The 46,127-nt window shown below is 75.5% G+C and carries 39 protein-coding genes (1 of these 39 running past the window's edge); 20 read left to right on the plus strand and 19 right to left on the minus strand.

Going from position 1 to position 46,127, the window contains the following annotated elements; all coding sequences use genetic code 11:
* The 4 genes from ACIRBY_RS23640 to ACIRBY_RS23655 all read left to right on the plus strand — a co-directional run.
* Nucleotides 1-236 carry the 3' portion of a glutamate racemase gene (locus ACIRBY_RS23640; protein WP_403903470.1) on the plus strand. It extends 565 nt beyond the left edge of the window, so the window shows 236 of its 801 coding nt (coding positions 566-801); its start codon lies beyond the left edge, outside the window; its stop codon occupies nt 234-236.
* Nucleotides 237-347: 111 nt separating this feature from the next.
* The gene (locus ACIRBY_RS23645; RefSeq protein WP_403903473.1) at nt 348-863 is read left to right on the plus strand and encodes a hypothetical protein; all 516 of its coding nucleotides are present in this window, start codon (nt 348-350) and stop codon (nt 861-863) included.
* Between the two features lie 235 nt (nt 864-1,098).
* The gene (gene lnt / locus ACIRBY_RS23650) at nt 1,099-2,742 is read left to right on the plus strand and encodes an apolipoprotein N-acyltransferase (protein ID WP_403903475.1); all 1,644 of its coding nucleotides are present in this window, start codon (nt 1,099-1,101) and stop codon (nt 2,740-2,742) included.
* A 9-nt stretch (nt 2,743-2,751) separates the two neighbouring features.
* Complete coding sequence (locus ACIRBY_RS23655; RefSeq protein WP_403903477.1) at nt 2,752-3,243, plus strand: NUDIX hydrolase; 492 nt, start codon at nt 2,752-2,754, stop codon at nt 3,241-3,243.
* A gap of 16 nt (nt 3,244-3,259) precedes the next feature.
* On the opposite strand, the gene ACIRBY_RS23660 is transcribed toward ACIRBY_RS23655, so the two are convergent.
* Complete coding sequence (locus ACIRBY_RS23660; protein WP_403903479.1) at nt 3,260-4,051, minus strand: trypsin-like serine peptidase; 792 nt, start codon at nt 4,049-4,051, stop codon at nt 3,260-3,262.
* Between the two features lie 257 nt (nt 4,052-4,308).
* Here ACIRBY_RS23660 and ACIRBY_RS23665 point away from each other — a divergent pair, with 257 nt between their 5' ends.
* Complete coding sequence (locus ACIRBY_RS23665; protein ID WP_403903481.1) at nt 4,309-5,595, plus strand: ATP-binding protein; 1,287 nt, start codon at nt 4,309-4,311, stop codon at nt 5,593-5,595.
* Between the two features lie 334 nt (nt 5,596-5,929).
* On the opposite strand, the gene ACIRBY_RS23670 is transcribed toward ACIRBY_RS23665, so the two are convergent.
* The 5 genes from ACIRBY_RS23670 to ACIRBY_RS23690 all read right to left on the minus strand — a co-directional run bounded on the left by ACIRBY_RS23670 (nt 5,930) and on the right by ACIRBY_RS23690 (nt 11,248).
* Nucleotides 5,930-6,532, minus strand: a complete 603-nt coding sequence (locus ACIRBY_RS23670; RefSeq protein ID WP_403903483.1) for a hypothetical protein — start codon at nt 6,530-6,532, stop codon at nt 5,930-5,932.
* On the minus strand, nt 6,529-8,151 hold the full coding sequence (locus ACIRBY_RS23675) for a serine/threonine-protein kinase (RefSeq protein WP_403903486.1): 1,623 nt from the start codon (nt 8,149-8,151) through the stop codon (nt 6,529-6,531). Before ACIRBY_RS23675 ends, ACIRBY_RS23670 begins: the two co-directional genes overlap by 4 nt.
* Nucleotides 8,152-8,353: 202 nt before the next feature.
* The gene (locus ACIRBY_RS23680) at nt 8,354-9,607 is read right to left on the minus strand and encodes a Tm-1-like ATP-binding domain-containing protein (protein ID WP_403903488.1); all 1,254 of its coding nucleotides are present in this window, start codon (nt 9,605-9,607) and stop codon (nt 8,354-8,356) included.
* Nucleotides 9,608-9,655: 48 nt separating this feature from the next.
* A complete protein-coding gene (locus ACIRBY_RS23685) occupies nt 9,656-10,147 on the minus strand; it encodes an NUDIX domain-containing protein (protein WP_403903490.1) in 492 nt (163 codons plus the stop codon).
* A gap of 69 nt (nt 10,148-10,216) precedes the next feature.
* Nucleotides 10,217-11,248 (minus strand): cation diffusion facilitator family transporter, encoded by a 1,032-nt coding sequence (locus tag ACIRBY_RS23690; RefSeq protein WP_403903492.1) that lies wholly within the window; start codon nt 11,246-11,248, stop codon nt 10,217-10,219.
* Between the two features lie 151 nt (nt 11,249-11,399).
* Here ACIRBY_RS23690 and ACIRBY_RS23695 point away from each other — a divergent pair, with 151 nt between their 5' ends.
* From ACIRBY_RS23695 to ACIRBY_RS23705, 3 genes are read left to right on the plus strand one after another with little or no spacing between them, the layout of a single operon-like run.
* Nucleotides 11,400-13,778 carry an FHA domain-containing protein gene (locus tag ACIRBY_RS23695; protein WP_403903495.1) on the plus strand — a complete coding sequence of 793 codons (2,379 nt, stop codon included), beginning with the start codon at nt 11,400-11,402 and terminating at the stop codon, nt 13,776-13,778.
* Entirely contained in the window at nt 13,775-14,431 is a 657-nt protein-coding gene (locus ACIRBY_RS23700) for a hypothetical protein (RefSeq protein WP_403903498.1), read from the plus strand. The genes ACIRBY_RS23695 and ACIRBY_RS23700 overlap by 4 nt, the downstream gene beginning before the upstream one ends.
* The gene (locus ACIRBY_RS23705; RefSeq protein ID WP_403903501.1) at nt 14,431-15,438 is read left to right on the plus strand and encodes a serine/threonine-protein kinase; all 1,008 of its coding nucleotides are present in this window, start codon (nt 14,431-14,433) and stop codon (nt 15,436-15,438) included. Before ACIRBY_RS23700 ends, ACIRBY_RS23705 begins: the two co-directional genes overlap by 1 nt.
* 69 nt (nt 15,439-15,507) lie before the next feature.
* Here ACIRBY_RS23705 and ACIRBY_RS23710 read toward each other — a convergent pair whose 3' ends face one another.
* Nucleotides 15,508-16,773, minus strand: coding sequence for a streptophobe family protein (locus ACIRBY_RS23710; RefSeq protein ID WP_403903503.1), 1,266 nt, complete (start codon nt 16,771-16,773; stop codon nt 15,508-15,510).
* A 123-nt stretch (nt 16,774-16,896) separates the two neighbouring features.
* Between ACIRBY_RS23710 and ACIRBY_RS23715 the strand changes: the two genes are divergently transcribed.
* Both ACIRBY_RS23715 and ACIRBY_RS23720 read left to right on the plus strand, forming a co-directional pair.
* The gene (locus ACIRBY_RS23715) at nt 16,897-18,189 is read left to right on the plus strand and encodes a DUF6777 domain-containing protein (protein ID WP_403903506.1); all 1,293 of its coding nucleotides are present in this window, start codon (nt 16,897-16,899) and stop codon (nt 18,187-18,189) included.
* A 105-nt stretch (nt 18,190-18,294) separates the two neighbouring features.
* The gene (locus ACIRBY_RS23720) at nt 18,295-19,059 is read left to right on the plus strand and encodes an ArsR/SmtB family transcription factor (RefSeq protein ID WP_403903582.1); all 765 of its coding nucleotides are present in this window, start codon (nt 18,295-18,297) and stop codon (nt 19,057-19,059) included.
* Between the two features lie 4 nt (nt 19,060-19,063).
* Here the strand turns inward: ACIRBY_RS23720 and ACIRBY_RS23725 are convergent, their stop codons facing one another.
* Nucleotides 19,064-19,537, minus strand: coding sequence for a hypothetical protein (locus tag ACIRBY_RS23725; protein ID WP_403903509.1), 474 nt, complete (start codon nt 19,535-19,537; stop codon nt 19,064-19,066).
* Nucleotides 19,538-19,672: 135 nt separating this feature from the next.
* Between ACIRBY_RS23725 and ACIRBY_RS23730 the strand changes: the two genes are divergently transcribed.
* The gene (locus tag ACIRBY_RS23730) at nt 19,673-21,745 is read left to right on the plus strand and encodes a SpoIIE family protein phosphatase (protein WP_403903512.1); all 2,073 of its coding nucleotides are present in this window, start codon (nt 19,673-19,675) and stop codon (nt 21,743-21,745) included.
* A 140-nt stretch (nt 21,746-21,885) separates the two neighbouring features.
* Nucleotides 21,886-24,624, plus strand: a complete 2,739-nt coding sequence (locus ACIRBY_RS23735) for a phosphodiester glycosidase family protein (RefSeq protein ID WP_403903515.1) — start codon at nt 21,886-21,888, stop codon at nt 24,622-24,624.
* On the opposite strand, the gene ACIRBY_RS23740 is transcribed toward ACIRBY_RS23735, so the two are convergent.
* From ACIRBY_RS23740 to ACIRBY_RS23750, 3 genes are all read right to left on the minus strand, one after another.
* Nucleotides 24,605-26,542 carry an ABC transporter permease gene (locus ACIRBY_RS23740; RefSeq protein WP_403903519.1) on the minus strand — a complete coding sequence of 646 codons (1,938 nt, stop codon included), beginning with the start codon at nt 26,540-26,542 and terminating at the stop codon, nt 24,605-24,607. The genes ACIRBY_RS23735 and ACIRBY_RS23740 overlap by 20 nt on opposite strands.
* Nucleotides 26,543-26,717: 175 nt before the next feature.
* The gene (modA, locus tag ACIRBY_RS23745; RefSeq protein ID WP_403903522.1) at nt 26,718-27,536 is read right to left on the minus strand and encodes a molybdate ABC transporter substrate-binding protein; all 819 of its coding nucleotides are present in this window, start codon (nt 27,534-27,536) and stop codon (nt 26,718-26,720) included.
* A gap of 151 nt (nt 27,537-27,687) precedes the next feature.
* Nucleotides 27,688-28,083: a molybdopterin-binding protein gene (locus tag ACIRBY_RS23750; protein ID WP_403903525.1), complete on the minus strand. Its 396-nt coding sequence runs from the start codon at nt 28,081-28,083 to the stop codon at nt 27,688-27,690.
* 134 nt (nt 28,084-28,217) lie between these two features.
* Between ACIRBY_RS23750 and ACIRBY_RS23755 the strand changes: the two genes are divergently transcribed.
* Nucleotides 28,218-28,628 carry an RNA-binding S4 domain-containing protein gene (locus ACIRBY_RS23755; protein WP_403903528.1) on the plus strand — a complete coding sequence of 137 codons (411 nt, stop codon included), beginning with the start codon at nt 28,218-28,220 and terminating at the stop codon, nt 28,626-28,628.
* 93 nt (nt 28,629-28,721) lie between these two features.
* On the opposite strand, the gene ACIRBY_RS23760 is transcribed toward ACIRBY_RS23755, so the two are convergent.
* The 4 genes from ACIRBY_RS23760 to ACIRBY_RS23775 all read right to left on the minus strand — a co-directional run bounded on the left by ACIRBY_RS23760 (nt 28,722) and on the right by ACIRBY_RS23775 (nt 31,341).
* Nucleotides 28,722-29,120, minus strand: coding sequence for a PTS-dependent dihydroxyacetone kinase phosphotransferase subunit DhaM (locus tag ACIRBY_RS23760; RefSeq protein WP_403903530.1), 399 nt, complete (start codon nt 29,118-29,120; stop codon nt 28,722-28,724).
* A complete protein-coding gene (dhaL, locus tag ACIRBY_RS23765) occupies nt 29,117-29,743 on the minus strand; it encodes a dihydroxyacetone kinase subunit DhaL (RefSeq protein ID WP_403903532.1) in 627 nt (208 codons plus the stop codon). Before dhaL ends, ACIRBY_RS23760 begins: the two co-directional genes overlap by 4 nt.
* Before the next feature lie 20 nt (nt 29,744-29,763).
* Nucleotides 29,764-30,768, minus strand: a complete 1,005-nt coding sequence (gene dhaK / locus ACIRBY_RS23770) for a dihydroxyacetone kinase subunit DhaK (protein WP_403903535.1) — start codon at nt 30,766-30,768, stop codon at nt 29,764-29,766.
* Nucleotides 30,769-30,876: 108 nt separating this feature from the next.
* Nucleotides 30,877-31,341, minus strand: a complete 465-nt coding sequence (locus tag ACIRBY_RS23775) for a MarR family winged helix-turn-helix transcriptional regulator (protein WP_403903537.1) — start codon at nt 31,339-31,341, stop codon at nt 30,877-30,879.
* A gap of 131 nt (nt 31,342-31,472) precedes the next feature.
* Here ACIRBY_RS23775 and ACIRBY_RS23780 point away from each other — a divergent pair, with 131 nt between their 5' ends.
* Together ACIRBY_RS23780 and ACIRBY_RS23785 are read left to right on the plus strand one after the other, a co-directional pair.
* Nucleotides 31,473-32,039, plus strand: coding sequence for a DoxX family protein (locus tag ACIRBY_RS23780; protein ID WP_403903540.1), 567 nt, complete (start codon nt 31,473-31,475; stop codon nt 32,037-32,039).
* Between the two features lie 108 nt (nt 32,040-32,147).
* Nucleotides 32,148-33,941, plus strand: coding sequence for a glycoside hydrolase family 15 protein (locus ACIRBY_RS23785; RefSeq protein WP_403903542.1), 1,794 nt, complete (start codon nt 32,148-32,150; stop codon nt 33,939-33,941).
* Between the two features lie 74 nt (nt 33,942-34,015).
* Here the strand turns inward: ACIRBY_RS23785 and ACIRBY_RS23790 are convergent, their stop codons facing one another.
* From ACIRBY_RS23790 to ACIRBY_RS23800, 3 genes are all read right to left on the minus strand, one after another.
* Nucleotides 34,016-35,422, minus strand: a complete 1,407-nt coding sequence (locus ACIRBY_RS23790; protein WP_403903545.1) for an APC family permease — start codon at nt 35,420-35,422, stop codon at nt 34,016-34,018.
* A gap of 293 nt (nt 35,423-35,715) precedes the next feature.
* Nucleotides 35,716-37,842 carry a SpoIIE family protein phosphatase gene (locus tag ACIRBY_RS23795; RefSeq protein WP_403903548.1) on the minus strand — a complete coding sequence of 709 codons (2,127 nt, stop codon included), beginning with the start codon at nt 37,840-37,842 and terminating at the stop codon, nt 35,716-35,718.
* A 4-nt stretch (nt 37,843-37,846) separates the two neighbouring features.
* On the minus strand, nt 37,847-39,259 hold the full coding sequence (locus ACIRBY_RS23800) for an MFS transporter (protein WP_403903585.1): 1,413 nt from the start codon (nt 39,257-39,259) through the stop codon (nt 37,847-37,849).
* 236 nt (nt 39,260-39,495) lie between these two features.
* Between ACIRBY_RS23800 and ACIRBY_RS23805 the strand changes: the two genes are divergently transcribed.
* Together ACIRBY_RS23805 and ACIRBY_RS23810 are read left to right on the plus strand one after the other, a co-directional pair.
* The gene (locus tag ACIRBY_RS23805; protein ID WP_403903550.1) at nt 39,496-40,449 is read left to right on the plus strand and encodes a LysR family transcriptional regulator; all 954 of its coding nucleotides are present in this window, start codon (nt 39,496-39,498) and stop codon (nt 40,447-40,449) included.
* Between the two features lie 79 nt (nt 40,450-40,528).
* A complete protein-coding gene (locus ACIRBY_RS23810) occupies nt 40,529-41,257 on the plus strand; it encodes a class I SAM-dependent methyltransferase (RefSeq protein WP_403903552.1) in 729 nt (242 codons plus the stop codon).
* A gap of 19 nt (nt 41,258-41,276) precedes the next feature.
* Here the strand turns inward: ACIRBY_RS23810 and ACIRBY_RS23815 are convergent, their stop codons facing one another.
* Complete coding sequence (locus tag ACIRBY_RS23815) at nt 41,277-42,188, minus strand: alpha/beta hydrolase fold domain-containing protein (protein ID WP_403903554.1); 912 nt, start codon at nt 42,186-42,188, stop codon at nt 41,277-41,279.
* A 229-nt stretch (nt 42,189-42,417) separates the two neighbouring features.
* Between ACIRBY_RS23815 and tdh the strand changes: the two genes are divergently transcribed.
* The 3 genes from tdh (at nt 42,418) to ACIRBY_RS23830 (ending at nt 45,864) form a co-directional block, all read left to right on the plus strand.
* A complete protein-coding gene (gene tdh / locus ACIRBY_RS23820) occupies nt 42,418-43,446 on the plus strand; it encodes an L-threonine 3-dehydrogenase (RefSeq protein WP_403903557.1) in 1,029 nt (342 codons plus the stop codon).
* A gap of 282 nt (nt 43,447-43,728) precedes the next feature.
* Nucleotides 43,729-44,937, plus strand: coding sequence for a glycine C-acetyltransferase (locus ACIRBY_RS23825; protein WP_403903560.1), 1,209 nt, complete (start codon nt 43,729-43,731; stop codon nt 44,935-44,937).
* Between the two features lie 12 nt (nt 44,938-44,949).
* Nucleotides 44,950-45,864 (plus strand): LysR family transcriptional regulator, encoded by a 915-nt coding sequence (locus ACIRBY_RS23830; RefSeq protein WP_042809106.1) that lies wholly within the window; start codon nt 44,950-44,952, stop codon nt 45,862-45,864.
* Nucleotides 45,865-46,127 lie beyond the last annotated feature (263 nt).

Genomic DNA, 46,127 nt, shown 5'->3' on the forward strand with positions numbered 1-46,127 from the left:
CCGCCCTCGCCCTGCGCACCGGCGGAGCGGACCTGCGCTACCACGGGTCCGCCGAGGCCGTCGCCGTACAGGCCCTGCGCCGGATCGGCGCCGAGCCCGCCCCGGGCCTGCCCCGGACCGGCGGGCTGACCGTCCTGCACAGCGGCCGCCCGTCCACCCTCTCCGCCGCCGCCCTCGGCTACGCGGAGGGCCGGCTCCTGGCCGGCCTCGAACAGGACGCCGCCGTCAGCCTCTAGGGACTGGCCGCCCCGCGAAGACCCGCCGGGCTCCCGCCGCCCCGGTCCGGGAGTGCACCGGGTGGCGCAGGGGCGGTGGCGCACCCGTGGAACGTGGGTACGCTGCTGCTCATGACGGGTCACCCCCCGGGTCCCCTCTGGACGGGCCGGGCCTCCAACCGTGCGCAGTGGCTGCTCGCCGCGGCCGGTGCGGCCTGTCTCGCGCTGGGCGTCGAGCTGGCCGTCGACAACTCCTGGGCCTCCGGGTATCTTCCGCTGCTGATGTCCGTGATCGGCTGCCTGGCCGCCGGGCTGCTGATCCTCTACGGCACCCTCGCCTTCGTGTACGTGGCCGTCACCGTCGACGCCGAGGCCATGGAGGTGCGCTGCGGCCACATCGGGCTGCCGCGCCGCACGATCCGCCTCGCGGAGGTCGCCGCCGCCGAGTTCGTCCCCCGGGTCACCCCGCGGCAGTGGGGCGGCTGGGGGTACCGATGGCGGCCGGAGAAGGGAACCGCGGTGATCGTCCGCCGCGGGGAGGGCGTGGAGCTGCGGCTCGGCGACGGCAAGCTGTTCACCGTCACCGTCGACGACGCCGAGAACGCGGTCCGCGTCATCCGCACCCACCTGCGCGCCCGCGCCGGCTGACCCTCCGCCGAACCGGAGCCGCGCCCGAACCGGAGCAGTGCCCGCGCCAGGAACCGGAACCCGTTTCCCGGCCCGGAACCGGAGCGGGGCGGCAGCAGCCGCCGGGGCCGGAACCGGAGCCCGCGGCCGCAAGCGCGGCCCGGCCGGAACCGGAGCCCCGGGCCGGTCCGGAGCCGGCGCCCGGCGGGGCGCCGCCTTACCCGTCCTTGGCACGCGGCCACGTACACTCCGCCAGATGAGCAGCAGTGTCACCCGGGCCGCCGAGAGCGAGCCCGCGCAGCCCGCCGGACCAGCCGTGGCGGGCGCCCCACGCGCAGCCGAATCCGACGCCGCCGCGGGCTCCCCGGGCGCGGGCAGGCGCTGGGCCTCCCGGCTGGCCCGCCCCGTCCTGGCCGCGCTCGCCGGGACGCTGCTCTACCTCAGCTTCCCGCCCCGCCCCCTGTGGTGGCTGGCCCCCTTCGCCCTCGCCCTCCTCGCCGGCTGCCTGTACGGCCGCCGCGCCCGGGCCGGCTTCGGGCTCGGCTTCCTCTTCGGGCTCGGCTACCTGCTGCCGCTGCTCGTCTGGACCAGCGAGGGCGTCGGCCCGGTGCCGTGGCTGGCCCTCGTCACCCTGGAGTCGCTCCTCATCGGCCTGGCCGGCCTGGGCATCGCCCTCGTCAGCCGGCTGCCCGCCGCGCCCGTGTGGTCGGCCGCCGTCTGGGTCGCGGTCGAGGCCCTGCGCGCCCGGGCCCCCTTCGGCGGCTTCTCCTGGGGCCGGCTGGCCTACGGGCAGGCCGACGGGATCCTGGTGCCGCTCGCCGCCGTCGGCGGGACCCCGCTGCTCTCCTTCGCCGTCGCCCTGTGCGGCTTCGGCCTGTACGGGGCCGCGCGCTCCGCCCGCCGGCAGCCGACCCGCACGGCCGCCGCCCTCGCCGCCCTCACGGTCGCCGTCCCCGTCGGCGCGGCCCTCGCGGCCCGCCCGCTGGTGTCCGACGCCGCCGAGGACGGCACGGCCGTCGCCGCCGTCATCCAGGGCAACGTGCCCCGCGCGGGCTTCGACTTCAACGCCCAGCGCCGCCAGGTCCTCGACAACCACGCGAACCGCACCCTCCAGCTCGCCGACGACGTCAAGGCCGGCCGGGTCCCGAAGCCCGACTTCGTGCTGTGGCCGGAGAACTCCTCCGACATCGACCCCTTCACCCAGCCCGACGCCCACGCCGTCATCGACAACGCCGTCCGGACCATCGGCGCGCCCACCGCGATCGGCTCGGTCCTGGAGCCCGAGACCGGCCCGCTGCGCAACACCATGATCCTTTGGGACCCCGCCAAGGGCCCCGTCGACACCTATGACAAGCGCAAGATCCAGCCCTTCGGCGAGCGCATCCCGATGCGCTCCTTCGTGCGGCTCTTCAGCTCCGACGTCGACCGGGTCCGCCGCGACTTCGGCCCCGGCAAGGAACCCGGCGTCTTCGACATGGCCGGCAGCGGCGTCGGCATGGTCACCTGCTACGAGGCCGCCTTCGACGACGCCGTGCGCTCTACCGTCCAGGCCGGCGCCCAGGTCATCGCCGTCCCCAGCAACAACGCCACCTTCGGCCGGACCGAGATGACCTACCAGCAGCTGGCCATGGACCGGATCCGCGCCGTCGAGCACAGCCGCAGCGTCCTCGTCCCCGTCACCAGCGGCGTCAGCGCGGTCATCCGGCCCGACGGCACGATCGTCTCGCAGACGAAGATGTTCACCGCCGACGCCCTCGTCGCCGAGATCCCGCTGCGCTCCACCACGACCCCTGCCACCCGCCTGGGCCCGCTGCCCGAGTACGCGCTGGTCCTGGTCGCCGCCGGCGGCCTCGCCACCGTCCTCGCCCGCCGGATCCGGGCCCGCCGCACCACCCCGTAGGGTCGGCGCATGAGCACACCCGAGTTCATCCGCGAGATCCGGGCCGCCGGCGCCGGCCACCTGCTCCTCCTGCTGCCCGGGGTCACCGCCGTCGTCTTCGACGACGGGGGGCGGGTGCTGCTCGGGCGGCGGGCCGACACCGGCTGCTGGTCGGTCGTCGGCGGGATAGCCGAGCCCGGGGAACAGCCCGCCGAGACGGCCGTGCGCGAGGTGTACGAGGAGACGGCGGTGCGGTGCGTGCCCGAGCGGGTCGTCCTGGTCCAGATGCTCGAACCGGTCACCTACGCGAACGGCGACGTCTGCCAGTACCAGGACATCACCTTCCGCTGCCGGGCCACCGGCGGCGAGGCCCGCGCGGCCGACGGGGAGCTGCTGGAGGTGGCCTGGTTCGCCCCGGACGCCCTGCCGCCGCTGGAACCCTTCGCCCTGAACCGGATCCACCGCTCCCTCGGTGACGAACCGACCTGGTTCGAGCCCCCGCAGCCCCCGCAGAACGCCTGATCCGAAAGTCACGGCCTCAGCGGCGGGCCACGCCCGCCGCCTCGCAGTACAGCGCCATCGCCTGGTCGCCCACCACCGCGCTGTACGAGACCTCCGGAACGTCGCCGCCGGCCTCGTACCCGCCGAGCACCCCGGCCAGCGCGCCGCCCGCCAGCCAGGGGCTGCCGCTGGTGCCGCCGCTCAGGTCGGGGCAGTCGATCCGGCGCTGGGTCGGCGAGAACAGGCTCGTCGCGTTGGAGCAGCGCAGCGGGGCGTCCAGGACGCTCGGGTAGCCCAGCACGGTCACCGTCACGTCGGCGGGCTGCGCCGCCGCCACCGGGAAGCCGCCGACCACGTCCTCCACGGCCCGGCTCTCCCCGGCGTCGGCGGGCGCGACCTTCGCGAAGGCGATGTCGTCGTCGGGGTCCTGGCCGTCCGTCCAGCCCGGGGCCGCGTACACGCGGGTCAGCCGCCACAGCCCGTACGGGGCCGCGCCGTCGCGGTAGCCGGGGGCGAAGAGGGTGGTGTCCGGGTGGTCCAGGCAGTGCGCGGCGGTGGCGATCAGGTCGTGGCCGAGGCTGCGCACCACGGAGGCGGTGCAGAAGTGCCCCCCGTCGAGCCCGCCGGCGAACAGGGCCCCGACCCGCCCCGCCTCGGCGTCGGCCGGGGCCCCCTCGGTCACCCCGAGCGGGGACGCCGCCCCGGCCTGCGGCAGGTCCAGGCCGAGCAGGGCGCCCATCGCGGTCACCGCGAGCAGGATCCGTGACGCCCGCCGGGCGCGGGCGCGGGGTCGGCCGGCCGGCTTGCGGGGGAGGATGCGTTGGATCATGCAAGAGAGCCTCCCCGGGGAAACTGTGGCCCCGGCACGGAATTCCGTATGAATCAGCTGTGAATGCCGACGCCCGGGGGGACCTGTCGGAAGCAATGAGCGGACCCGCCTCCCCGGGGCGGGAGTTCGGCGGAACGCACCGGTCTATGGACGCCGCGGACGGTTTGCGCACCCGCTGTTGTGCACGGCGGTGCGTGAGCGCCGGCCCCGCCCGCCCCTAGCCTCGCCGCAAGAGCACGAACGAGGGGCGGTACCCGGTGAACTGGCTCATCCACGACTACCGCGAGGGCGATCTCGCGGCGGTGGTCCATCTGATCGACACGACGGCCGAACTCGGCCAGGAGTCGGTCTTCTCGCTCGCCGAGTGCATCAGCGCGCTGACCGACCGGCAGCCCTGCGTGGTCGCCGTCCACCAGGGCGTCCCCATCGGCGCCGCCCTGGCCTGCGTGACCGGCGAGCGGGCCTGGGTGATGCGCATCGCGATCGCCGCCGGATGGCGCGGGCGGGGCCTCGCCAGCGCCCTGCTCGTCGAACTGGAGCGCCGCCTGATCGCCGCCCGCGTGGGGCGGATCGCGTACGTCCTGCCCGAGGAGGACCTGCTCGGCGAGGGCCTCCTGAACGCCGGCTACACCCGCCAGCCCGCCGTCGCCTACTTCGAGAAGACCGAGCCGCTGCACGGGCCGGCGGCCGGACTGCTCGACGACCTCGGCGGCCGGTTCCTGCCGAACGACCTGTGGGCCAAGGTCGCCGGCATGGAGAAGGAGAAGGAGCTCATCGAGCGCCGCGTGGTGCTCCCGCTGGCCGAACCCGAGCGGGCCGCCGCGCACGGGGTGCGTCCGCCGCGGGCCATCACCCTCTTCGGTCCGCCCGGCACCGGCAAGACCACCTTCGCCCGGGCCATCGCGTCCCGGCTGGGCTGGCCCTTCGTGGAACTGCTGCCCTCCCGGCTGGCCGACGGCGGGAACCTGGCCGCGGCCCTGCGCCACGCCTTCGCCCGGATCGCCGAGCTGGAGCGGGTGCTGGTCTTCATCGACGAGGTCGAGGAGATCGCCCCCGTGCGCACCGAGCCCGCGCTGCCCGGCGGCGCCCACGGCGTGACCAACGAGCTGCTCAAGCTGATACCCGGTTTCCGGGAGGGCGACGAGCGGCTGCTGGTCTGCGCGACGAACTCCATCCGCTCCCTCGACCCGGCCTTCCTGCGGCCCGGCCGCTTCGACTACCTGATCCCGATCGGCACCCCGGACGCCGGGGCCCGGGCCGCGATCTGGTCCCGCTACACGGCCGGGCGCGCCGACGTGGACGTGACGGCCCTGGTGGCGGCGACCGAGCTGTTCACCCCGGCCGACATCGAGCACGCGGCGCGGACCGCGGCGCAGGTCTCCTTCGAGCGGGACCTGGAGGCCGTCGGCGCGCGCGGGGCGGCGGCCCAGCCCGGCGCGACCACGGCCGACTACCTGGCGGCCGTCGCCCAGTGCAGGCCGACGGTGACCCCGGCGATGACCGGGGAGTTCCAGGCCGACATCACCGCCCACGCGCGGTTCTGAGGCTCCCTCCCCCGGTTGCGGCGGGGGAGGGGAACGCGAAACGGCCCGCGGCCGCTCCCCAAAGCGGCCGCGGGCCTTCCGCGCGGACCCGGCATCCGAGCGGAAACGGCCGTGCTCCCCGGGGTGTCGCCGGCGGGAACACGGCACGCAAGGGTGCCTGGGGCGTCCTGCACGCCCCGGTCGACACTCCGAGTGAACCAGCGGCCCCGCCGCCCGCGCCTCGGCCGGACGGCCACACCGGCCCCGGCCGCAAGGACGGGGCCCACGGCGCCGCCCCGGGCCGTACGGCCACCGTGGGCTCGGGGCGGGCCGCGGGCGTCGCCGTCCTCACCGGCTAGCGCGGGCAGCTGTAGGTGAACTCCGCCGCCGCCGTCCGCCGGGTGGGGGAGAGCAGCTGGAGTTCCGCCCGGGCCGGGTAGGTGCCGGTGCCCTTGAAGGTCCACATCAGGTGGAGGGTCGCCTCCGTGCGGCCGCTGGGAACCCGTTCCGTGAGCTCCTCCGACCGGGTGCCGTCGCTGCGGACCCAGCGGTACGTCAGGGTCCCCGGGCGCCCGTCGGTCCGTACGGAGGCCACCACGTCGGCCGCCGCGTCACAGCCCGGCCCCTGCGGCGCGGTGCTCACCGCCACCTCGCGCACCTGGACGGCCGGCCCGAACCGCTGCCAGCCCAGGTACGCGAGCACCCCGGCCAGCACCACGGCCGCGAGGGTGTACCTCCGCCAGCCGCCGCCCCGCCGCCGGGGCGGCGCGGGAGCCGGTGCGGGCTCCACGGGGAAGGGTGCGGGCAGGGCCGCCGTCACCCCCGGGCCGAAGCGCAGCACGGCGCCCTCGACCCGGTCGGGGGCGGCGTCCGCCGGGGGCGGCGGGCCGCTGAACCAGTGGCTGCCGAGGACGGTGGCGCTGTAGTCCTCGTCCTGCGGGGCGTGCGGATCGCTCATCGGGGGGGCTCCAGGTCCGTGCAGCGCACCAGCGGCTGGGAGTCGGAGGCCGCGCCGTCGGCCGCGGCGGGCTTGGTGGTGACCCGGACGCCCGCGTAGCAGCCGCGGCCGCGCGGGAAGGTGTGGGACCGGACGACGGTGGCGGGCGCGCCGGCCGGGACCACGATCGTGTCGGTGCCGTCGGGGACCGCGTAGACGCCCTGTGCGTCGCCCAGGAACCACTGCAGGACGACCGTCACCGGCCCGCTGCCCCGGGTCGCCAGGGAGACGGCGGCGTCCGCCCGGTACACCCCGGGCTTGAGGGAGACGCCCAGCTTGGTCACCTGGAGGGTGGGCGTGGGGGTGGGCGTCGGGGTGGGCGACCAGTCGGCCGTCGGCGTCGGGCTCCAGGACGGGCTGCCGCCGGTCGAGGGCCAGGCCGTGGGGGTGGGCGACGACGACGCCGCCGGGGTCGGGCTGCCCGAGGGCGAGGGTGAGGCCGTGGGAGAAGCCGTGGGGGAGGCCGTCGGGGAGGGTCCCGGGGTCGACGGCCCGGCCGAAGGGGTGGACCCGGGCGCGGCCGGGCTCGTGGTGGCGAAGTCGCTCAGCGCCGAGGGCGGCGGCGGGGTGCCGACCGCGTCCGTCGTGAACACCAGCACCGCGCCCAGCACCAGCGCCAGCCCGGTCGCGAACCAGCCCCCGCGCCCCGGGGCCCAGCCCGAGCCGATGGAGGTGGTGGCCACCGCGGTGGTGCCCGCCGCCGCGCCGCCCGCCGACGGGAACAGCAGCGGCAGCAGCGCGGCCAGGGCGGCCAGCTTCCGCTGCCCGCGCTCCTCCCACCGCGGCCCGTACGCGGCCACCGCCACGGCCTCCAGCTCCGCGACGAAGGCCTCGGCGTTCTCCGGCCGCTGCTCCGGCCGCTTGGCCAGGCCCCGCCGGATCAGGGGGCGTACGGGCTCGGGGGCCTCGGTCTCCGGTACCGGCGCCTCGATGTGCTGGACGGCGAGTTCGGCGAAGTTCGCGCCGTCGTAGGGCTTGCGGCCGGTCAGGCACTCGAAGAAGGTCGCGGTGGCCGCGTACACGTCGGCCGTCGGCGAGGCCGGCTGGCCCTGCCACTGCTCGGGGGCCATGTAGGCGGGCGTTCCCGCCACCCCGGGGGTGCTGCCGCGGTTCGCGGCGATCCCGAAGTCGACCAGTTTGGACGAGCCGTCCGCCGCCACCAGCACGTTCTCCGGCTTGTAGTCGCGGTGGACGACGCCCGCCCGGTGGGCGGCGGCCAGTCCGAGCAGGGAGCCCTTGAGGACCACCAGCGCGGCCTCGGCGTCCGTCCGCCCCGACTCCCGCAGCACGGAGCGCAGGGAGACCCCGTCGACGAGCTCCATGACGATGGCGGCCCCGTCCGGCGCCTCGACGTACTCGTAGAACCGCGTCACGTACGGGGAGACCAGGTCGCCCAGCAGCCGGGCCTCGGCCCGGAACTCCCCCACGAAGGCCGGGTCCTCGCGCATCCGGTCGCTGAGGTACTTCACGGCGACCGCCGTGCCGGTGCCGTCGTGGACCGCGAGCACGACCCGGCCGCTGCCGCCCGAGCCGAGCTCGCGGACCTCGGTGTACCCCGGTACCGTCCAGCCGTTGCTCATCCCCGCCCCCCTCCGTGGCGTCACCGGCTCCACCCAGAGCCGGACCGGTCGGTTCCGACCGGCCACACGCATGGACACCATTGAGCCACGGCCGGTTCCCGACCATCCGTCCCGTCCGGTCCTTGGACGGACATACGGTCAACAGAGGTCGGGAAACGGTCGCGAAGCGGTCATGAACCGGCCGGAACCTGACCGGCGGTGGTCAGGCCGCAGCGGACTCCGCGCCGATCATGGCGTGCAGCCGGTCCGCCGCCGCCCGGCCGAAGGCGGGGTCGTTGATGTGGGTGTCGTAGTCGTAGAGCCGCGCGGCACTGCCCCGCAGGCCCTCGCGCAGCGCCGAGAACAGCGCCCCGTCCGCGTCCGGGTCGTGGTACGGGCCCCCCGGCGCGCCCAACGTGGACAGCCCGCGCAGCGGTACGCAGACCGCCGTCGGCCCGGTCGCCGCCCGCAGCTTGGCGGCCACCCGCCGCCCGAGCTCCGCGCACTCGGACTCCGTCGTGCGGATCACCGTGATCGAGGGGCTGTGGACGCGCACCCGCCGGTAGCGGGCCCGCTCCGGCAGGGTCTCCAGCGGCCCGAACTTCACCAGGTCCAGCGCCCCCAGGCTCACCACCTGGGGGATCCCGGCCCGCCCGGCCGCGCTGAGGCGGTCGGGGCCGGCGGTGAGGACGCCCTCGCACAGGTCGTCGGCGAGCTCGCTCAGGGTCAGGTCCAGCACGCCCGCGAACACGCCCTGGCCGGCCAGCTTCTCCAGGGTGCGCCCGCCCGTACCGCTGGAGTGGAAGACCAGCACCTCGTAGCCGAGCTCGGTCAGCCGCGCCCGGGCGGCGTCCACGCCGGCCGTGGTCACCCCCGCCATGCTCGCGGCCACCAGCGGCCGCGTCCCCGAGCCGAGCCGCGCCGGGCGGCCGCGGCCCAGGGCGGAGCGGGCGAAGCCCTTGGCCATCGCGGCGACCGCCTCCGCCGCGTTGGCCAGCACCGGCGCGGAGACGCTGTTGATGCCGGCGACGTCCACCACGCTGTACATCATCGTGATGTCCGAGGAGCCCACGTACGGGGACACGTCCCCCGAGGCCATCGAGGAGACCATCACCTTCGGCACGCCGAGCGGCAGGGCCCGCATCGCCCGGGTGGCGATGGAGGTGCCCCCGCTGCCGCCGACGGCGAGCACCCCGTGCAGCCGGCCCTCGGCGTGCAGTCTCAGAAGGGCCGCCTCCGCGCCCCTGGCCATCGTGGTCAGGGCCGGGCCCCGGTCGGCCGTGCGTAATCGGGAGAGTTCGGCTCCCGCGGCCCGCGCCACCTCTTCGCGCGGTATGTCCGCGGGGACCCCGGGCTCTCCCAGGATCCCCGCGTCGACCAGTACCACCTCGACGCCGGCGCGCAACAGCCTCTCGCGCAGCCAGCCGTACTCGACACCCTTGGTGTCCAGGGTTCCCACCAGCGCGACGTTCGTCATCTGTGCAATGTCCACGCAGGTGGCGTTTGCTGGCAAGTAAAGGTCAGGTCAATCCACCAGCAGTGCCAAGAGCCGCTCCAGGAAAGGCACTTGAGAGGCGATCAGCTTGTTCCGGGCCAACGGGGGACCGAACCAGGCCACCCGGTCCAGCTCGGGGAACTCGCTCTCGGTCCCGGAGTGCGGCGGCCACTCCATGGTGAAGGTCCCGGGCACCACCAGCGCGGGGTCGAGGTCGCCCTCCACCGCCCAGATGGTCACCAGCTTGCCGCTGCTCAGCCGGACATCGCCCAGCGGCAGGTACTCGCCCTCCGGCGGCGGCAGGCCCAGCTCCTCGGCGAACTCCCGGCGGGCCGCGTCGCGCGGGGTCTCGTCCGGCCCGTACTCGCCCTTGGGGATCGCCCAGCCCCCGGCGTCCCGGCCCGCCCACAGGGGGCCTCCCATGTGGCCGAGCAGCACCTCGATCCCGCCGTCCCCGCCGCCCGGCCCCCTGCGGAACAGCAGGAGGCCGGCGCTCTGCTTGTACCTCTTCGGCTGCGTCACGGTCCCATACATGCCCCGCCCCGGCCCCGATCAGTGATGGGAACCGGGGCGGGGGCAGGTACAGGGGTCTCAGTGCTCGTGGGGGCCCTGGCGGTGGACCGGGCCGTGCGCGTCCGCGCAGTGCGGGTCGGCGGCGTCCGGCCCCTCGCCCGCCCGGCCGACCGAGAGCAGCTCGTCCTGGGCGTGGTCCACCTGGAGGGTGGTGTGGGTGATGCCGTACTCCTTCGCCAGCAGCGCCTCCAGATCGCGCCGCACGGCGTGGCAGTCGCCCTCCTCCTCCACGAGCACGTGCGCCGACAGGGCCGCCTGCCCCGAGGTGATCGTCCAGATGTGCAGGTCGTGGACCTCCGTCACCGGCGGGTGCCCGACGAGCCGGTCGCCGACCGCGTCCGGGTCCAGGTGCGCCGGAGCGGCCTCCAGGAAGATCCGGCCGGACTCGCGCACCAGCCCGTACCCGGCCTTCACCATCAGGACCACCACCACCAGCGAGGCGATCGCGTCGGCCTGCACGAAACCGGTGGTGAGCACGATCAGACCGGCCACGGCCGTGCCGATGAAGGCGAACAGGTCGTTGAGGATGTGCTGGTAGGCGCCCTCCACCGCGAGCGAGGAGCGGTTCGCCCGGGAGATGCACCAGGCCGCGGCCACGTTCACGACGATCCCCGCCAGCGCCGTCACCAGCACCAGCCCGCCCTCCACCGGCGGCGGGTCGAGCAGCCGCCGCACGGCCTCGTACGCCAGCCAGACCGCCAGCAGCAGCAGGGTCAGGCCGTTGGCCTGGGCGGAGAGTATCTCCGCGCGCTTGAGCCCGAACGTGAACCCGCCGCGCGCCGGCCGCGCCGCCAGCCGCATCGCGATCAGCGCGAGGACGATGGAGACGGCGTCCGTCAGCATGTGCGCGGCGTCGGAGATCAGGGCCAGCGAGTGGGCCACCACGCCGACGACCACCTCGACGGCCATGAAGCCGCCGATCAGGGCGAGCGCGATCGCCAGCCAGCGGCGGTCGGCGTCCGGGTCCACGCCGTGGCTGTGCCCCGCGTGGCCGTGCCCGTGCCCGTGGGCGTGATCGTGGTCGTGGTCGTGGCTGTCGCGCCCGGTCATGGCGTCCCCCGTCTGTTCGGTTCCGACGCGTGAAGTGAAGCGCACCCCGGCGCAGAGGGCAAAGGCTGCAACGGGGACCGTTGTCATTACCCATAAGACCCGCTTGACCTGCGCTTATGCCGGGACGGACGGATCGTGCGAAAATCTGGTCATGGTCCAGCGCCCCGGTGTGCCGACCGCGCCCGCACTCGTCCTGGAAACCGCCCGGGGCTCCACCGAGATGAGCCCCGGCAGGACCTACCACGTCGGACGCGACCCCCTCTGCGAGATCTGCCTCGACGACGCCCGCGTCTCCTGGCACCACGCCGTCCTGCGCCCCGACGGGGACCACTGGACGGTCGAGGACGAGAACAGCACCAACGGAACCTGGGCCCCCGACGGCCACCGCGTCCGCGTGGAGAGCGTCGGCCCCGGCACCGAGCTGCGCTTCGGCAACGCCGTCGACGGCCCCCGCGCCGTCCTCGTCGGCCGTACGCCGCCCCCCGCCCCCGCGGCCCGCCCCTCCTCGGTCACCAACCCGGCCATGACCGGAACCTTCCGGCGCCCCACCAGCGTCCGGCAGCTGCCCGCCCGGACCGCCCTGCGCATCGGCCGGGACCCCGGCAACGACCTCGTCATCGACAACCTCGTCGTCTCCCGCCGGCACGCCGAGCTGCGCGCCCTCGCCGACGGCAGGTACGAGATCGTCGACCTCGGCAGCCACAACGGAACCTACCTCAACGGCGCCCCCGTCAGCCGGGCGGTGATCGCCGAGGGCGACATCGTCGGCATCGGCCACTCGGCCTTCTGCCTCGTCGGCGACCAGCTCCAGGAGTACACCGACACCGGCGAGGTCTCCCTCGACGTCCAGGACCTCGCGGTCACCGTCGACCGCGGCCGCAAGACCCTGATGGAGGGCGTCAGCTTCCCCGTGGGCGCCAAATGCCTGCTCGCCGTCGTGGGCCCCAGCGGCGCCGGCAAGTCCACCCTCCTCGGCGCGCTCACGGGCCTGCGCCCCGCCGACACCGGCAGCGTCCTCTACGACGGCCGCGACCTCTACCGCGACTACGCCGAGCTGCGCAGCCGCATCGGGCTCGTCCCCCAGGACGACATCCTGCACGCCCAGCTCACCGTCCGCCGCGCCCTCGTCTACGCCGCCGAACTGCGCTTCCCGCAGGACACCAGCGAGGCCGAACGAGAGGCCCGCGTCGACGAGGTGATCCGCGAGCTCGGCCTCGTCCAGCGGGCCGACCAGCCCATCCACAGTCTCTCCGGCGGCCAGCGCAAGCGGGTCTCCGTCGCCCTCGAACTGCTCACCAAGCCCTCGCTGCTCTTCCTCGACGAACCCACCTCCGGCCTCGACCCCGGCATGGACCGCTCGGTGATGAACATGCTGCGCGGCCTCGCCGACGACGGCCGCACCGTCATCGTCGTCACCCACAGCGTGCTCAGCCTCGACGTCTGCGACCGGCTGCTGTTCCTCGCCCCCGGAGGGCGCGTCGCCTACTTCGGCCCGCCCCAGGAGGCCCTCGGCTTCTTCGGCTTCGAGGAATGGCCCGAGGCCTTCGAGGCCTTCGAGAACGACCGGGAGCGCGACTGGGCGGAGGCCTTCCGGGGTTCGCCCGCCCACCGGCGCTACGTCGACATCACCGCCCGCGGGCCCGGACCCGCGGCGGAGGCCGCACGCAGGGCCGCCGCCGCCCCGCCGGCGCCGCCGCCCAAGGCGCAGAGCTGGGGCGCCCAGCTCTCCACCCTGGTCCGCCGGTACGCCGCCGTGCTCGGCGCCGACCGCACCTTCCTCGTCATCATGGTCGCGCTGCCGTTCATGATGGGCGTCATGGCCCGCGCCCTCGCCGGGAGCACCCTGACCGCCGAGACCGTGCTCAACGCCCTGCTCATCCTCACCATCGGCGGGGTGCTCACCGGCGCCGCCAACGCGGTCCGTGAACTGGTCAAGGAACGCGTCATCTACCAGCGGGAACGCGCCGTCGGGCTGTCCCGCACCGCCTACCTGATGTCGAAGGTGGTGGTGCTCGGCACCATCACCATCGCCCAGGCCGTCGTGCTGACCCTCATCGCCCTCGCCGGAGTGAACCTCAACGCCCCGCAGGGCAAGGGCGTGCTGATGCCCCCACTGGTCGAGATCACCATCGCCGTCGCCCTGCTGTCCTTCACGGCCATGCTGCTCGGCCTGCTGATCTCCGCCCTGGTCCGCAAGGAGGAGGTCACCATGCCGCTGCTGGTCCTCCTCGCCATCGTGCAGGTCGTCTTCTGCGGCAGCCTGCTGAAGCTCGCCGGCGTCCCCTTCCTCGAACAGGTGGCGTGGCTGGTGCCCTCCCGGTGGGCGATGGGCGCGATGGGCGCCACCCTCCAGCTCGGCAGGATCATGCCCGGCAAGGTCACGCAGGACCCGCTCTTCCACCACGAGGCCCGGGTGTGGCTGTTCTGCATCGCCATGCTGATCGCCCAGGCCGTGGCCTTCGGCCTGGTGGTGGCCCGGCTGCTGCGCATGCAGGAGCCGGCCGTCATGAGGAAGCAGCCGCGGCGATGACCTTCCCCGACCCGATCCCGGACTTCCACCCCACCCACGTCGTGCCGCAGGAGGGGCTGCCCGCCTGGGAGGCCCCCGACGTGACCCGGCCCACCGCGCCCCTGGACCCGTTCCTGCCCGTGCAGCTGCTCTCCCGGCGCGGCGAGTGGACGGAGATCCTCTGCGCCAACGGCTGGTCCGCCTGGGTCGACGGACGGCTGCTGGTGGCGGTGCCGCAGCCGCCGCCCACGTCGGGCCGGCCCCTCGCGCGGACCGAGGACCCCGGGCCGCTGCTCGGCCGCGCCGCCGAGGCCCTGGAACGCTACCGGCGCGCCGTGCGCGACCACGCCGGCGGAGGGGCGGCCGGCGAGGACTTCGGGCGGGCCGTACGGGGGCTGCGGGTCGGGATCGTGATCGACGGGGAGTCCGCGTGGCTCTACGACGAGACCTCGCGCCGGTGGATGTACGCCGACGGGAGCCGCATGGCGACCTACGCGGTGGTCTCGGGGCCGGGCGCCTCGTCCGCGGCGGAGCCGGAGCCGGAGCCGGAGCCTGAGGCGGCCCCGGCGCCGCCGCCGGCGGAGGCCGCCACCGCGGCGGGTTCCCCCGTACCGCCCGAGCCGGGGCACGAGCCGACCCGCGTCGTCGACGCGCCCGGGGACGGCGGGCACTGATGGGGGCCGCCGACTCCCTGGGCGGCCGGCCCTCCGGGCTGCTGGGCAAGAAGATCGCCGGGTACCTGGTGGAGAGCGAGATCGGGCGCGGCGGGATGGCGGTCGTCTACCGGGCCCGCGACCTGCGGCTGGACCGGACGGTGGCGCTGAAGCTGCTGGCCCCCGAACTCGCCCGCAACGACACCTTCCGCAAGCGCTTCGCCCACGAGTCGAAGGCGGCGGCGGCCATCGACCACCCGCACATCGTGCCCGTCTTCGAGGCGGGGGAGACCGACGGGCTCCTCTACATCGCCATGCGCTTCGTCGCCGGGCAGGACCTGCGGGCCCTGCTCGACCGGACGGGTCCGCTGCCGGTGGACACCGCCGCCCGGATCGCCGGCCAGGTGGCCTCCGCGCTCGACGCGGCCCACGACCACGACCTCGTCCACCGGGACGTCAAGCCCGGCAACATCCTCGTCGCGGACGGCACGGACAGCGAACACCCCGAGCACGTCTACCTGACGGACTTCGGACTGACGAAGAAGTCGCTGTCGCTGACGGGGTTCACCAGCGTCGGGCAGTTCGTCGGGACCCTGGACTACGTGGCGCCGGAGCAGATCGCCGGGAAGCCGGTGGACGGCCGCTGCGACGTGTACAGCCTGGGGTGCGTGGTCCACGAGATGCTCACCGGCGGGCCGCCGTTCCAGCGCGACGACGACATGGCCCTGCTGTGGGCCCACCAGTTCGACCCGCCGCCCGCGCCGTCCTCCCGGCGGCCGTACCTGACGGCGGCGGTGGACGAGGTGCTGGCCCGCGCCCTGGCGAAGTCGCCGGAGGACCGCTGGGGGAGCTGCCTGGAGTTCACCGGGGCCCTGCGCCGGGCGGGAGCGGCCGCGGCCGCCGCCCCGGTGGCCGGCGCCGTCTCCGGAGCCGTGGCGGACGCCGGGGCCCTCGCGCAGGCCGCCGGACCGCCGCCCCCGCCTCCGCCGCCCCGGTGGGCCCTGCCGGTGTTCCGGGGCCGGGCCTGACGTACCGGGACACCTGACGTACCGGCGCCGGCCTGGCGCACAGGCCCGGCACACCGGCCTGAGGGGCCGTCACGGGGTCCGGCGGGCGGGGTCGGGTTCGTCCACGCGGCCGGGGTGGTGCAGGGGGCGGGCCAGGAGGGCGCCGAGGAAGCCGGCCACCGCGCCCCAGAGCAGGCCGAGGCCGGTCGTGCGCCACAGCGAGGCGGTCAGCTCGACCGTGCCGCCGAGCCCGGAGTCGTCCCCGATGCCCAGCAGGGACAGCCCGAAGCGGGCCTGGACCCGGCACAGCAGACAGACCGCCAGGGTGGCCAGCGCGAGCGCCACCGCCAGGTGCAGGGCGTGCTGCCAGGGCCGCACCCCCGCCGGGGAGCGCACGGCGGCCAGCACGCCCGTGGCGAGCAGGGCGACGACGGCCACCGCGACCAGCCACCAGGCCCGCCCGTCGTGCTCGGCGAGCGAGGACACGTCGAGGGTGGACAGGTCGGGTCCGCGCAGGACCCGGTCGAGCAGCTGCGGCACCGGTAGGCCGAACGGGCCCTCGACGCGGCCCTGCCAGGCGCCTCCGAAGCCCAGGGTCAGGCCGATCCAGGCCAGGTTGGGCAGGCCGAGGAGGAGCACGGCCAGGGTCCGCGCGGCGTGCCCCTGGGTGGCGGCCGCCACCAGGCCGACCACCAGGCCGAGGACCACGTACCCGACGAGCAGCACGGCGGTGGCGAAGGCGGCCGGCCGCACCGCGGTGTGGAAGCGGAGCAGTCCGGCCGGCAGCGGCGCCCGGCGGGAGACGAGCAGGGCGATCAGCAACAGGCCCAGGATCCACAGCAGTCCGAACAGGAGGGTGGCGGGCAGGTCCGCCCGGAAGCCCACCGTCGGGCTGGAGTCGAGGAGGTTGCCCAGGTCCTCCAGCGGGGAGCCGCTGTCCAGCACGTGGAAGGTGTGGTCCGCGAGCAGCGCGAAGAGGGTGAGCAGGACCAGCCACAGAAGCGCCGACCGCGCTCCCCGGGCGAGCAGTTCGCGGGGCCTGGCCACCGCGCGGTGGCGCAGCGGGCGCAGGAACAGGTACCCGGTGGTCAGGGCGCCGGCCAGGCTCACCGACAGCGGGAGCACCGACAGGCTCGCGTCGGCGCCGCCCAGCAGTCCGGCGTCGCCCGTGACGCCGATGTCGCCGCCGGCCGCCATCACGACGACGGCCGCGACCACATGGGGGAACGCCCCGCCCTGCAGATCGGCGGCCCCGGCGCAGGCGAGACCGGCCGCGGCCACGGCGGTCATCACCGCGAAGCCCGCCGCGACGGCGGCGAGGGCGTCGCGCCACGCCTTCGGGGAGGTGCTGTTCACCCTGCAACCGTGGCATCCCCGGCTTGCGGCCACCACTCGGACCACGCACACAATGGGCGGCAGGAGTGTCGGAAATCCGGACAACTCCGGTTTTTTTCGTTCGGTGCTTGGGAGGAAGGGCCCGTGACCACTCAGCCGTCCGGTGGGCAGCCGCCGCCGTTCTCCTCGCAGCCGCCGGGGTCGTCGCAGCCGCCGCGGTCGGAGCGTCCCACGGGTCCCCCTTCAGGCCCCCTCTCGGGCGGGGACCGGGGGTCCACGCCCCCGCCGCCCGCGCCTCCCGGGGGATCCTCCGGCGGCGGCGGGGAGCCGCCCCGGAGGCCCTGGTGGCGGTCCGCGCCCCGGCTGGCCGCGGCGGCCGTGGCGGTGGCGGCCGTCGCCGCCCTGGCCGTGGTGCTGACCCGGCCCGGCGGGTCCTCCGGGCAGGCCGGGGGCGAGCTGTTCCTCCAGCCGGCCGCGGCCTCCGGGCCGGACCCCTTCACGGAGTCCACGGCCGCCCGGCAGGCCACCCCGCCGCCGCAGAGCCCGGCGCCCAGCACGGCGGCGGCCACGGCCACCGCCACGGCGAGGGCGGCCACCCGCAGCGTCAGCGGCTCCGCGCCCGGCCTCTACGGCGGCACGAAGGACGTCGCCAGCTGCGACGTGGAGAAGCAGATCGCGGCGCTGTCCGCGGACCCCGCCAAGAACGCCGCCTTCGCCGGGGCCCTGGGCATCGAGGCGGGCGCCGTGCCCGGCTACCTGCGCGGGCTCACCTCCGTACAGCTGCGCCTGGACACCCGGGTCACCAACCACGGTTACAGCAACGGAGCCGCCTACCCCTTCCAGGCGGTGCTCCAGGCCGGCACGGCCGTGCTGGTGGACGACCGGGGGATGCCGAGGGTGCGCTGCGCCTGCGGCAACCCGCTGGGCCCGCCGGTGCCGCTGCAGGCCAACCCGAAGCGGTCGGGGGCGCCTTGGGGCGCGTACCAGCCCGCGAAGGTGGTGGCCGTGGCGCCGGCGGACACCGCCGTGAGCGGCTTCGTCATCTACGACCACCAGTACCACCGCTGGCTCGAACGCGGGCGCGGCGCCGACTCGAAGCCCGACAAGCCCGTCCCGCCCCCGCCGACGCCGACCCCGGTGGCCACCACCCCGCCCGCCTCGCCCTCGGCCCCCTCGCCGAAGCCGTCCCCGTCCCCGTCCCCGTCCGCCGCGACGCAGACCGCGACCCCGGCCGCGACGCCCAAGCCCACCGGCCCGGCGACGGAGACCGCCACCGCGACCCCGTCGGCGGCCACTCCGCCGGCACCCACCGAGAACTACCCGCCGGAAGACACCGGGACCCCCGCCCCCCCGCCCACCACGGCACCCGCCCCGCCGCCCACCACGGAACCCGCCCCCGCGGCCACGACGGCCAACCCCCAGGAGAACCCCTACTAGGCGCACCACGGCACCCGGCCCCCCGCCCGCCAAGGCGGGGGGCCGGGTGTTCCTGCCGTTTGACATGCAGGCGTTTGCCTGCATTATTGAAGTGTGAGCAGCGAGATGGACCGGGTCTTCAAGGCCCTGGCCGATCCGACCAGGCGGTTCGTGCTGGACAGGCTGCGCGAGAACAACGGCCAGACGCTGGGCGAACTGTGCGAGAGCGTGCAGATGGCCCGGCAGTCGCTGACCCAGCACCTCGGGGTGCTGGAGGCCGCCAACCTCGTGACCACCGTCCGCAGGGGCCGCGAGAAATTGCACTACCTCAACCCCGTACCCCTCCACGAGATCCAGCAGCGGTGGATCAGCGCCTTCGACCAGCCACGGCTGGACGCGCTGAGCGCCCTGAAACAGAAGGCCGAAACCCTGATGAGCACCGACAGCGGACCGCGCCCCGACTTCGTCCACACCACCTACATCGCCGCGACACCCGAGAAGGTCTGGGAGTGCCTGATGGACCCGGAGGCCACCGCGGCCTACTGGTTCCACCACAACGTCTCCGACTGGCAGCCCGGTTCGCCCTGGGCGCACCGCCGCCTCGACGGCTCCGGCACCGACGACGTCGTGGGCACCGTCGTCGAGATCGACGCACCGCGCCGGCTGGTCCTGACCTGGACCGGCCCCGGCGAGGAGCGCCCCGGCGGCCCCGCCCGGGTCACCTTCGACCTCAAGCCGTACGGCGACGCCGTCCAGCTCACGGTCACCCACGTCAACCTGCGCGACGCCGAGGAGCTCCGCGCGATCTCCGGCGGCTGGAGCTTCGTCCTGGCCAACCTCAAGACCTACGTCGAGACCGGCGCCACCCTGCCCGTCCCGGCCCGGCACTGAGCCCCTAACGCCCCTCGGGCCCGCCCGGCACCGACGCGGAGCCGGGCGGGTCGGCGCACACCGTCCCGGTCTCGTAGACGGTGCCGACCTCGTCCGGTTCTGCCGTCGGGGTCGCCGACCCCGACGGCAGCGCGCTCGGCTCCGGCGCGGCCGGGACGGCGACCTCCACCGCCGCGCAGTAGGCGGTGTCCGGGCGGATGCCCGCGTCCAGCCTCCTGACGACGGTCCTTCCCACGCCGGGGATCTCGTCGGCCAGGATCACCCGCAGCGTCTCCCCGCCGCCCTGGGGGCGCAGGACGAGCACGTTGCTCTTGTCTTGGGGCTCGGTGTCGAGGAACGAGACCGTCACGTAGGGGGCGTTCAGCTTCAGGCCCACCAGTCTCGACATCGCCGACGAGGGCGTGGCCAGACCCACGGCCAGTCCGCACGCCAGCACCGACCCGACCGAGGCCCGGTACGCCCGGCTGAGGTGCCTCATGGGTGATTCCCTTCGCAGACAGAGGGGACGGTCCGATCGTCTGCCCGGGCGCGGGCCCCGGCAAATCGCCGGCCCGCCCGCCGGGCGGGGGCCGGGCGCGCTGCCGGGGGCGGGGAAGAGTGAGACCCTGGCTGCATGGACCAGCGGGGACCCACCCCGGCGGTCGACTGGCCCGCGCGGCCCGATCTGAGCCTCGCGCTCAACCGCATGGGCACCTTCGACTGGGACCTCGACAGCGGCCGCCTGCACCTGGACGCCACCGCCCTCGAGGTCCTCGACCTGCCCCCGGAGCGCTTCGACGGGACCCCCGGCGGGCTGCGCGCCCGCATCCTCCCCGGCGACGAGGCGCGCCTGGAACACCGCGTCCAGCAGGCGCTGCACGACGGCCGCAGCCACTACGGCGCCTACTTCCGCACCTTCCGCCAGGACGGCGGGACCTCCTGGATCCACCTCCAGGGACACGTCCTGCGCGACCGGGCCGGCCGCCCGTACCGGATCATCGGGATCCTCCGCGACGCCGCCCAGGACCCCGCGGAGCCCGGAGCGGAGGGGGAGCGCGACGAGGGCCGGCGCCGGATGACCGGGGTCGTCGAGCGGACCTCCGCGATCCTGGCCCACGCCCGCACCGTCAACGACGTCACCGACATCCTCAAGGACCCCGAGGGCCTCGGCCATCTCGGCGCCGTCAGCGTCATGCTGGGCATCGTCGACGGCGGCCGGATCCACCTGGTCGCGGAGGGGCAGCTCGGCGCCTACGTCCCCGAGATCGAGTACACCCGCATCGACGCGCGGCTGCCGATGAGCGAGGCGGTCCGCACCCTGCGGGCCGTCTACCTCTCCTCACGGGAGGAGTTCCGGCGGCGCTACCCGGAGCTGTGGCCGTACATCGAGCCGCTGTCCGTGCGCAGCGGCGTCTACCTGCCCCTCATCGCCCAGGGCCGGCCCATCGGCGCGCTCGGGCTGCTCTACGCCCGCGACGGCGACTTCACCGCCGAGGAGCGCAACCTGCTGGTCGCGCTCGGCAGCGGCATCGCGCAGAGCCTGCAGCGGGCCATCCTCTTCGAGCAGGAGCACGACCTCGCCGAGGGCCTCCAGCGGGCCATGCTGCCGCGCCACATACCGCAGGTGGCGGGCGCCCGGATCGCCGTACGGTACCGGGCGGCCCGGATCGGGCGGGACATCGGCGGGGACTGGTACGACGTCGTCCCCCTCGGCGGCGGCCGGGTCGGGGTGATGATCGGCGACGTGGAGGGCCACGACACGGACGCGGCGGCCGTCATGGGCCAGCTGCGCATCGTGCTCCGCGCGTACGTGATGGAGGGCCACACCCCCGGGACGGTGATGGCCCGGGCCTCCGCCTTCCTGCGCGACCTGGCCACCGAGCGCTTCGCCACCTGCACCTACGCCGAGGCGGACCTGAACACGGGGATGCTGCACCTGGTCCGGGCCGGCCACCTCGATCCGGTGGTCCGGCGCGGGGACGGCACCTGCCACCGCGTCCAGGTGGCGGGCGGGCTCCCGCTGGGACTGCCCCCGCGCGATCCGTCCGACACCGGCTGCGGCTACCCCGTCACCAGCATGGAGCTGCACCCCGGGGACACCCTGCTGCTCTGCACCGACGGCCTGATAGAACGGCCCGGCGGCGACCTCGAAACCGGCCTGCGGGAGTTCATGGAAGCGGCCTGCGAAGGCCCGGCCGACGTCGAGGAACTCGCCGACGTGCTGTGCGACCTCGTGGGGGACGCGGGCGGCGGGGACGACATGGCCCTCCTGGTCCTGCGCCGCCGCGGCACCCCCGCCCCGCCCGACGGCGGCCCGCTGCGCCAGCACCTGGACCCGGGCGACCCGGACGGCCCGGCCCTGGCCCGGCACCTGATCCGTGCGGCGGCCGCCGCCTGGGGCGCCCGCGAGCGGGCCGACGAGATCGAACTGGCCGCCGACGAGCTGATGACCAACGCCCTCGTGCACACCGACGGGGGCGGGCGGGTCGGCATGCGGCTCACCGCGCAGGGCCGGATCCGGATCGAGGTCGAGGACTCCAGCAGCGCCCTGCCGCGCCGCCGCGAGGCGGACGACTGGGCGGTGTCGGGCCGGGGCCTGATGCTGGTGGACCGCCTCGCGGACGGCTGGGGCGTGGAGCCCCGGGGGAGCGGCAAGTGCGTCTGGTGCGAGTTCACCGTCCCGGAAGCCGGGCCACCGGCGGGGTGAGGGCCCCTCAGAGCGGGGCCGGCGTCGGCCCCGCATGCGCCGTCCACACCCTTGTACCGGATCCGAACGGATGAACCTGCCGGTCCACGCGGTGCGGCTCGGGGCTGATGGTCGTACAGTATGGCGATCCTGCCGGGGTGATGAGCCTCCGTCCGCTGCTGCCCGCCCTGCTGAGCGCCGCCCTCCTGGCCCCCGTCCCCGCGTACGCCGCGGCCGGCGGCCCCGGCGAGGGCATCGAGACCGCCCGCACCGGCCGGCAGCTCGCCCCCGGGATCCGCCTGGAGTCGTACGACCGGCTGGAGGCCGACCGCTGGCTGCGGATCGACGAGCTGGTGGCCGACCTGGACCCGCGCGGCGGCGTACGGGCCGAGTACCTGGGCACCGGCGGCGCCACCGGCCCGGTCACCCTCGCCCAAGCCGTCGCCCGCCACCGCGCCGGGCCGGGACGGCGCGTGGTCGCCGCCGTCAACGGCGACTTCTTCGACATCCGCTCCACCGGCGCCCCCCTCGGCCCCGGCATCGGCTCCGGCCGGCTCCTGCACTCCGCCTCGCCCGGGCCCGGCGGCGGCGCGGCCGTCGGCTTCGGCCCGGACGGAGCGGGACGCCTGCTGCGCCTGGGCCTCGACGGGGCGGTGACCCTGCCCGGCGGGAAGGCGTACCCCCTGGCCGGGTACAACGCCGCCAAGCCGCCCGCGGAGGGCTTCGCCGTCTACACCGCCGACTGGGGAGGCAAGCGGCTCCCGGCCCTGGGGCCCGGGCCGGCCGTGGTGCTGCGCGACGGGCGGGTGGCCTCCACCGGCCCCGCCCCGGCGGCGCGCCCCGCCCCCGGCACGGTCCTGCTGACCGCCCGCGGCACCGCACAGGCGGCCGCGCTCGCCGCGCTGCGCCCGGGCGACGCGGTGGACGTCACCGCCCGGCCGCTGCCCGCGAAGGGGCCGGCCCCCGTGACGGCGCTCGGCGGGCGAGGGACCCTGGTCGCCGCCGGAACCCCGGTCGGCCACGACGGCGAGGCCAACGACGCGGCCGCCCCGCGCACCGCCGTCGGGCTCTCACGGGACGGCCGGCGGCTGACCCTCGTCACCGTCGACGGCCGCCAGCGCGACAGCGGCGGGCTCACCCTCACCGGGCTCGGCGCGCTCATGCACCGGCTCGGCGCGTACGAGGCCCTCAACCTCGACGGCGGCGGCTCCTCCACCCTGCTCGCCACCCGCCCCGGGGCGGGCGTCCCCACCCTGGAGAACTCCCCGTCCGACGGCCGGCCGCGCCCCGTGCCCAACGGCCTCGTCCTGACCGCCCCGGCGGGCCCCGGCACACCCGCCGGGTTCCGGGTCGAGCCCGCGGGAGGCGCCGCCCGGCTCTTCCCGGGACTGAGCCGCACCCTCACCGCCACGGCCTACGACGCCGCGCTCGCCCCGGCCGCCGCGACGCCGCGCTGGAGCGCCGACCGCGGCCGGATCGGCCCCGACGGCGTCTACCGCGCCGACCGCCCGGGCCCCGCCACGGTCCGGGCCTCGGCCGCAGGGCGGACCGGCGGGGGCGGGGCGAAGGGCCCGGCCGGCGGAACCGCGCCGGGGGCGGAGGCGGGTACGGGCGCGTCCGGCGACGGGGCGCCCGAGGGGGCCGTGCGGCTCGACGTGCTCGGACCGCTCGCCGGGGTCCGGGCCGTCCCCGCCCGGATCGGCCTCGAAGGACGCGGGCAGAGCGCCGGGTTCAGCCTGCGCGGGTACGACGCCCAGGGCGCAGCCGCCCCCGTCGAACCCCGGGACCTGACCCTGAGCTACGACCGCACCCGCTGGCGGGTCGTCGAGGACGGCCGGGGCGGCTTCACCGTCACGGCCCTCACCGCCCGGGCCGCCGGGCGGCTGTCCGCCACCGTCAAGGCCACCGGCGCCACCGCCGAACTCGCCCTCGGCGCCGGCTCGGTGGCCGCCCCCGTGGCCGGCTTCGACGACGCGGCCGCCTGGACCGGACCCGGCGCCGCCTCCGCCGAAGGCCACCCGGGCCCGGGGCTGGCCCTCGAAGCCCGGGCCGGCGCGGCCGCGGTCCCGCCCCGCCCGCTCCCCGTGCCGGAGTTGACCCGGTCCCTGTCCCTGTGGGTCGGCGGGGACGGCTCGGGGGCCCGGCCCGCCGTGGAGCTGGCCGGGGCCGACGGGGTGCCCGTGACCCTGCGCGGACCCGCCGTCGACTGGACGGGCTGGCGGGAGGTCAGCCTGCCGGTGCCGGCCGCCGCCGAACAGCCCCTGCGCGTCACCCGTCTCTCGGCGGCTCCCGGCGCCCGCCCCGGTCGGCTGCTGCTGGACACCCTGACCGCGACCGTCCCGCCCACCGGGCCCGCCGCCCCCGACACCGCCCCGCCCGACCCTGCGGTGGCGACCGCCGCCGAGGTCCGGACGCGGCCCTGGCGGTTCGCCGCGGGCGGGCAAGCGGCCGGGGACGGCGCCGAACTGGTCCTGACCGGCACGGAGAAGGCGCCCTTCCTGCACCGCGGGGTGCGCTTCGTCCCGCTCGACACCCGCCGCCGCACCCTCGACCGGGGCGCCGGCCTGGCCCGGATGCGGGCCCTGCGCCAGGCGCTGGACGCCGCCGCCCGGGAGCCGGGTACGGCCGCGGTGGCCGTCGTCCTGCCGTACACGCCGGACACCCTGGACGCCAAGGAGTCCGCCCTGCTGGCGCTGCGCCTCGCGGAGTTCCGCCGTACGACCGGGAAGAGGGCGGCGGTCCTCACCCTCGGCGCGCCCCGCTTCACCGCCGCACGGGACGAGGGCGTGCTGACCGTCGCGGCGCCCCGCGGCGGCCGGACCCTGTTCGGAGCGGACGCCTTCGCCGCGCCCGGCCGCGACTGGCTGTCCGTGGCACCGCCTACAGGCGCACGAGGGTGACCTCGGTGGCCTTCACGCTCGTCCAGACCGCGGCGCCGTCGGCCACGCCCAGTTCGGCGGCCGCCTCCGGGGTGATCTCCGCGACCAGGTCGGGTGCCTCGGCCGAGCCGACGAGCACGCGCAGCCGGCTGCCGACCGCGGTGACCTCGCGCACGGTTCCGGGCCAGACGTTGCGGGGGCTGCCGCCGGGCCGCTCCCGGTGCACCGACACCGCCTCCGGGGCGATGATCGCGAGGGCCCGGGCCCCCTCCGGGAGGGCCTCGGCCACCACCAGCCGCCCGCCGCCCGCCAGCGCGAGCCCCTCGGCGGAGGCCGTGCCCGGCCAGGCGTTGCGGCCCAGCATGCGGGCCACCCACGGCGAGCGCGGATGCCGGGCGACCTCGGAGGGCGGCGCGTCCTGGAGGGTCCGGCCGTCGGCCAGGACGAGGACCCGGTCGGCCAGCGACACCGCCTCGACGGGGTCGTGCGTGACGATCAGGCACACCCCGCCGAAGCCCGCGAGGTGGCTGCGCAGGGTGTGCCGCACGTGCGCCCGGGTGGTCTGGTCGAGGGCGGCGAGGGGCTCGTCGAGCAGCAGCAGCCGGGGACGGGCGGCCAGCGCCCGGGCCAGGGCCACGCGCTGCGCCTGGCCGCCCGACAGCTGGCCGGGGCGCCGCTGGGCGAGGTGCCCGACGCCGAGCCGGTCCAGCCAGGCCTGCGCCTCCCGGCGGGCCTCGGCGCGCGGAACCCGGCGCGCGCGCAGTCCGTACGCGGTGTTGGCGAGGGCGCTCAGGTGCGGGAACAGCGCCCCGTCCTGCGGGACCCAGGCCACCTGGCGGCGGTGCGGGGGCAGGGCGGTGACGTCGGTGTCGCCGAGCCGCAGCGCGGCGTGGGCGCGCGGGGTCAGGCCGAGCAGGGCCCGCAGGAGCGTGGTCTTGCCCGCGCCGTTCTCGCCCACCACGGCGATGGTGGTGCCCGGACCGGCGTCGAGGGTCAGCCGGTTGAAGCCGGTGACCTCGGCGTGCAGGGGCCAGCGGCCGCCGGCGGGGACGGCCGGCCCGGCATCCTCCCACGGGCCGCCGCTCTGTTCGGCGGGGGCGTCCTCGGCGGCCGCGGGCAGGCTCCGGGGCGCCTTGCGGACGGCCGGGGTGCCGGTCCAGCGGCCGCGCAGGGCGATGAGGACGCCCATGGCGATGGCGAGCAGCAGCAGCGACACCGAGGTGGCCGCCTCGGGTCGGTCCTGGAGCAGCAGGTAGACCTGGAGCGGCAGGGTCTGGGTGGTGCCGGGCAGGTTCCCGGCGAAGGTGATGGTCGCCCCGAACTCGCCCAGCGCCCGTGCCCAGGTCAGGGCCGCGCCCGCGATCAGGCCCGGGGCCACCATCGGCAGGGTCACCGTGAAGAACACCCGGACCGGCGCGGCGCCGAGGGAGGCGGCGGTCTCCTCGTAGCTCGGCTTGAGCCCGCCGAGGGCCCCCTCCAGGCTGATCACCAGGAAGGGCATGGCGACGAAGGTGGCCGCGACGACGGCGCCCGAGGTGTGGAAGGGCAGCGTGATGCCGAAGGCGTCCTCCAGCCAGGGCCCGAGCAGCCCGCGCCGCCCGAAGCCCAGCAGCAGCGCGACACCGCCGACGGTCGGCGGCAGCACCATCGGCAGCAGCACCAGCGAGCGGACGAAGGCCTTGCCCCGGAACTCGACCCGGGCCAGCAGCCAGGCGAGCGGCACCCCGAGCAGCAGGGACAGGCCCAGCGCCCAGGCGGAGACCAGCAGCGACAGCCGCAGGGCCTCGACCACACCGGGGCTGGTGAGGTGTTCGGCGAGGTCGCCCCACTGGGTGCGGGTCAGGATGCCGATCAGCGGCAGCAGCAGGAACGCGACGGCGAGCAGCGCGGGGAGCGCCAGCGTCACGGGGGGCCGGGTACGGGTGCGGAGTCTGCTCATGGGATTCCTGCTCGGGAGCTGCTGCGGCGGGCGGGAGGGCGGAGCGTCGGGAGCCTGCGGCGGTGGGCTCCCGCGAGCGTAGGGAGCCTACGGCGGCGGGACTCCCGCCTTCGGGGGCATGCCGAAGGGGGCTGCCCGTCCCCCCGGACCGGGCAGCCCCCTGGGGACCGTGGTGCTACGGCTTCTGGAAACCGGCGTCCTGGAGGATCTTCTGCGCCTCCGGGGTGCTCAGCCAGGCGACGAACGCGGCCGCGGCCTCGGAGTTCTTGGACTGCTTGAGCGTGGCGGCCGGGTAGGAGGCGACGGCGTTCTGGTCGTCGGGGATGTCGACGGTGACGACCTTGTCGCCGGACTTGGCGGAGTCCGTCTTGTAGACCAGGCCGGCGTCGGCCTCGCCCAGCTCGACCTTGCTCAGGACGGCGCGGACGTTGGGCTCCTGGGAGACCGGCTTCACCTCGATCTTCTGCGCGTCGAGGATCTGCTTGCTGTAGCGGCCGACCGGGACCTCGGGCGCCGCGAGGACGACCTTGATCTTGGAGTCGGCGAGGTCCTTCAGCTCGTCGATCTTGAAGGGGTTGTCCTTGCCTGCGGCGATGACCAGGCGGTTCTTCGCGATGACCGCGGCGTCGTTGGTCTCGCCCTTGAGGCCGTCCATCGTCTTGGTGTCGGCGGTCACCAGCGCGTCGGCGGGGGAGCCCTGCTTGACCTGGGCGGCGAGCTCCTGCGAGCCGGCGAAGGAGAAGGTCACCTTGGTGCCCGGGTGGGACTTCTCGTAGGCCTGGCCGGCCGTCTTGAAGACGTCGGTGAGGGAGGACGCGGCGAGCACGGTGAGGTTGGCGGCCTTCGCACCGGCCGAAGCCGGGGCCGAGGCGGACGGGGTGCCCGCGGCGTCGGCCTTCTTGTCGTCGTTGCCGCCGCAGGCGGACAGCGGGACGAGCAGGGCGGCGGTCAGCGCGGCGGCGGCCGCGCGGCGGCCGTTCAGGATCGCGTGCACGGGAGGGGCTCCTCGGATCGGGTCGGCGGCCGGCCGGGTGCCGGGCCGCGCGGTGTGACCCGCGCCGTGACGGGCGGAGCGGGTGGGGACGGGCGGGTGCGCGCGGGGCGCGCGGTGAGCGGGGGCGGCTGGGCGCCGCGCCGGACCGGGGTCAGGTGCGGTCGATGTGCACGCTGGTCGACTTCACGCGGGCGGTGGCCTGCATGCCGACCTCCAGTCCGAGTTCCTCGACGGCTTCGCGGGTCAGCAGGGAGACGAGGCGGTGGGGACCCGCCTGGATCTCGACCTGCGCGGCCACGTCGCCGAGCGTGACGGCCGTGACGATGCCGCTGAAGGCGTTGCGCGCCGAGGTGTACGGCTCCCCGTCCTCGGTGTGGGCGCCCTGCCCCACCTCGACGGAGAAGGCCGCGAGGTCACGGCCGTTGATCAGGCGACGGCCGGCCTCGTCGCGATGGGTCGCGACCCGGCCGGCGTCGGCCCAGCGGCGCGCGGTGTCCGGGCTGACGCCCAGGAGACGCGCCGCCTGTCCGATGGTGTAGGACTGCATGTGCGACAAGGTAGGGGCAGATCGAGCGCATGTGCAATTCGTTTGGCGCGTTCTCCATCGCAGATGCCATGGTCCTTGTGGTATCCGCCAAAAAGCGTTCCGTTTCCGGGCCGCCGGATCGATAGGCTCGGCGCATGGCTGATACGAAGAGCACGGGAGCGGCCGGGCCGGCTCCGCTGGAGGCCGGTACCGCGCGGGTGGACGCCTGGATCTGGTCGGTACGGCTCACCAAGACCCGGTCCGTCGCGGCGACCGCCTGCCGGGCCGGGCACGTGAAGGTCAACGGGGAGCGCGCGAAGCCTGCGCAGCAGGTGCGGGCGGGCGACGAGGTCCGGCTGTTCCACGCGGGGCGCGAGCGCGTGGTGGTGGTGCGCAGGCCCGTGACGAAGCGGGTGGGGCCGCCGGTGGCGGCGGAGTGCTTCGTCGACAACAGCCCGCCGGCGCCGACGGCCGTGGAGGCCGCGGCGGTCGGCCTCCGGGACCGGGGTGCCGGGCGGCCGACCAAGCGCGAGCGGCGGGAGTTCGACGGCCTGCGGGGGCGCTGACCCGCGCGGACCGGGGCGGGTGCGGTGCACCGTCGCGCGGTGCACCGCACCCGTCCGGGATCCCGGATCCCGGACGCCGCACGCCGCCGGGCGTCAGCGCTTGCGGTAGCCGTAGGCCTCCGTGGCGGCCACGGCAACGGCCTCCAGCGGGGCGCCCGTCGAGGCCGCCACGACCGCCGCCACCGCGCCCTCCAGGAACGGTGCGTCCACGAGGCGGGAGTCCGGCGGGAGGTCGCCGTCCTCCAGGAGGGCCTTGACCGTCAGGACCGCGCTGCCGAGGTCCGCCAGCAGGGCCACCCCGGCTCCTCGGTCCACCGACGCCGCCGCCGCGAGGACCAGCTCCGCGCTCGTGCCGAGGCCGCCGTCGGGCCGGCCGCCGGCCGGGGCGACCAGGGCCCCCGCGCCGCCCGCCGCCAGGGCCCGGGCCAACTGCGCCACGGACTCCGCCACCTGGGCGCTGTGCGACACCAGGACGATGCCGACGCCGTTCACCGGACCCCCTCGGCCGTGTCCGCCAGGGCCGCCAGGAGGAGGGCCGAGGAGGTGGCGCCCGGGTCCTGGTGGCCGATGCTGCGTTCGCCGAGGTAGCTGGCCCGGCCCTTGCGGGCCAGTATCGGCACCGTCGCCAGGGCGCCGGCCTGTGCCGCGTCCCGGGCCGCGGGGTAGGACGTGCCCAGCGCGGCCACCCCCGGGACCAGGGCGTCCAGCATCGTCTTGTCGCCCGGCGCCGCCCCGCCCAGCTGGGCCACCGCGTCCACCCCCGTCTGCAGGGCCTGTTGCAGGGCGGCGTCCGAGACCTCGGGGGCCTCGCCGAGCTCCTTGCCGGTGCGCCGCAGCAGCGTCCCGTACAGGGGGCCGGAGGCGCCGCCGACCGTGGAGATCAGGGTGCGGCCCGCCAGTTGGAGCAGTGCGCCGGGCCCGGCAGCGGGATCGGCCCCGGCCAGCCCGTTGCGGACGGCCGTGAAGCCGCGCAGCATATTGGCGCCGTGGTCGGCGTCGCCGATGGGGGAGTCGAGCTCGGTCAGTCGGTCCGCCTCCCGTTCCACCGCCGCCGTGGCGGCCTCCAGCCAGCGTCGGAAGAACTCCGTGTCGCGCACCGCAATCCCTTCGTCCATGACCGTGTGCCCCCGCTTCCTCAGCGGCCCCAGCGCAGCGCCGGGGTCTGCACCGGCGCGTCCCAGAGCCTCAGCACGTCCTCGTCGGCCCGGCACAGCGTCACCGAACAGCCCGCCATGTCGAGGGAGGTGACGTAGTTCCCGACCAGGCTGCGCGCCACCGGGACCCCGCGCGCCTCCAGGATCCGGGCGACCTCCGCGTGGAACCCGTACAGCTCCAGCAGGGGGGTCGCGCCCATCCCGTTGACCAGGGCCAGGACGGGGCCGACCGACGCACCCGTCTCCGCGAGGCCGTCCAGCACGGCGCCCACCGCCACCTCCGCGATCTCCCGCGAGGTCATCATGGCCCGCCGCTCGCGCCCCGGTTCGCCGTGGATGCCGATCCCCAGTTCGAGCTCCCCGTCGGGGAGCTCGAAGGTCGGGCTGCCCTTGGCGGGCGTGGTGCAGGCGCTGAGCGCGACGCCGAAGCTGCGCGCGTTCTCGTTGACCTGCCGGGCGAGGGCCGCGACGCGTTCCAGCGGCGCCCCCTCCTCCGCCGCCGCCCCGGCGATCTTCTCCACGAACAGGGTGGCGCCCGTACCCCGCCGCCCGGCCGTGTACAGGCTGTCGGTGACGGCGACGTCGTCGTTGACGAGCACGCGCTCCACCCGCAGGCCGTCCTCCTCGGCGAGTTCGGCCGCCATCTGGAAGTTGAGCACGTCGCCGGTGTAGTTCTTGACGACGAACAGGACGCCCTGGCCGGAGTCCACGCTGCCCGCCGCGTGCAGCATCTGCTCCGGGACGGGGGAGGTGAACACCTCTCCGGGGCAGGCCGCCGAGAGCATGCCGTGGCCCACGAACCCGCCGTGCAGGGGCTCGTGTCCGGAGCCGCCGCCGGAGACCAGGCCGACCCGGCCGCCGGTCTTCGCGCCGCGCCGTACGACCACCCGCCGCTCCACGTCCACGTCGAGGTCGGGATGCGCTGCCGCCATCCCGCGCAGCGCGTCGGCGACTACGGTGTCCGCGGAGTTGATGAGCATCCTCAAAGCTGCCTCCCAGGTGGCGCGGCCGTCCGGCCCCGTTCGCGGCCGGGTTTCGAAGTCAACCACGACCGGCTGCCGGATCAGGGGAGGAACGGCCAAGAGGACGGGAGGTCAGCCGTCCTGCTCCCGCAGCCGGCGGCTGACCTCGCCGAGGCCGTCGGCCAGCGCGTCCAGCTGCGCGGGGGTGAGCACGTCGACGAGGGCCTTGCGGACGGCCGTCACGTGGCCGGGCGCGGCCGCCTCCAGCCGGGCCCGGCCGGCGTCGGTGAGGACGGCGAAGACCCCGCGCACGTCGGAGGGGCAGCTGCGGCGCCGGACCAGCCCGGCCTTCTCCATCTGGGTGACCTGGTAGGTCAGCCCGCTCTTGGAGTTGATCAGCCCGTTGGCGAGTTCCGTCATCCGCAGTTCGCCGTCGGGCGCCGCGGCGAGCCGCACGAGGATCTCGTACTGGGGATGGGAGAGTCCGGAGTCGTCCTTCAACTGCTGGTCGAGATGCCGGTTCACCAGGGCGGAAGCGGCCAGGAAGCCCCTCCAGGCCCGCATCTCGCGCTCGTCCAGCCATCTCGTTCCGTCCATGGCGCCAGGGTACACGAGTTGTTCGAATTTGAATCAGTGGTTAGTCTCGGTGTCGGCGGTTCGAATTTGAACAACCTGCTCCGCGCACGACGAACGACTCCTCGGGCCGCCCCGACCGGAAGGAATCCCCCATGACCAGCGCCTCCGCCACCGCGACGAAGGCCCCGGCCACGGCACCGGCCGTATCCGCCACCCCCGCCCCCTCCACCGCCTCCTACGACGCCGGCCTGCTGCTCCTGCGCGTCGTCCTCGGCCTGACCGTGGCCGCCCACGGCGTCCAGAAGCTCTTCGGATGGTTCGGCGGCGGCGGGATCGGCGGCACCGGCCGGTTCTTCACCTCCGTCGGCTACCCGGCGGGCGACACCATGGCCGCCCTCGCCGGCCTGACCGAGACCCTGGGCGGCCTCGGACTCGCCGCGGGCCTGCTCACCCCGCTCGCCGCCGCCGCCGTCACCGGCACGATGATCAACGCCCTCGCCGTCCACGGCGCCGGGGCCTTCTTCGCCCCCAAGGGCATGGAGTACGAACTGCTCCTCACGGTCGCCGCCGCGGCACTCACCCTCACCGGCCCCGGCCGCTACGCCCTGGACCGCGCCCTGCCGCTCCCCGCGCTGCGCACCCACCGCCTGTCGCTCGGCGCGTCGGCCCTGGCCCTCGGCGTGGTCCTCGCCGCGGCCACCCTCCTCGTGCGCAGCTGACCCCCGCCCCGCACGACCGGCCCCGACGGGCCGCTCCGCCCTCCGGCCCCCTGCGGCCGGAGGGCGGCACGCTGATTGGCCCGGGGCAATCAGGGGAACAGCGGATAAATGACACAACCCATCGAAGACTACGCACTCATCGGCGACCTCATGACCAGCGCACTGGTGGGCCGCGACGGGTCCATCGACTGGCTGTGCCTGCCCCGCTTCGACTCCGCCGCCTGCTTCGCCGCCCTCCTCGGCGACCGGGAGAACGGCCACTGGACGATCGCCCCGGCCGCGGCCGCCGAGGGCGAGCGGTGCACCCGCAGGGCCTACGCCGACGGATCGCTGATCCTTGAGTCCTTCTGGGAGACCGACGACGGCACCGTCAAGGTCACCGACTTCATGCCGCAGCGCGACACCGCCCCCGACGTCATGCGCGTCGTCGAGGGGATCTCCGGCCGGGTCACCGTCCGCAGCACCCTGCGCCTGCGCTTCGACTACGGCCACGTCGTCCCCTGGGTCCGGCGCAGCGAGGGCGACCGGGTGGCCGTCGCCGGGCCCGACTCGGTCTGGTTCCGCAGCGAGCCCCCCGTCCGCACCTGGGGCGTGGACCGCAGCACCCGCTCCGAGTTCACCGTCGGTCCCGGCGAGAAGGTCGCCCTCGTCCTGACCTGGCACCCCTCGCACGAACCGCGCCCGCCGCGCGTCGACCCGTACGAGGCGCTGGAGCAGAGCCTCGCCGACTGGCGGGACTGGTCCGCCCAGTGCCGCTACCAGGGCCCCTACGAGGAGGCCGTCACCCGCTCCCTGATCACCCTCAAGGCCCTGACCTACGCCCCCACCGGCGGGATCGTCGCCGCAGCCACCACCTCCCTGCCGGAGGAGCTCGGCGGCGTCCGCAACTGGGACTACCGCTACTGCTGGCTGCGCGACTCCACCCTGACCCTCGGCGCGCTCCTGACCACCGGCTTCCTCGACGAGGCCCGGGCCTGGCGCGGCTGGCTGCTGCGCGCCGTCGCGGGCGACCCGGCCGACCTCCAGATCATGTACGGCATCGGGGGCGAGCGCCGCATCCCCGAGGCGGAGCTGCCGTGGCTGCGCGGGTACGCCGGTTCCGCCCCCGTGCGCGTCGGCAACGCCGCCGTGGACCAGCTCCAGCTGGACGTCTACGGCGAGGTCCTGGACTCCCTGTACCTGGCCCGGTCCACCGGACTGGCCTCGGAGCGGCACGCCTGGCAGATCCAGCTGGCCCTGCTGGACTTCCTGGAGCGCAACTGGCGCCGCCCCGACGAGGGGCTGTGGGAGGTGCGCGGCCCGCGCCGCCACTTCACCCACTCCAAGGTGATGGCCTGGGCCGCCGCCGACCGGGCCGTACGGACGCTGGAGGCCGCCCCCCACATGCCGGGCGACATCGAGCGCTGGCGGACCATGCGCGACGAGGTCCACCGCGACGTCTGCGAGCACGGCTACGACCCCGAACGGGGCACCTTCACCCAGTACTACGGCTCCCGCGAGCTGGACGCGGCGACCCTGCTCATCCCCCGTGTCAGCTTCCTGCCGCCCGACGACCCGCGCGTGATCGGCACCGTCGACGCCGTCCGGGCGGAGCTCGGCCACGACGGCCTGGTCCGCCGCTACAGCACCGAGGGCCCCTCGGTCGACGGGCTGCCCGGCGACGAAGGGGCCTTCCTGGCCTGCTCGTTCTGGCTGGCGGACGCCCTGTACCTGACCGGCCGGCCCAAGGAGGCCCGCGAGCTCTTCGAGCGCCTGCTGGCCGTGCGCAACGACGTGGGCCTGCTCGCCGAGGAGTACGACCCGTCGAGCGGGCGCCAGCTCGGCAACTTCCCCCAGGCCTTCAGCCACATCGGCCTGGTGAACACCGCCCTCACCCTCGGAGCGGCCGACGACCGCCCCTGACCCGCGGGAACGGGAACGCCCGCGGGGCCGCCGCGGTGCGCGGCGGCCCCACGGGCCGGGGGAGGTCCGGGCGGCTACGCCTCGGCCGGCTCCTCGGTGTCCGGGATGCTGACCAGCCAGCGCGTGTCCTTGCGGGGCCGCAGGTACAGCGCCCAGTACAGGGTGGCGACGGCGGTGATGCCGCCGGTCCACAGCAGGTACTCGGTCTCCTGCTGGGTCAGGATGTACGCCAGGACGGCGATCAGCGCGATCGGCACGGCCGGCCACAGCGGCATCCGCCATGCGGAGGCATCGCGGTGCGCCCCCCGCCGGCTGAACAGCGCGGCCACCGCCACCAGCAGGTACATGCCGGTCACCGACACGCCGGTCACCCCGTACAGGGTGTCCAGGTTGACGAAGCACATCGCCGCGCCCGGCAGGCCGACCAGCAGGGTGGCCACCCACGGGGAGCCGAAGCGGCCCAGGCGGGACAGGCCGCGGTTGACCGGCTCGGGCCAGGCCTTGTCGCGGGCGGAGGCGAAGAGCACCCGGGAGTTCTGGATGACCATGACGATGCCGGCGTTGACGATGGCCAGGGCCACGCAGAGGCTGACGAAGGTGCCGACGGCCGAGTTCGACCAGGCGGTCACCATCGCGCCGAGGTCGCCGGAGGCCAGCGCGTCCAGGTCCGGGGCGCCCATGGTGATCGCGACGACCGGGACCAGGATGACGGCGGTGGAGATGGCCAGCGTCGCGAGCACGGTCCGAGGGACGTCGCGGCGCGGCTTCTCCAGCTCCTCAGAGAGGTAGACGGCCGTCGAGAAGCCCTGGGTGATGAACAGCGCGATCGCCAGGCCGGAGACCACCATCATCGCCGTCACCGTGGAGGTGCCGCCGCCCTCGGCGGCCACCGTGCCGTGCACCAGCGCGCCGGCGCCCCGCTCGCTGTGCGCGAAGCCCAGCACGGCGACCAGCGCCGCCGCGATCACCTCCAGGACCAGGAAGACGCCCGTGATCCAGGCGTTGGCCCGCAGGTCCAGAAGGCCGGCGAGGGTCGCGAGCAGCATCACCGCGCCGCCGGCGACCGGGGCCGGTATGTGGACCACCGGGGCGAGGTAGTCGGCGGTCCCCATGGCGATCACGGGAGGCACGATCATCACCACGAGCAGGGACAGCACGAACACCAGCCAGCCCGCGAGGCGGCCCGCCAGCGTGGAGACCATGGCGTACTCGCCGCCCGCGCTCGGGATGAGCGTGCCCAGCTCCGAGTAGCAGAACGCGACGCCGATGCAGAGCAGCGAGCCGATCGCGATGGTGAGCGCGGTCCAGGTGCCGAGACTGGAGAAGAGATCGGGAACGACGACGAACAGGGTCGAGGCGGGCGTCACGCACGACAGCGTGAGCAGGGTCCCGCCGACGACGCCGATGGAGCGCTTGAGCTTCTGCGGGGTGGGCCCGGTGGCGGGGGCGAGCGCCTGGGGCGCGCTGATCGTTTCAGTCATCGGTGCGGGATTTCCGATCGGCAGGTGCGAAGAAGGGGGTGCCGGGGCCGCTATCGCCTCCGGGGCGGTGGTGGGCACTTCCGTTTGTGTGGCTCCGGTGGCCGATATGGAAGCTCGACGACATCCGCAGGTCAAGAGCTGTCCATGTGCGGATTCCATCGTGCGGCGCAAGCGCGACACGGCATCCCAGGCGTTAAGACCGCGTAAACACCGGGCGGGCGAGGGGTGCGGGAACCGCACGGAGATCCGCATGAATTTTCTTCCGCTTTGCTCTGCGTCAGGCCCTTTCCCCGTCAGGACCGGGACGCCAGGAGCAGCGCGATGTCGTCCGGCCGGTCGGCCTGCCCGTCCGCTTCCGCCACCAGCCGGTCCGCCGTCTCCGTCAGCGGGGCCGGGCGGGCGGCTCCGGCCAGGACGGCCCGCAGCCGCTCCACGCCCTCGTCGATGTCCGCGCCCGGCACCTCCACCAGCCCGTCGGTGTACAGGGCCAGCACCGCGCCCGGCTCCAGCAGCAGCTCCGTCTCCGGGTACGAGGCCCCCGGGTCGACCCCCAGGACCACCCCGCCCGCCAGGTCCAGCACCTCGGTACGGCCGTCGGCGTGGCGCAGCAGCGGTTGCGGATGCCCGGCGCGGGCGGCCACGGCACGGCCGGACGCCGGGTCCAGCAGAACGTAGCAGCAGCTGGCGAACTGGCCGGGGTCCAGGTCGATCAGGAGCTGGTTGGTGCCCCGCACCACCTGCGCCGGGCTGTTCCCGCTGAGCGCGAACGCCCGCACGGCGCTGCGCAGCTGCCCCATGGTCGCGGCGGCCGCCACCCCGTGGCCCTGGACGTCCCCGATGACCAGCGCCAGCCGGTCCGGGCCCGTCTCGACGACGTCGTACCAGTCGCCGCCGACGTCCATCCCGGCCGAGCCGGGCAGGTACCGGCCCACCGTGGCCACCCGCCCCGTCACCGGCAGCCGGTGCGGCAGCAGCGCCGCCTGGAGCCCCCGGGCCAGCGCCGCCTCGCTGTCGTAGCGCCGCGCCCGCGCCAGGGCCTGCGCGATCAGCCCGGCCAGCGCGGTGAGGACCGTGCGCTCCTCCCGGCTGAACCCGCGCGGAGCGTCGAAGCCGAGGATGCAGGAGCCCACCGGGCGGCCCGAGGCGATCAGCGGCAGGAAGGCGCGGGCGCCGACGTCGGCGTCCAGCGGGATCCCCGGATACGCCGACGCCAGGTGCTGCATCGACTCGAAGAACAGCGGCCGCCCCGTGGCCAGCGTCTCCACGCCCGGCAGCCGCGCGTCCAGGGAGACCCCGTCGAACCGGTTCAGGAACCCCCGGGGGAAACCCGTCTCCCAGGCGAGGTACAGGTGGCGCTCGTCCAGGAGGTAGATCGCCAGCTGCCGGCCGCCGAACGCGGGCAGCAGCTCCTCGGTGACCACCGCCGAGACCTGGCGGGCCGTCATCGCCTCGGTCAGCGCGATCGCCAGCGCCACCGGCCGGTACAGGGCCGAGGCCCGGGAGGCCGCCGCCGCACCGGGCCCCGGTCCCGCCCGGGCCGCCGCACCGGGCGCGTACCCGGGCCGCTCGCCCGCCTCCAGGGTCACCGTCACCCCCGAGGGCGCCGGGTACAGCCCCACCGACACCGCCGGGGGATCCGCGTCCTCCCGCCGGGCCTCGAAGCAGACCGCCTCCCCGGACAGGTACGCCCCGCGGAAGTGGTCCTCGAACGCGGGGTGCCCCAGCCACGGCAGGGCCTCCCACAGCCCGCGCCCCGTCAGTCGCGCCGCCGGCACCCCGGACAGCTCCCCGGCGGCGGCGTTGGCGAAGCCGATGACCCCCTGCCGGTCCACGGACAGCACCCCCAGGGGCAGCCGGTCCGCCGCCTCCCCGGCACTCCCGCCCGGCTCGGGCCACGCCACGCCCAGCGGGTCCCGGTCCCAGCGCACCGGATCCCCGGCGGCCGCCAGCCCGGCCAGCTCCCGTCCCAGCCCGTCCGCGACCTCCCGCATCCGCCGCCGGTCGCCGGCGTCGACCGGGACCCCCGGGGTCGCCGGCCGCACCACCAGCAGCACCCCGAACCGCTGCCCCCCGGCGGCCACCGGCTCGTACAGCGAACCGAACGGGAACGGCAGGCCCGCCATCAGCTGCGGGAAGCGCCGCACGGCGCTCTCCCCGTCCGGCAGGTGCACCGCCTGTCCGCTGCGGAAGGCCTCCGCCACCGGGTACGGCCGGTTCACCTGGATCCGCCACCAGGGCCGGAACAGCGCCCCCGGCAGACCCGTCACCGCCGCCATGCGCAGCAGCCCCTCGGTGCCCGAGCGCAGGTAGACCCCGCCCGCACAGCCGCCGACGGCCCGCACGGCAGCCACCGTCGCCCGCGCGAGCACCCGGCCCGCGGCGTCGGACGCCGGGCCGTCGCCGTCCGGTCTCGCCGTCACACAGTCAGGATGCTCCCTGGCCCCCGGCCGCTGCACTCCGGCGCTCCCCGCGCCCCCGGAAGCCGGTCACCACCGCCGCCGAGGCGACCAGCAGCACCGCCGCCACCGCGCGCAGCGCCACCCCCATGGCGTCCGTGAAGGCCGCCGCCTGCGCGGGGTCCGCCGCGGGGTTCCCGTGGAACCGGGAGGCCAGCACCGTGCCGACCACCGCCACGCCCAGCGCCGCGCCGATCTCCCGGGCGGCCGTGTTCAGCCCCGAACCCAGCCCCGCCTGGTGCGGCGGCAGGGCCGAGACCACCGTCATGGTCAGCGAGGGCGCGCACAGCCCCGTCCCCACGGACAGCACCAGCAGATAGTCGGCGTACACCGCGTACGGGGTCCCCGCGTCGACCGTGGACACCAGCAGCAGGCCCCCCGCGATCAGCACGAGCCCCAGGCCCACCGGCAGCCGGGGTCCGGTCCGCTGCTGGAGCCGGGCGCCGAAGCGCGGGACCAGCGCCATGCCGACGGTCAGCGGGACGATCGCGAAGCCGGTCTGCGCGGGCGAGAAGCCCTTCGCGTACTGGAGGTACTGGGCGTTGACGAAGAACAGGGAGAAGAGCCCGAAGAACGCGGCGCCGATGCCCAGCGTCCCGGCGCGCAGCCGGCGGGAGGCGAAGATCCGCGGATCCAGGAGCGGGCGGGCGGTGCGCAGGGCGCGGAGGACGAACCCGGCCAGCAGCGCCGCCCCGGCCGAGAAGGCGGCCAGGACCCGGCCCGAGCCCCAGCCGTACGCGGGCCCCTCGATGATCCCGTAGACGACGGCGCACAGCGCCCCCGCCAGGACCAGGGCGCCGAGCGGGTCGACGGCCGCGTCGGGACGCGAGGGCGTGCGCGGCACCGCGCGGGCCACCGCGAGGGCGAGCAGCGCGGCCAGCGGGACGACGGCCCAGAACAGCGCCCGCCAGGTGAGGAACTCCGCCGCGAGACCGCCTCCGACGTTGCCCGCCAGGCCCCCGAGCCCGGCGGAGAGCGTCCAGGTGGCCAGCGCCTGGGGGCGCCGCTCGGGCGGGGTCAGGTGGACCAGGACGGACATGGTCGCCGGCATGATCAGGGCGGCTCCCGCCCCGCACAGGCCGCGCCCGGCGATCAGCACCGCCGGGTCCCGGGCGAGCGCGCTGAGCACCGCGCCCGCGGCGAACAGCCCGAGCCCGGCCAGCAGGGCGCCCTTGCGGCCGTAGCGGTCGCCGAGGGCCCCGGCCGGGATCAGCAGGGCGGCGAAGACGATCACATAGGCGTCGACGGCCCAGAGCAGCTCGCCGGGGCTCGGGTGCAGGGTGGAGGCGGCCAGCTGCGGGATCAGCAGGTTGACCGCGGCCACCATGCCCTGAGCGACGAGCACGCAGGCGTACAGCGCGAGCAGGGCGGCGCGGGACAGCCCCGGGGCGGCCGGGCCGCCGGGCCGGGCGGCGCCGGCGGTACCGGAGGGTGAGGGCGGGGGCGCGGCGGTGGCGCCGGGACCGGGGTCGGGCGCGGCCGGTGTGCGGGCATGGCGGAGCACGGCTCCTCCTGGGAGTCGGTCGACGGTGATGGTGTCCGGGGGAGATCAACCCCCGCCGAACCACCGTAGAGTTGGCGCGACCTGCTTTCCAGTGCAACTTCTGCAAGGGATGAATGCGTGTGACGCAATCCGGATCGGCCGGGCTGGACCTGAACCTGCTCGTCGCCCTCGACGTCCTGCTCGAGGAATCGAGCGTCTCCGGCGCCGCCGCCCGCCTCCACCTCTCCGAACCCGCCATGAGCCGCACCCTCGGCCGGATCCGCAAAGCCCTCGGCGACCCCGTCCTCGTCCGGGCCGGCCGCACCATGGTCGCCACCCCCCACGCCCTCTCCCTCCAGGGCGAGGTCCGCTCCGTGGTCGAACGGGCCAGGGCCCTGTTCCTCACCGGCGGCGAGGTCGACCTCAGGACCCTGGAACGCACCTTCACCGTCATGGCCCACGACTCCTTCGCCGCCACCTTCGGCGCCACCCTCTTCCAGCGGATCGGCCGCGAGGCACCCCGGGTGCGGCTGCGGTTCCTGTCGGAGAGCCACATCGACGTGCCGGCCCTGCGCGAAGGGGTCGCGGACCTGGAACTCGGCGTCATCGACAGCCGTTCCCCCGAGGTCCGCACCGAGCACCTCGTCGACGAACGCATGCTGGGCGTCGTCCGGGCCGGCCACCCGCTGCTGCGCGGCCGCCTCACCGCGCGCCGCTTCGCCGCCGGAGAGCACCTCAACGTCTCCCGGCGCGGCCGGCTGGAGGGGCCGGTGGACACCGCCCTCGCCGAACAGGGCCTCTCCCGGCGGGTCGTGGGTAGCATCGGCTCCACGCCGGCCTCCCTCTTCGTCCTGCGCGAGACCGACCTCATCGGCCTGATCCCCACCCGCACCACCAGCCAGGCCGAAGCCCTCGGCCTGCGCACCTTCGAGGTCCCCCTGGAGCTCCCGCCGCTCCCGTTCGGCCTCGCCTGGCACCCCCGCCACGACGCCGACCCCGCGCACGCCTGGCTGCGCGCCTGCGCCCGCGAACTCGTCGCCGACCGAGGGCCCGCGGCCCCGCCCGGCCCCGTACGCCGCACGGACTGACCCGAACGCCTCCCCCGTACGGGGGACGCACCCGCCGCACCCGCCGCCCCCCGCGCCCCCGCCGGGGAGGCATGGCGGCATGCACGACGACACCTCCACCCACCCCGCGCCCCGGGCCGCCTTCACCGCGGCCGACGCCTTCACCCTCCGCACCGCCCTCGACGCCCTCGGCGGGGTCCGCGACCTCGACACCCTCGACGTGGCCTGCGGACACGGCGGCACCGCCGCGCTGCTCGCGAGCGGCGGCGCCCGCCGGACCGTCGGCGTCGACAGCTGCCCGGACCGCGTCCGCCGGGCCCGCGAGCGGCAGGCCGGCGGCCGGGACGGGCACCCGGCCCCCGTCGAGTACGTCGTCGCCGACGCCGCGGACATGCCCCAGCTCGGCCCCTTCGACCTGGCCACCGCCGTCTACCTGTTCAGCCACGCCCCCGACCGCGCCGCCCTGCACGCCATGTTCCGCGGCATCCGCGCCAACCTGCGCCCCGGCGGCCGGCTGCTGTCCCTCGTCCGCAACCCCGGCGCCTACCCGCGCGTCGACTGGTCCCCGTACGGGATGCGCATCCTCGACCGGGTACCGGACGGCGACGCGCCCCTCCTCAAGGCCCAGTTCCTGACCGAGCCCCCACTCCACTTCGAGTACCGCGAATGGGCGCACGCCGACTTCGCCGAGGCCGCCGTCGACGCCGGCTTCTCCACCGTCGCCTGGCAGCCCAGCCGCACCCCGCCCGCCAGCGCCGCGCGCGACGAGGCGTACTGGACGGCCTACCGCGCCGCACCCGTCAGCTCCCTGCTGACCTGCACGGCCTAGGAGGACCCATGACCCGGGGCTACTCCTCGTCGGCCGTCGCCCGGACCAGCTCCACGATCCGCTCCCTCGCCACCCGCCCCTCCGGCACCGGCAGCAGCGGGTACCCGTGCGGCAGACCCGGCTCCTCGTGCCACTCCACCTCCGCACCGGCCGCCCGCGCCCGGCGCAGCAGCTCCCGGCTGTCGGTGGTCAGCACGTCCCGGGTCCCGGTGAACACCGTCAGCGGCGCCAGCCCCGCGAAGGACCCGTGCAGCGGGCTCACCCTCGGGTCGTCCGCCGTCAGCGTCCCCGCGTACAGCCGCCCCGCCTCGGCCAGCCCCGGCCGGGCCAGCACCGGATCCGCCGCCTCGATCGCCGCCTGCCCGGGATGGCTCATGCTCACGTCCAGCCACGGCGAGATCAGCACGATCCGGGACGGCTGCGCCCCGGTCCGCTCCCGCAGCCGCTGCGCGGCCGCCAGCGCCATCCCGGCCCCGGCGGAGTCCCCGATCAGCACCGTCCCGCCCGCGCCGCCGCTCTCGATCAGACCGCTCAGCAGGTCCGCCGCGACCGGCACGGTCCGGTCGGCGGTCCCGCGCGGCGCCAGCACGTACGCCGGAACGACCACCCGGGCGCGGGCCCGGGTGACCAGGGTCCGGATCAGCGACCAGTGCGGCCGCACCAGCTCGTTGATGTACGCCCCGCCGTGCACGTACAGCACCCGCGCCACCGGCTCCTCCCCGAGCGGGGAGACGTCGTACACGGGCCACGCGCCGACGAACGTCCGCGACACCTCGGCGACCCGCCCCAGCGAACGCGGCGGCAGGTGCGAGGCGGGCCTGCGGGCCGCCTGCGCCACCGTCGCCCGTACCGCCTCCGCGGTGGCGAAACGTCTTCGCCGGCCCGTCGCGACCAGTGCGGCCGACAGCGCCCTGCTGCGCAGACTCGGCACGCCCCTCACCTCCCCTTTCACCCCGGCCCCGGACCGCACGGGCGATCCCGGTCCGGGCCCTACCCCGTTCCAGGGAGGAGCATAGGCGTGAAGCTGCGCTGTCGACCCGCTTAAGAAAGTCTCGATGGACTGATCACCGCGCCGATCGGCAGATTGGTGCCCGTCACCACGCCGCTCGCGCACCAGCGGGCCCGGCGGCCCCACCTCCCGCACGCCTGGAGCCACCCCCATGAAGGCACTCGTCAAGCACAAAGCCGAACCCGGGCTGTGGCTCATGGACGTCCCCGAGCCCGAATACGGCCCCGGCGACGTGCTGATCAAGGTGCTGCGCACCGGTATCTGCGGCACCGACCTCCACATCCGCGCCTGGGACGGCTGGGCGCAGGGCGCGGTCAAGACCCCGCTCGTCCTCGGCCACGAGTTCGTCGGCGAGGTCGCCGCACTCGGCTCCGACGTCCGCGACATCGAGGTCGGCGCCCTGGTCAGCGGCGAGGGCCACCTGGTGTGCGGCAAGTGCCGCAACTGCCTGGCCGGCCGTCGCCACCTGTGCCGCTCCACCATCGGGCTCGGCGTCGGCCGCGACGGGGCCTTCGCCGAGTACGTCGTCCTGCCCGCGCAGAACGTCTGGGTGCACCGCACGCCCGTCGACCTGGACGTGGCCGCCATCTTCGACCCCTTCGGCAACGCCGTGCACACCGCGCTGTCCTTCCCGCTGGTCGGCGAGGACGTGCTGATCACCGGCGCGGGCCCGATCGGCATCATGGCCGCCGCCGTCGCCAAGCACGCCGGCGCGCGCAACGTGGTCATCACCGACGTCAGCCCCGAGCGCCTGGAGATCGCCCGCAAGGCGGGCGCCACGCTCGCGGTGAACGTCGCCGAGTCCTCCATCGCCGAGGCGCAGACGCGCCTGGGCCTGCGCGAGGGCTTCGACGTCGGCCTGGAGATGTCCGGCCGCGGCGAGGCGATGCGCGACATGATCGACAACATGACGCACGGCGGCAAGATCGCGATGCTGGGCCTGCCGGCCCAGGAGTTCCCGGTCGACTGGGCCAAGGTGGTCACCTCGATGATCACCATCAAGGGCATCTACGGCCGTGAGATGTTCGAGACCTGGTACGCGATGACCGTGCTGCTGGAGGGCGGCCTCGACCTGACCCCGGTCATCACGGGCCGCTACGCGCACACCGACTTCCAGGCCGCCTTCGACGAGGCCTCCACGGCCCGCAGCGGCAAGATCATCCTGGACTGGACGAAGTAGCCCCCGGCGGCGGGCGGCCCGCACCGGCCACCGGCCGGCGCCGCCCGCCGGACCCCGGACCCCGGACCCGGGACCCGGGGCGTCCGGCGGGCCCGCCCCGCCCCCGCCCCGACCGGCCGCCGTCCGTCCATCCGCCCGTCCGCGTGTCGCGGCCGCGACCGCCGGGCAGCCACAAGACCATCTCCCCCGGGCCGGGCCCCGCACACCCTCCCCCCTCCGCGGGGCCCGGCCCCCTCCTCCCGTCCGCCCGCCGGACGGCACACCGCACAAGGAGAACCGACCATGTTCGAGTCCGTCCGCGAGGACCTCCGGGCCACCCTCGCCGAGATCCGCGCCGCCGGCCTGCACAAGCCCGAGCGCGTCATCGGCACCCCGCAGAACGCCGCCGTCGCGGTGACCGCGGGCGGCGCCCCCGGCGAGGTCCTGAACTTCTGCGCCAACAACTACCTCGGCCTGGCCGACCACCCCGAGGTCGTCGCCGCCGCCAAGGACGCCCTGGACCGCTGGGGCTACGGCATGGCCTCGGTCCGCTTCATCTGCGGCACCCAGGAAGTGCACAAGGAGCTCGAGGCGCGCCTGTCGGCCTTCCTCGGCCAGGAGGACACGATCCTCTACTCCTCCTGCTTCGACGCCAACGGCGGCGTCTTCGAGACCCTCCTCGGCGCCGAGGACGCGGTGATCTCCGACGCCCTCAACCACGCCTCCATCATCGACGGCATCCGCCTCTCCAAGGCCCGCCGCTTCCGCTACGCCAACCGCGACATGGCGGACCTGGAAGCCCAGCTCAAGACCGCCACCGAGGGCGGCGCCCGCCGCAAGCTCATCGTCACCGACGGCGTCTTCTCCATGGACGGCTACGTCGCCCCGCTGACCGAGATCTGCGACCTCGCCGACCGCTACGACGCCATGGTCATGGTCGACGACTCCCACGCCGTCGGCTTCGTCGGCCCCGGCGGCCGCGGCACCCCCGAGCTGCACGGCGTCATGGACCGGATCGACATCATCACCGGCACCCTCGGCAAGGCCCTCGGCGGCGCCTCCGGCGGCTACGTCGCCGCCCGCACCGAGATCGTCGAGCTGCTGCGCCAGCGCTCGCGCCCGTACCTCTTCTCCAACTCCCTCGCCCCGGTCATCGCCGCCGCCTCCCTCAAGGTCCTCGACCTGCTGGAGTCCGCCGGCGACCTGCGCGACCAGCTCGCGGCCAACACGAAGCTCTTCCGCACGAAGATGACCGAGGCGGGCTTCGAGATCCTGCCCGGCGACCACGCCATCGCCCCCGTCATGATCGGCGACGCAGCCGAGGCGGCCCGCATGGCGGAGCTCCTCCTGGAGCGCGGGGTGTACGTGATCGGCTTCTCGTACCCCGTGGTCCCGATGGGCCAGGCCCGCATCCGCGTCCAGCTCTCCGCGGCCCACTCCACGGCCGACGTGGAGCGCGCGGTGGCCGCCTTCGTGGACGCCCGCGCGGCGCTTTCCGCTGCTCAGGGCTGACATCATGGAGGGGTGATCGACCCCCGCCGGCTGCGCATCCTGCGGGCCGTGGCGGACCACCGTACGGTGACCGCCGCGGCCGCAGCCCTGTACCTCACCCCCTCCGCCGTCTCCCAGCAGCTCGCCGCGCTGGAGCAGGAGACCGGCCACACGCTGCTCACCCGCAGCGGCCGCGGGGTACGGCTCACCGCGGCCGGGGAGATCCTGCTGGCCCACGCCCACGAGGTGCTCGCCCAGCTGGAGCGCGCCGAGGCGGAACTCGCCGCCTACGCGGGCGGAGCGGCCGGCGAGGTCACCGTGGCCGCCTTCGCGACCGGCATCGCCGAGGTGCTGGCCCCCGCCCTGGCCCGCCTCGCGCGGGAGCACCCGGGCATCCGGCTCCGCGTCCGGGACGCCGAGGGCGACCAGAGCCTGTTGCAGCTGCTCGACGGGGAGGCCGACCTGGCCCTCGCCGTCGAGTACCGGGGCGCGCCGGGCGCCGACGACGGCCGCCTGTCGGTCATCCCGCTGTACGCGGAGCCCTTCGACGCGGTCCTGCCGACGGGACACCCCCTCGCCGACCTCCCCGCCGTGGCCCTGGCGGACCTCTCCGACGCGGAGTGGGTGGGCCAGTACCCGGGCAACCCCTGCCACGACGTGACCCTGCTGGCCTGCGAACTGGCCGGCTTCCAGCCCCGGTTCGTGCACTCCTCCGACGACTTCCGCGCGGTGACCGCCCTGGTCGGCGCGGGGGCCGGGGTGGCCCTGGTCCCGCGCTCGGCGCTGCGGGGCATGGACCTCAAGGAGGTCTGCGTCCGCCCGGTCTCGGGCCCGTCCGCCACCCGCCGCGTCTTCGCCGCCACCCGCCGCGGCGCGGAGTCCCACCCCCTGATCGCCCCGGTCCTGGCGGCCCTGTCCCGGGAGGGGGAACGGGTGCCGGGCTGCTAGCCGCGAAGGGAGGACCCGGGCGGCGCCTGCCCAGCTGCCCGGGGCGGCCGACGGCACCGAACGGACGCGGAACGGTGAGGGCGGGGCGGGGTCGGGGGTGGTCGGGACGTGGGCGGGGCGGTCTCAGGGAGGGTTGGGGGGTTCCCGCCAGTCTCATCGTCCTTCCGTGTCGGGCCGGCCTGTCAAGGGCGCTCCCTTCGGTCGCGTCGCTGCGCGATGGCCTTCGGCCACCCTTGACAGGCCGTCCCGCCACGAAAAGCCGA

It is taken from the genome of Streptomyces sp. NPDC096136 (assembly GCF_044763325.1).
GTDB lineage: Bacteria > Actinomycetota > Actinomycetes > Streptomycetales > Streptomycetaceae > Streptomyces.

Excerpts from the sequence above, each read along its gene's own strand:
- ACIRBY_RS23645 (WP_403903473.1), top strand. The coding sequence starts at position 348 with ATGACGGGTCACCCCCCGGGTCCCCTCTGGACGGGCCGGGCCTCCAAC.
- lnt (WP_403903475.1), top strand. The coding sequence starts at position 1,099 with ATGAGCAGCAGTGTCACCCGGGCCGCCGAGAGCGAGCCCGCGCAGCCC.
- ACIRBY_RS23655 (WP_403903477.1), top strand. The coding sequence starts at position 2,752 with ATGAGCACACCCGAGTTCATCCGCGAGATCCGGGCCGCCGGCGCCGGC.
- ACIRBY_RS23660 (WP_403903479.1), bottom strand. The coding sequence starts at position 4,051 with ATGATCCAACGCATCCTCCCCCGCAAGCCGGCCGGCCGACCCCGCGCC.
- ACIRBY_RS23670 (WP_403903483.1), bottom strand. The coding sequence starts at position 6,532 with ATGAGCGATCCGCACGCCCCGCAGGACGAGGACTACAGCGCCACCGTC.
- ACIRBY_RS23675 (WP_403903486.1), bottom strand. The coding sequence starts at position 8,151 with ATGAGCAACGGCTGGACGGTACCGGGGTACACCGAGGTCCGCGAGCTC.
- ACIRBY_RS23680 (WP_403903488.1), bottom strand. The coding sequence starts at position 9,607 with ATGACGAACGTCGCGCTGGTGGGAACCCTGGACACCAAGGGTGTCGAG.
- ACIRBY_RS23690 (WP_403903492.1), bottom strand. The coding sequence starts at position 11,248 with ATGACCGGGCGCGACAGCCACGACCACGACCACGATCACGCCCACGGG.
- ACIRBY_RS23695 (WP_403903495.1), top strand. The coding sequence starts at position 11,400 with ATGGTCCAGCGCCCCGGTGTGCCGACCGCGCCCGCACTCGTCCTGGAA.
- ACIRBY_RS23700 (WP_403903498.1), top strand. The coding sequence starts at position 13,775 with ATGACCTTCCCCGACCCGATCCCGGACTTCCACCCCACCCACGTCGTG.
- ACIRBY_RS23705 (WP_403903501.1), top strand. The coding sequence starts at position 14,431 with ATGGGGGCCGCCGACTCCCTGGGCGGCCGGCCCTCCGGGCTGCTGGGC.
- ACIRBY_RS23720 (WP_403903582.1), top strand. The coding sequence starts at position 18,295 with ATGGACCGGGTCTTCAAGGCCCTGGCCGATCCGACCAGGCGGTTCGTG.
- ACIRBY_RS23725 (WP_403903509.1), bottom strand. The coding sequence starts at position 19,537 with ATGAGGCACCTCAGCCGGGCGTACCGGGCCTCGGTCGGGTCGGTGCTG.
- ACIRBY_RS23730 (WP_403903512.1), top strand. The coding sequence starts at position 19,673 with ATGGACCAGCGGGGACCCACCCCGGCGGTCGACTGGCCCGCGCGGCCC.
- ACIRBY_RS23735 (WP_403903515.1), top strand. The coding sequence starts at position 21,886 with ATGAGCCTCCGTCCGCTGCTGCCCGCCCTGCTGAGCGCCGCCCTCCTG.
- ACIRBY_RS23740 (WP_403903519.1), bottom strand. The coding sequence starts at position 26,542 with ATGAGCAGACTCCGCACCCGTACCCGGCCCCCCGTGACGCTGGCGCTC.
- ACIRBY_RS23750 (WP_403903525.1), bottom strand. The coding sequence starts at position 28,083 with ATGCAGTCCTACACCATCGGACAGGCGGCGCGTCTCCTGGGCGTCAGC.
- ACIRBY_RS23755 (WP_403903528.1), top strand. The coding sequence starts at position 28,218 with ATGGCTGATACGAAGAGCACGGGAGCGGCCGGGCCGGCTCCGCTGGAG.
- dhaL (WP_403903532.1), bottom strand. The coding sequence starts at position 29,743 with ATGGACGAAGGGATTGCGGTGCGCGACACGGAGTTCTTCCGACGCTGG.
- ACIRBY_RS23775 (WP_403903537.1), bottom strand. The coding sequence starts at position 31,341 with ATGGACGGAACGAGATGGCTGGACGAGCGCGAGATGCGGGCCTGGAGG.
- ACIRBY_RS23780 (WP_403903540.1), top strand. The coding sequence starts at position 31,473 with ATGACCAGCGCCTCCGCCACCGCGACGAAGGCCCCGGCCACGGCACCG.
- ACIRBY_RS23785 (WP_403903542.1), top strand. The coding sequence starts at position 32,148 with ATGACACAACCCATCGAAGACTACGCACTCATCGGCGACCTCATGACC.
- ACIRBY_RS23790 (WP_403903545.1), bottom strand. The coding sequence starts at position 35,422 with ATGACTGAAACGATCAGCGCGCCCCAGGCGCTCGCCCCCGCCACCGGG.
- ACIRBY_RS23805 (WP_403903550.1), top strand. The coding sequence starts at position 39,496 with ATGCGTGTGACGCAATCCGGATCGGCCGGGCTGGACCTGAACCTGCTC.
- ACIRBY_RS23810 (WP_403903552.1), top strand. The coding sequence starts at position 40,529 with ATGCACGACGACACCTCCACCCACCCCGCGCCCCGGGCCGCCTTCACC.
- tdh (WP_403903557.1), top strand. The coding sequence starts at position 42,418 with ATGAAGGCACTCGTCAAGCACAAAGCCGAACCCGGGCTGTGGCTCATG.
- ACIRBY_RS23825 (WP_403903560.1), top strand. The coding sequence starts at position 43,729 with ATGTTCGAGTCCGTCCGCGAGGACCTCCGGGCCACCCTCGCCGAGATC.